Annotated in this window: 44 protein-coding genes; 19 read left to right on the top strand and 25 right to left on the bottom strand. The window is 71.0% G+C overall.

Going from position 1 to position 45,412, the window contains the following annotated elements:
* Together CW359_RS41185 and CW359_RS41180 are read right to left on the bottom strand one after the other, a co-directional pair.
* The coding region (locus tag CW359_RS41185; protein ID WP_232838826.1) for an ABC transporter permease at window positions 1-781 on the bottom strand (781 nt) is incomplete at its 3' end.
* Between the two features lie 92 nt (window positions 782-873).
* On the bottom strand, window positions 874-1,821 hold the full coding sequence (locus tag CW359_RS41180; protein ID WP_105975375.1) for an ATP-binding cassette domain-containing protein: 948 nt from the start codon (window positions 1,819-1,821) through the stop codon (window positions 874-876).
* A 64-nt stretch (window positions 1,822-1,885) separates the two neighbouring features.
* Here CW359_RS41180 and CW359_RS41175 point away from each other — a divergent pair, with 64 nt between their 5' ends.
* Window positions 1,886-2,587 carry a TetR/AcrR family transcriptional regulator gene (locus tag CW359_RS41175; protein ID WP_105975374.1) on the top strand — a complete coding sequence of 234 codons (702 nt, stop codon included), beginning with the start codon at window positions 1,886-1,888 and terminating at the stop codon, window positions 2,585-2,587.
* A gap of 100 nt (window positions 2,588-2,687) precedes the next feature.
* On the opposite strand, the gene CW359_RS41170 is transcribed toward CW359_RS41175, so the two are convergent.
* Genes CW359_RS41170 through hmgA form a run of 3 tightly spaced genes read right to left on the bottom strand, consistent with a single transcriptional unit; the run spans window position 2,688 to window position 6,063 of the window.
* The gene (locus CW359_RS41170; RefSeq protein ID WP_105975373.1) at window positions 2,688-3,863 is read right to left on the bottom strand and encodes a type ISP restriction/modification enzyme; all 1,176 of its coding nucleotides are present in this window, start codon (window positions 3,861-3,863) and stop codon (window positions 2,688-2,690) included.
* Window positions 3,864-3,891: 28 nt separating this feature from the next.
* Entirely contained in the window at window positions 3,892-4,641 is a 750-nt protein-coding gene (locus CW359_RS41165) for a GntR family transcriptional regulator (protein ID WP_105975372.1), read from the bottom strand.
* Between the two features lie 27 nt (window positions 4,642-4,668).
* Complete coding sequence (hmgA, locus tag CW359_RS41160; RefSeq protein ID WP_232838824.1) at window positions 4,669-6,063, bottom strand: homogentisate 1,2-dioxygenase; 1,395 nt, start codon at window positions 6,061-6,063, stop codon at window positions 4,669-4,671.
* Between the two features lie 115 nt (window positions 6,064-6,178).
* Here hmgA and CW359_RS41155 point away from each other — a divergent pair, with 115 nt between their 5' ends.
* The 4 genes from CW359_RS41155 to CW359_RS41140 all read left to right on the top strand — a co-directional run bounded on the left by CW359_RS41155 (window position 6,179) and on the right by CW359_RS41140 (window position 12,042).
* Window positions 6,179-6,796 carry a TetR/AcrR family transcriptional regulator gene (locus CW359_RS41155; protein WP_105975371.1) on the top strand — a complete coding sequence of 206 codons (618 nt, stop codon included), beginning with the start codon at window positions 6,179-6,181 and terminating at the stop codon, window positions 6,794-6,796.
* A 146-nt stretch (window positions 6,797-6,942) separates the two neighbouring features.
* A complete protein-coding gene (locus CW359_RS41150) occupies window positions 6,943-9,198 on the top strand; it encodes a molybdopterin oxidoreductase family protein (protein WP_105975370.1) in 2,256 nt (751 codons plus the stop codon).
* A gap of 122 nt (window positions 9,199-9,320) precedes the next feature.
* Window positions 9,321-10,766 carry a CitMHS family transporter gene (locus tag CW359_RS41145; RefSeq protein ID WP_105975369.1) on the top strand — a complete coding sequence of 482 codons (1,446 nt, stop codon included), beginning with the start codon at window positions 9,321-9,323 and terminating at the stop codon, window positions 10,764-10,766.
* 100 nt (window positions 10,767-10,866) lie between these two features.
* On the top strand, window positions 10,867-12,042 hold the full coding sequence (locus CW359_RS41140; protein ID WP_105975368.1) for an MFS transporter: 1,176 nt from the start codon (window positions 10,867-10,869) through the stop codon (window positions 12,040-12,042).
* Window positions 12,043-12,227: 185 nt separating this feature from the next.
* Here the strand turns inward: CW359_RS41140 and CW359_RS41135 are convergent, their stop codons facing one another.
* The 3 genes from CW359_RS41135 to CW359_RS41125 form a co-directional block, all read right to left on the bottom strand.
* Complete coding sequence (locus CW359_RS41135; protein ID WP_198655570.1) at window positions 12,228-13,154, bottom strand: DMT family transporter; 927 nt, start codon at window positions 13,152-13,154, stop codon at window positions 12,228-12,230.
* A gap of 96 nt (window positions 13,155-13,250) precedes the next feature.
* Window positions 13,251-13,973, bottom strand: coding sequence for an ArsR/SmtB family transcription factor (locus tag CW359_RS41130; protein WP_105975366.1), 723 nt, complete (start codon window positions 13,971-13,973; stop codon window positions 13,251-13,253).
* A gap of 549 nt (window positions 13,974-14,522) precedes the next feature.
* Window positions 14,523-15,161 carry a TetR/AcrR family transcriptional regulator gene (locus tag CW359_RS41125; protein WP_105975365.1) on the bottom strand — a complete coding sequence of 213 codons (639 nt, stop codon included), beginning with the start codon at window positions 15,159-15,161 and terminating at the stop codon, window positions 14,523-14,525.
* Window positions 15,162-15,271: 110 nt separating this feature from the next.
* Here CW359_RS41125 and CW359_RS41120 point away from each other — a divergent pair, with 110 nt between their 5' ends.
* The 3 genes from CW359_RS41120 (at window position 15,272) to CW359_RS41110 (ending at window position 17,479) form a co-directional block, all read left to right on the top strand.
* A complete protein-coding gene (locus CW359_RS41120; protein WP_105975381.1) occupies window positions 15,272-16,423 on the top strand; it encodes an acyl-CoA dehydrogenase family protein in 1,152 nt (383 codons plus the stop codon).
* 106 nt (window positions 16,424-16,529) lie between these two features.
* Window positions 16,530-16,748, top strand: coding sequence for a YiaA/YiaB family inner membrane protein (locus CW359_RS41115; RefSeq protein ID WP_232838825.1), 219 nt, complete (start codon window positions 16,530-16,532; stop codon window positions 16,746-16,748).
* Window positions 16,749-16,837: 89 nt separating this feature from the next.
* Window positions 16,838-17,479, top strand: coding sequence for a TetR/AcrR family transcriptional regulator (locus CW359_RS41110; RefSeq protein ID WP_105975363.1), 642 nt, complete (start codon window positions 16,838-16,840; stop codon window positions 17,477-17,479).
* Window positions 17,480-17,514: 35 nt separating this feature from the next.
* Here the strand turns inward: CW359_RS41110 and CW359_RS41105 are convergent, their stop codons facing one another.
* Window positions 17,515-17,976: a MaoC family dehydratase gene (locus CW359_RS41105; RefSeq protein WP_105975362.1), complete on the bottom strand. Its 462-nt coding sequence runs from the start codon at window positions 17,974-17,976 to the stop codon at window positions 17,515-17,517.
* Between the two features lie 128 nt (window positions 17,977-18,104).
* Between CW359_RS41105 and soxR the strand changes: the two genes are divergently transcribed.
* A complete protein-coding gene (gene soxR, locus CW359_RS41100) occupies window positions 18,105-18,626 on the top strand; it encodes a redox-sensitive transcriptional activator SoxR (RefSeq protein WP_105975361.1) in 522 nt (173 codons plus the stop codon).
* Here soxR and CW359_RS41095 read toward each other — a convergent pair.
* Together CW359_RS41095 and CW359_RS41090 are read right to left on the bottom strand one after the other, a co-directional pair.
* Complete coding sequence (locus CW359_RS41095; protein WP_105975360.1) at window positions 18,580-19,647, bottom strand: RNA ligase (ATP); 1,068 nt, start codon at window positions 19,645-19,647, stop codon at window positions 18,580-18,582. The two genes, soxR and CW359_RS41095, sit on opposite strands and share 47 nt — an antisense overlap.
* A gap of 258 nt (window positions 19,648-19,905) precedes the next feature.
* Window positions 19,906-20,511 (bottom strand): hypothetical protein, encoded by a 606-nt coding sequence (locus tag CW359_RS41090; RefSeq protein WP_105975359.1) that lies wholly within the window; start codon window positions 20,509-20,511, stop codon window positions 19,906-19,908.
* Between the two features lie 401 nt (window positions 20,512-20,912).
* On the opposite strand from CW359_RS41090, the gene CW359_RS41085 reads away from it, so the two are divergent.
* On the top strand, window positions 20,913-23,717 hold the full coding sequence (locus CW359_RS41085; RefSeq protein WP_105975358.1) for a penicillin acylase family protein: 2,805 nt from the start codon (window positions 20,913-20,915) through the stop codon (window positions 23,715-23,717).
* Between the two features lie 31 nt (window positions 23,718-23,748).
* On the opposite strand, the gene CW359_RS41080 is transcribed toward CW359_RS41085, so the two are convergent.
* Entirely contained in the window at window positions 23,749-25,113 is a 1,365-nt protein-coding gene (locus CW359_RS41080) for a serine-threonine protein kinase (protein ID WP_105975357.1), read from the bottom strand.
* Window positions 25,114-25,200: 87 nt separating this feature from the next.
* Entirely contained in the window at window positions 25,201-26,442 is a 1,242-nt protein-coding gene (locus tag CW359_RS41075; RefSeq protein WP_105975356.1) for an exo-beta-N-acetylmuramidase NamZ family protein, read from the bottom strand.
* A gap of 199 nt (window positions 26,443-26,641) precedes the next feature.
* Between CW359_RS41075 and CW359_RS41070 the strand changes: the two genes are divergently transcribed.
* Window positions 26,642-27,406: an SDR family oxidoreductase gene (locus tag CW359_RS41070; RefSeq protein WP_105975380.1), complete on the top strand. Its 765-nt coding sequence runs from the start codon at window positions 26,642-26,644 to the stop codon at window positions 27,404-27,406.
* Window positions 27,407-27,572: 166 nt separating this feature from the next.
* Window positions 27,573-28,166 carry a TetR/AcrR family transcriptional regulator gene (locus CW359_RS41065; RefSeq protein ID WP_105975355.1) on the top strand — a complete coding sequence of 198 codons (594 nt, stop codon included), beginning with the start codon at window positions 27,573-27,575 and terminating at the stop codon, window positions 28,164-28,166.
* Here the strand turns inward: CW359_RS41065 and CW359_RS41060 are convergent.
* Window positions 28,102-29,160 carry an ArsR/SmtB family transcription factor gene (locus CW359_RS41060; protein WP_107503127.1) on the bottom strand — a complete coding sequence of 353 codons (1,059 nt, stop codon included), beginning with the start codon at window positions 29,158-29,160 and terminating at the stop codon, window positions 28,102-28,104. The genes CW359_RS41065 and CW359_RS41060 overlap by 65 nt on opposite strands.
* Window positions 29,161-29,308: 148 nt before the next feature.
* Between CW359_RS41060 and CW359_RS41055 the strand changes: the two genes are divergently transcribed.
* Window positions 29,309-29,839 (top strand): peptidoglycan-binding domain-containing protein, encoded by a 531-nt coding sequence (locus tag CW359_RS41055; protein WP_105975354.1) that lies wholly within the window; start codon window positions 29,309-29,311, stop codon window positions 29,837-29,839.
* 85 nt (window positions 29,840-29,924) lie between these two features.
* Here the strand turns inward: CW359_RS41055 and CW359_RS41050 are convergent, their stop codons facing one another.
* The 3 genes from CW359_RS41050 to CW359_RS41040 form a co-directional block, all read right to left on the bottom strand.
* Window positions 29,925-31,139 carry an acyl-CoA dehydrogenase family protein gene (locus CW359_RS41050; RefSeq protein ID WP_105975353.1) on the bottom strand — a complete coding sequence of 405 codons (1,215 nt, stop codon included), beginning with the start codon at window positions 31,137-31,139 and terminating at the stop codon, window positions 29,925-29,927.
* Window positions 31,140-31,145: 6 nt separating this feature from the next.
* Window positions 31,146-32,219 carry a phosphotransferase family protein gene (locus tag CW359_RS41045; RefSeq protein ID WP_105975379.1) on the bottom strand — a complete coding sequence of 358 codons (1,074 nt, stop codon included), beginning with the start codon at window positions 32,217-32,219 and terminating at the stop codon, window positions 31,146-31,148.
* A gap of 180 nt (window positions 32,220-32,399) precedes the next feature.
* Window positions 32,400-32,702 (bottom strand): hypothetical protein, encoded by a 303-nt coding sequence (locus CW359_RS41040; protein WP_105975352.1) that lies wholly within the window; start codon window positions 32,700-32,702, stop codon window positions 32,400-32,402.
* A gap of 87 nt (window positions 32,703-32,789) precedes the next feature.
* On the opposite strand from CW359_RS41040, the gene CW359_RS41035 reads away from it, so the two are divergent.
* The gene (locus CW359_RS41035; protein ID WP_105975351.1) at window positions 32,790-33,731 is read left to right on the top strand and encodes an NADP-dependent oxidoreductase; all 942 of its coding nucleotides are present in this window, start codon (window positions 32,790-32,792) and stop codon (window positions 33,729-33,731) included.
* On the opposite strand, the gene CW359_RS41030 is transcribed toward CW359_RS41035, so the two are convergent.
* The 4 genes from CW359_RS41030 to CW359_RS41015 are packed head-to-tail and all read right to left on the bottom strand — an operon-like array spanning window position 33,732 to window position 35,961.
* Window positions 33,732-34,040: a DUF202 domain-containing protein gene (locus tag CW359_RS41030; protein ID WP_105975350.1), complete on the bottom strand. Its 309-nt coding sequence runs from the start codon at window positions 34,038-34,040 to the stop codon at window positions 33,732-33,734. It lies immediately after the preceding gene.
* Window positions 34,037-34,429 (bottom strand): YidH family protein, encoded by a 393-nt coding sequence (locus CW359_RS41025; RefSeq protein WP_105975349.1) that lies wholly within the window; start codon window positions 34,427-34,429, stop codon window positions 34,037-34,039. Before CW359_RS41025 ends, CW359_RS41030 begins: the two co-directional genes overlap by 4 nt.
* A gap of 10 nt (window positions 34,430-34,439) precedes the next feature.
* Complete coding sequence (locus CW359_RS41020; protein ID WP_408647580.1) at window positions 34,440-35,075, bottom strand: NUDIX hydrolase; 636 nt, start codon at window positions 35,073-35,075, stop codon at window positions 34,440-34,442.
* A complete protein-coding gene (locus CW359_RS41015; RefSeq protein ID WP_105975347.1) occupies window positions 35,008-35,961 on the bottom strand; it encodes a DMT family transporter in 954 nt (317 codons plus the stop codon). The genes CW359_RS41020 and CW359_RS41015 overlap by 68 nt, the downstream gene beginning before the upstream one ends.
* Window positions 35,962-36,300: 339 nt before the next feature.
* Here CW359_RS41015 and CW359_RS41010 point away from each other — a divergent pair, with 339 nt between their 5' ends.
* From CW359_RS41010 to CW359_RS40995, 4 genes are all read left to right on the top strand, one after another.
* Window positions 36,301-37,251: a hypothetical protein gene (locus CW359_RS41010; RefSeq protein ID WP_198655569.1), complete on the top strand. Its 951-nt coding sequence runs from the start codon at window positions 36,301-36,303 to the stop codon at window positions 37,249-37,251.
* Window positions 37,252-37,369: 118 nt separating this feature from the next.
* Window positions 37,370-38,929, top strand: a complete 1,560-nt coding sequence (locus tag CW359_RS41005; RefSeq protein ID WP_105975345.1) for an APC family permease — start codon at window positions 37,370-37,372, stop codon at window positions 38,927-38,929.
* Window positions 38,930-39,106: 177 nt separating this feature from the next.
* Window positions 39,107-39,838, top strand: a complete 732-nt coding sequence (locus tag CW359_RS41000; RefSeq protein ID WP_105975378.1) for a molybdopterin-dependent oxidoreductase — start codon at window positions 39,107-39,109, stop codon at window positions 39,836-39,838.
* Window positions 39,822-40,454, top strand: coding sequence for a cytochrome b/b6 domain-containing protein (locus CW359_RS40995; protein WP_105975344.1), 633 nt, complete (start codon window positions 39,822-39,824; stop codon window positions 40,452-40,454). The genes CW359_RS41000 and CW359_RS40995 overlap by 17 nt, the downstream gene beginning before the upstream one ends.
* Before the next feature lie 144 nt (window positions 40,455-40,598).
* Here the strand turns inward: CW359_RS40995 and CW359_RS40990 are convergent, their stop codons facing one another.
* The 4 genes from CW359_RS40990 to CW359_RS40975 all read right to left on the bottom strand — a co-directional run bounded on the left by CW359_RS40990 (window position 40,599) and on the right by CW359_RS40975 (window position 44,479).
* A complete protein-coding gene (locus CW359_RS40990) occupies window positions 40,599-41,627 on the bottom strand; it encodes an L-idonate 5-dehydrogenase (protein WP_105975343.1) in 1,029 nt (342 codons plus the stop codon).
* 60 nt (window positions 41,628-41,687) lie between these two features.
* Window positions 41,688-42,446, bottom strand: coding sequence for an SDR family oxidoreductase (locus tag CW359_RS40985; RefSeq protein ID WP_105975342.1), 759 nt, complete (start codon window positions 42,444-42,446; stop codon window positions 41,688-41,690).
* 42 nt (window positions 42,447-42,488) lie between these two features.
* The gene (locus CW359_RS40980) at window positions 42,489-43,886 is read right to left on the bottom strand and encodes a GntT/GntP/DsdX family permease (RefSeq protein WP_105975341.1); all 1,398 of its coding nucleotides are present in this window, start codon (window positions 43,884-43,886) and stop codon (window positions 42,489-42,491) included.
* Between the two features lie 71 nt (window positions 43,887-43,957).
* Complete coding sequence (locus CW359_RS40975; protein ID WP_105975377.1) at window positions 43,958-44,479, bottom strand: gluconokinase; 522 nt, start codon at window positions 44,477-44,479, stop codon at window positions 43,958-43,960.
* Between the two features lie 96 nt (window positions 44,480-44,575).
* On the opposite strand from CW359_RS40975, the gene CW359_RS40970 reads away from it, so the two are divergent.
* On the top strand, window positions 44,576-45,277 hold the full coding sequence (locus CW359_RS40970; RefSeq protein WP_105975340.1) for a FadR/GntR family transcriptional regulator: 702 nt from the start codon (window positions 44,576-44,578) through the stop codon (window positions 45,275-45,277).
* Window positions 45,278-45,412 lie beyond the last annotated feature (135 nt).

The following is a 45,412-nucleotide window of genomic DNA, read 5'->3' as shown; positions in this document are numbered from 1 at the left end:
TCCGGGGCACCGGCGGCACCCGGGTCGTGGAGGGAAGCAACGACGACCTCCCCAGCTGGGGCACCCTGACCTTCGCGGGCACGACGGCCCCCGCGTCGACGGCGCCCACCGCCCCATCGGGCGTCACCGGCCAAGCCCCCACCTCCGGCGTCGGCGCGTTCCCGAACAGACTCCTCAGCGCCGTACTCACCGCGCTGATCGGATTCCACTCCGCCACCACCCGCAGCCAACCGGGCAACCCACCCGTCGGAATGTACGCGTTCGACAGCAGCGGCAGAACGAACGTCGCACTCCCCAACTGCCCAGCCGCCTCCTCGCTCCGCGACAGCAGCCCCAGACAGATCCCCGCGCACGTCATCGCGAACCGGAAGAGCAGCAACAGCCCCACCGCGCCCACCGCCCCCAGCACGGACCCCTCGATCCGCCACCCCACCGCCAGCCCGACCAGCAGCAACGGCACGGTCCCGGCACTGGTGACCACGAGGTCCGCGAGAGCCTGCCCCAGCGGTACGGCGGCCCGGCTGATCGGCAGCGTACGGAGCCGGTCGGTCACGCCCCGGTGGGTGTCCTGGGCCGCCTGGAACATCCCGGTCATGATGCCGTTGGCGGCGGTCGCCACCAGCAGGCCGGGTACCAGGAAGGCCCGGTAGTCCGCGCCGGGCATCGCGACGGCGCTGCCGAAGACGTACCCGAAGAACAGCAGCATCGTGATCGGCATGGTCTGGGTGAGGATCAGCAGCCCCGGGTTGTGCCGCAACCGCCGCAGATGCCGGCCCACCATGGCCGAACCGTCGAACACCAGAGCCGAGGCCGAAGCAGTGGAGTCGGACGTCGACTTGGAGTTGGACTTGGACTTGGCGGAGGTCAACGCGCTCATACCGCAAGCTCCTTACGCTCCGTCAGCCGGAGAAAGACATCGTCGAGGGTCGGCGGACGCAAACTCACATCGAGCAACGCCACACCCCCGGCGTCGAGTTCGCGCACCAGCCGGGGCAGGGTCACCGTCGGGTCGGTGGTGACCGCGCCGGCGGTGAGCCGGTCGCGGTCCAGCACCGGTTCCGATCCCGTGAGTTGATCGAGGATCCCGGCCGCGCCGACCAGCGCGTCGGCATCGGCGACCACGACCTCCGCGTACGACCCGATGAGCGCCTTGAGCTGGTCGGGCGAACCGGAGTGCGCGACCCGCCCGTGCTCCACCAGGGCGATCTCGTCGGCGAGTTGGTCGGCCTCCTCCAGATACTGGGTGGTCAGGAGGACGGTCGTACCCTCGTCCTTCAGTCCCCGCACCGCAGCCCAGATCTGGTTGCGCGCGGCCGGGTCGAGCCCCGTCGTCGGCTCGTCCAGGAAGAGGACGTCGGGCCGTTCGACCAGGCTCGCCGCGAGGTCGAGGCGGCGGCGCATCCCGCCCGAGTAGGTGGACGCGGGGCGGTCGGCGGCCTCCGACAGGCCGAAGCGGTCGAGGAGTTCGCCGACTCGTGCGGCGGGGCCCCTGACCCGGTGCAGCCGGGCGAACAGGCGCAGGTTCTCGCGGCCGGTGAGGTCCCCGTCGACCGACGCGTACTGCCCGGTGACACCGATCCGGCGCCGTACGGCGGCCGGCTCCCGCACCAGGTCGTGCCCCGCGATCCGCGCCGAGCCCCCGTCGGGCCGCAGCAGCGTGGTGAGCAGCCGTACCGCCGTGGTCTTGCCCGCGCCGTTCGGCCCGAGCAGCCCGCACACGGTTCCCTCGGCCACCGCCAGGTCCAGCCCGCGTACCGCACGGACCTTCCCGAAGGACTTCTCCAGCCCCTCACTAAGTACAGCGTACGTAGTTGTGGTCATGTGGCGACCATAGCGCACTACGTACGCTGTACGTAACTACGATGGGTGGTCGAGGTGATGATCAATGGCCGGCCGTGCCGTCGTACCCGAAGTGATCTGGGCCCGTCCCGAACGTGCGGGCCGTGGCCCCAAGGCCGCGTACAGCCGTGCCGACATCGCGGAGGCCGGGGTGCGGATCGCGGACGCGCAGGGGCTCGACGCGGTCTCGATGCGGCACGTCGCCGCCGAACTGGGCTGCGGCACGATGTCGCTCTACAACTACGTCCCCCGCAAGGAGGACCTGCACGAGCTGATGGTTGACGCGATCAGCGGCGAGCACGAGTTGTGGGAGCCGTCGGGGGACTGGCGGGCGGACATGGTGCGGGTCGCGCACCAGACGCGTGCGTTGATGGTCCGGCATCCGTGGCTGCCGCGCCTGATGTCACCGGTGTACGGCTTCAGCCCCAACGCCCTGCGCTATCTCGAACACTGCCTGACCTGCCTCGACCCGTTCGATGGGACGTACGGCACGAAGTTCGAGCTGATCGCGATGCTCAACGGCATGGTGACGACGTACGTCGGCAACGAGTTGGCGACGGCGGAGCGGGTGCGGTCGTTGCCGTGGTCGGAGGAGCGGGAGAACGCGGTGCGGGGGGCTTATCTCGGGGGGCAGGTGGCCGGCGGGGGGTATCCGAGGCTGGCTGCGGCGTTTGTGGAGGACTCCGGGCCGATTGATCTGGAGGGGGTGTTCGAGCGGATGGTGTTGCGGGTGTTGGGCGGGTTCTAGGGTGGGGGTTGTGCGTTGGGCGCGGGCTCGCCGTGGCTTGTCGCGCAGTTCCCCGCGCCCCTGGAACGTGCACTTCCCCGCGCCCCTGAAGGCAGGTGGGTCACAGCAGCGTGAACTGGCCCTCCGGGCCTTCCTCCTGGTGGTCCAGGACCGAGGCCGGTCTGCGTGCCCTGTCCGGTACCGGCAGGACGCCCGCCGTTCGTAGCTCTGCTGCCGTGATCGGGTCCCGCACCTCCAACTCGTCGCGCTGCGGGCGCAGTTCCGCCAAAAGCGCCAGTACGGTGATCAGCTCCAGCAGCTCGGAGGTCCAGGTCTGCGGCCAGGTCGCCGGGCGGATCGCCTCCAGCGTCCCCGGCTCGACCGGACCCCCCACCCGTACCGCCAGCCACTCCTCAAGGACCCGCACCCCGCCCACCTCGAAGTCCCAGGCCTCCGGCGGTACCGGGGAGATCCGGCCCTCGTCGACCTGGAGGGTCTCCTCGTCGCGGTCGTAGTGGACGGTGACCGGGCGGGTGGGCAACGGGGCGCGGACGTACGGGCGTCGGCCGCCGGGGAGTTTGGGGCGGTCGCCGTTGCGGCGCATCAGCCACAGCACCCGGTGGCCCAACTCCACGCCCCGCGACCAGAGTTCGGGGTCGGCGGTGAGCGGGACGGCGAGGCCCGGGCGTACCGCGGTCAGGGTCCAGGCGAGGACGTCGAGCGGGTCGGGCCGGTGGCCCAGGCGGGTGGCCAGGTGGGCCAACAGGCCCGGGGCCAGGTTGGGTTCGGTGCCGTCCGGGCGTCGGTACAGCGGGCGGACGCGGCCCGGGCGGAGCAGCGGCAGCAGGGGTGAGGCCAGGAGGAGGGGGCCGGCCGAGGCCGGGGGAGGGGGCGGTGCCTCGACCACGAACACCTGCCGTTCGTCCGCCACGCGCCACAACTCCGGGCGGGCCGCGTCGATCAGCCGGTGGTCCGGGATCAGCCACTGCTCGTCGAAGGGCGCCCGCAGGACCCGTACCGGCTCCGCGCAGGGGCCGGTGGCGCGGGCGAGCTTCTCCGTGCCGCTGTGTCTGCCCGGCAGCTGGCCGACCGCCGAGTGCGGGGTGCGGGCGCGTGTCGGTTCGAACAGGGCCTCGCGGTCCGGGCCTTCGGCCTTGAGGAGGGCGTCCCAGCGCGCTTTCAGGGATGCCGCGTCGGGTGCCGTCGGCCACCCCCGGCCCAGCCGTGGCGGTGCGACGGACCACGGCATGAGGTCCGCGAGCAGCGGAGCGTCGTCGTCGGGCGTCACGCTGGGCATCGTACGACGGCCCCTGCCGTCCCATCCGCTAGGTCGCGTCCAAGGTCACCGTGAAGGAGAAGCGGTCGCCCCGGTAGTGGATGACCGCGACGTCCAGGACGCGGCCCGCTCCGTCGTACGCGACGCCCGTGTAGTGCAGGATCGGGCTGAGCAGCGGGACCCGGAGGAGGCGCGCCGTCTCCGGGTCCGCGAGGCGGGCCTCGACGGTGTCCGTGATGCGGGCGATGTCCGCGCCCACGGAGTCACGCAGCACCTTGGTCATCGGCCAGCGGAGCAGGTCGTCGCGGTCGATGCGCGCCGCCAGTTCCGGACGGACGTAGTTGCGGGCGTGGTTGGTCGGTTCGCCGGTCTCCTCGTCGCCGCGCAGCCGGTGGTACGTGGCCACCTCCGCCAAGTCCGGGAAGTGCTCGGCGAGTTCGGCGGGCACGGGGACGCTGCCGTGGTCGAGGAGTTCGGTCGTCATGCCGGACTGCTGGGCGACGATCGCGTCGACCGAACCCAACAGCCGTACGGGAGCGCCGCGTCGGGCGTCCGGCTCGATGAAGGTGCCGCGCCTGCGGTGGCGGCTGATCAGGCCCTCGTCCTCCAGCTCCTTCAGCGCCTGCCGCATGGTCAGCACACTCACGCCGTAGTGCCCCGCCAACTGCTCCTCGGTGGGCAGCCGCAGCGGGTCCCGGGCCGAGCGGCCCAGGATCGAGGCGCGCAGGGACTGCGAAACCTGGTACCAGAGCGGCAACTTGCGGTTCAGGACGATCGAGTCGGGCGCGAAGGAGGTCACGGAGGTATCCGTACCGGTCGGCAACGATCAGTGCAATGGGCGGAAGTGGCGCTGCAGACCCGACCACACGTCGTCGTACCCGGGTTGCAGATGCTCCGCCCGCGCCGCCTGTGCCGTCAGCGTCACCGGCCAGCGCGTCTCGAACATGAACGCCAGCCCGTCGTCGACCCGTTGGGGCCGCAGCTCGGCCGCGCTGGCCCGGTCGAAGGTCTCCCGGTCGGGCCCGTGCGCGGACATCATGTTGTGCAGCGAGCCGCCCCCCGGCACGAAGCCCCCCTTTCCGGCTGTCTTCGCGTCGTACGCGCCCTCGATCAGCCCCATGTACTCGCTCATCACGTTCCGGTGGAAGTACGGCGGCCGGAAGGTGTCCTCGCCCACCAGCCAGCGCGGCGCGAACACCACGAAGTCGACGCCCGCGAGGCCAGGGGTGTCCGACGGAGACGTCAGCACCGTGAAGATCGACGGGTCCGGGTGGTCGTACGAGATGGAGCCGAGGACGTTGAAACGGCGCAGGTCGTAGACGTACGGGACATGGTTGCCGTGCCAGGCGACGACGTCGAGCGGGGAGTGGTCGTACACCGCCGTCCAGAGGTTGCCGCAGAACTTGTTGACGACCTCCACCGGACCCTCGACGTCCTCGTAGGCCGCGACCGGTGCCTTGAAGTCCCGTGCGTTCGCGAGTCCGTTGGCGCCGATCGGGCCCAGGTCGGGGAGCTGGAAGGGGGCGCCGTAGTTCTCGCAGACGTAACCGCGGGCCGAGGCGTCGAGCAGCTCCACCCGGAAGCGCACCCCGCGCGGGATCAGGGCGACATGGCCGGGCTCGGCGCGCAGCAGCCCGAACTCGGTGCGCAGGAGCAGTCCGCCGGCCTCCGGGACGATCAGCAGCTCGCCGTCGGCGTCGCTGAACACCCGCTCCATGGACGAGTCGGCGTGGTAAAGGTGCACGGCCATGCCGGTGCGCTGGGTGGCGTCGCCGTTGCCGCCGAGGGTCCACAGGCCCGCCAGGAAGTCCGTGCCGGCCGGGGGCTCGGGCAGCGGGTCCCAGCGCAGTCTGTTGGGATCCGGTACGGATTCCGTGAAGGGCGCCGTGCGGACCGGGCCGTTGCCGGTGGGCGTGAACGGCGGGTGCGCGGCCGAGGGGCGGATGCGGTAGAGCCAGGAACGGCGGTTGTGGGCGCGCGGCTCGGTGAACGCCGTACCGCTGAGCTGCTCGGCGTAGAGACCGAGGGGCGCGCGCTGCGGCGCGTTGCGGCCCTCGGGGAGGGCGCCCGGGACGGCCTCCGAGCTGTGCTCGTTCCCGAAACCGGAGAGCCAGCCGAGCCCGTCCGGCCCGCCGCCGGCCTCCCGCGCGCCCCCACCCACCGCGCCGCTCAACCCCTCACTCACGCCCTCACTCACGCCCTCACCCTTCTCCTGACCCATGTGGTCTCCCTCACTCCCATTCCTATGCTTCACCGTAGGATTCGATGTCGGAGGGCGCAAGAGGGGGCAGCCGGAGCCGGGGGCGAGGTTCACCGGACCGCCGTGGACCGGCATGATGAAGACCGTGCCCCCAGCGACCTCGCTCCGTCGTGCGCCTGTACAGCGGCGCAGTGCCGAACGGCTGACCAGAATCCTCGACGCCTGCGCCGACCTCCTCGACGAGGTCGGCTACGACGCCCTGAGCACCCGGGCGGTGGCGATACGCGCCGGCGTCCCCATAGGCTCCGTCTACCGCTTCTTCGGCAACAAGCGCGCCATGGCGGACGCGCTCGCCCAGCGGAACCTGGAGCGCTTCATCGCCCGCGTCACCGAGCGGCTGGGGGAGGTGAGCGGGGGCGGCTGGCGCGAGGCCATGGACGCCGTGCTCGACGAGTACCTGGCCATGAAGCGGACCGCGCCGGGCTTCTCCCTGGTCGACTTCGGCAACCAGATCCCGGTCGGCAAACGCGACGCCGAACCGAACCACCGCGTGGCCGACACCCTCACCACCCTCCTCTCGGACGTCATCGGCCGCGCACCGGACGACGACCTCCGCCGCACCTTCCTGATCGCCGTCGAAACCGCCGACACCCTGGTCCACCTGGCCTTCCGGGTCGCTCCGGAGGGCGACGAGCGGATCATCGGGGAGATGCGGGAGCTGCTGCGGGCGTATCTGGCGCGCGTGCTGGACTGACGTGCCCGTACCGGCGTCGGACGAGCGGGCTCGCGGGTTTCCGACCTCACCCCGTTGAAGGCCTCCCCTCCATCCGTACCGGTCGGTATGCTCGGCTCCAGTCCCCAGCCGTGCGTCACCGTCGCCGCCACCCTCCGGGAGGACCCGTGTCCAGCCCCACCGACTCCCGTACCGCCCTGCGTGTCTGCCCCCTCTGCGAGGCCACCTGCGGACTGACGCTCACCATCGAGGGCAGCCGGGTCACCCGGGCCCGCGGTGACCGTGACGACGTCTTCAGCCAGGGGTTCATCTGCCCCAAGGGCGCCTCCTTCGGGGCCCTCGACAGCGACCCCGACCGGCTGCGCGTCCCCCTTGTGCGGCGCGACGGCGAGTTGCGTGAGGCGACCTGGGCCGAGGCCTTCGATGCCGTCGCCGTCGGTGTCCGGGGGGTCGTCGAGCGGTACGGGGCCGACTCCGTCGGGGTCGTGCTCGGGAATCCGAACGTGCACACCGTGGCCGGGGCCCTCTATCCGACCGTGCTGCTCGCCGGGCTCGGCACCCGCAGCGTCTTCACCGCCTCCACGGTCGACCAGATGCCCAAGCACGTCTCCAGCGGACTGCTCTACGGCGACGCCCTCGCGATCCCCGTGCCCGACCTCGACCGCACCGACCACCTCCTGCTCATCGGCGCCAACCCCCTTGAGTCCAACGGGAGTCTGTGCACCGCCCCTGACTTCCCCGGCAAGCTCAAGGCCCTCAAGGCGCGCGGCGGCACCCTCACCGTCATCGACCCGCGCCGCACCCGCACCGCCAAGCTCGCCGACCGGCACATCGCGATCCGCCCCGGGACGGACGCGTTGCTGCTCGCCGCCATGACCCACGTCCTCTTCGACGAACACCTCGTCGACCTGGGCGAGTTGGCGCCGCATGTCGTCGGGGTCGACGAACTCCGTGACTCCGTACGGGACTTCACTCCCGAGGCCGTCTCCGAGGCGTGCGACGTGGACGCGGACACCATCCGTACCCTCGCCCGGGAACTCGCCGCCGCGCCCACCGCCGCCGTCTACGGCCGTATCGGCAGCTGCACCGTCCCGCACGGCACCCTCGCCAGTTGGCTGGTCGACGTCCTCGACATCCTCACCGGCAACCTCGACCGGCCCGGCGGCGCCCTCTTCCCGCAGGCGGCCACCGACCGGACACCCCGGCCCGCCGGGCCCGGCCACGGCTTCGCGCTCGGCCGCTGGCGCTCACGGGTCGGTCAACACCCGGAGGCCAAGGGCGAGTTGCCGCTCTCCGCGCTCGCCGAGGAGATCGACACCGCGACCGCCGAGGGCGAGCCGATCCGGGCCCTCATCGCCGTCGCCGCCAACCCCGTCCTCTCCGCGCCCGACGGCAACCGCCTCGACAAGGCGCTGGACTCCCTCGACTTCATGGTCAGCGTCGACCCCTACCTGGGCGAGACCTCGCGCCACGCCGACGTAGTCCTGCCGCCGCCCCCGCCCTCCCAGAGCCCGCACCACGACTTCGCCCTCAACACCCTCGCCGTCCGCAACCAGGTCCGCTACAACCGCCCCGCCGTGCCCCTGGAGCCCGGCAGGATGGCCGAGACCGAGATCCTCGCCCGTCTCGTCCTCGCGGTGACCGGCATGCACGGCGCCGACCCCTCCGCCGTCGACACGATGGTCATCGGCCAGACCCTCGGCAAGGCCGTCAAGGAACCCCACTCCCCGGTCCACGGCCGCGACCCCCAGCGGCTCGCCGAGGAGCTGGCCGGCGACACCGGCCCCGAGCGCCGCCTCGACCTGATGCTGCGCCTGGGACCGTACGGCGACGGTTTCGGCGTACGACCGGACGGCCTGAGCCTCACGAAACTGCTCGCGCACCCGCACGGCATCGACCTCGGCCCGCTCCAGCCGCGCCTGCCGCAGCCCCTGAAGACGCGCAGCGGCAAGGTCGAACTGCTCCCGGGGCCCATCGCGGACGACCTCCCGCGCCTCCGCCAGGCCCTGCGCGAGCGGCCCGCCGGGATCGTGCTCATCGGGCGCCGCCATCTGCGCTCCAACAACAGCTGGATGCACAACGTGCCCGCCCTCACCGGCGGCACCAACCGCTGCACCCTGCACATCCACCCCGAGGACGCCGCCCGCCTCGGGGTCGAGGACGGGGCTGCCGTACGGATCAAGGGCGCCGGGGGAGAGGTGGTTGCCCCCGCGGAGATCACGGACGTCGTCCGGCGCGGGGTCGTGAGCCTGCCGCACGGCTGGGGACACGACCGGCCCGGCACCCGGCTCGGGCACGCCGCGGTCGACCCCGGCGTCAACGTCAACCAGCTCCTCGACGGCAGTCTGCTGGACCCGCTGTCGGGCAACGCCGTACTGAATGGTGTCCCCATCGAACTCGCCCCAGCAGGCACAACGCTGTGACCTGGAGTTTTGCGCTTATTGCTCGCGTGTCAACATCTTGTTAAGCCTTGCGTGGCCGCCCTAACGTCAACGCACTGCCGACTCCGGTGGGAGTTCAAGGGCGAACGTTAGGTAACCCACTCATGTTGACCATCCTGGGCTTCACGATGATCGCGACCTTCCTGGTCCTGATCATGATGAAGAAGATGTCGCCGATCGCGGCGCTCGTACTGATCCCGGCACTGTTCTGCGTCTTCGTCGGGAAGGGCGCCAAGCTCGGCGACTACGTCATCGACGGCGTCACCAGCCTCGCCCCCACCGCGGCGATGCTCATGTTCGCGATCGTCTACTTCGGTGTGATGATCGACGTCGGCCTCTTCGACCCGATCGTCCGAGGCATCCTGAAGTTCGCCAAGGCGGACCCGCTGCGCATAGTCGTCGGTACGGCCCTGCTCGCGGCGATCGTCTCCCTGGACGGCGACGGCTCGACCACCTTCATGATCACGGTCTCGGCGATGTACCCCCTGTACAAGCGCCTCAAGATGAGCCTCGTCGTGATGACCGGCGTCGCCGCGATGGCCAACGGTGTGATGAACACCCTGCCCTGGGGCGGCCCGACGGCCCGCGCCGCGACGGCCCTCAAGCTCGACGCGAGCGACATCTTCGTCCCGATGATCCCGGCGCTCGCCGCCGGCCTCGCCTTCGTCATCGCCCTCTCGTACGTCCTCGGCCGCCGCGAGCGCAAGCGGCTCGGTGTGCTGACGCTGGACGCGGTGCTGGTGGAGGAGCCGGAGCAGGAGACGGAGACCGTGCTGGTCGGTGCCGGTGCCGGCGCGAAGTCGGCCGCCGGATCCGGTGCGGGCAACTCGGCCGCGCCCACCGGCGGTTCGGGCACCGACAGCCCCACGGGCACAACCGCCGACAACGATGACGACGACGACCGCATGCTGAAGGTCCTCGACCCGAACCGTGCCACCCTGCGCCCCAAGCTCTACTGGTTCAACGCGCTGCTCACGGTCACCCTGCTCACCTCCATGATCATGGAGTGGCTGCCGATCCCGGTGCTGTTCCTGCTCGGCGCCGCGCTCGCCCTGACGGTCAACTTCCCGCACATGCCCGACCAGAAGGCCCGCCTCGGCGCCCACGCCGAGAACGTCCTCAACGTCTCCGGCATGGTCTTCGCCGCCGCCGTCTTCACCGGCGTCCTCACCGGCACCGGCATGGTCGACCACATGGCCCGCTGGCTCGTCGACAACATCCCCGACGGCATGGGCCCGCACATGGCCTTCGTCACCGGCCTGCTGAGCATCCCGCTCACCTACTTCATGTCCAACGACGGCTTCTACTTCGGCGTCCTGCCCGTCCTCGCCGAGGCCGGCGCCGCCCACGGCGTCTCCCCGCTGGAGATCGCCCGCGCCTCCCTCATCGCCCAGCCCCTGCACATGTCGAGCCCGCTGGTCCCCGCCGTGTACGTCCTCGTCGGCATGGCGAAGGTGGAGTTCGGCGACCACACCAAGTTCGTGGTCAAGTGGGCGATCCTGACGTCGCTGGCGATCCTCGGGGCAGGAATCCTGTTCGGCATCATCTGATCCACTGATCCACTGATCCACTGATCCACTGATCCACTGATCCACGCACGTCCGTTGGTCGCCTTCTGCTCGTCTTCTGCTCGTCCGGAAGGACATGTACATGAGGCCCGGTGGGAACCGCGGCTGGCTGCTCCGTCTCGTCATCGCCTTCAGCTTCACGCAGGGGGCGGTGTCGATGGCCCGGCCCGCCGTCTCCTACCGGGCCCTCGCGCTGGGCGCGGACGAACGGGCCGTCGGTGTCATCGCCGCCGCGTTCGCCCTGCTCCCGCTCTTCGCCGCCGTACCTCTGGGCCGCCGAACCGACCACGGCCGCTGCGCGCCCCTGCTGACCGTCGGCGCGCTCCTCATCTCCGGCGGCTGCGCGCTGGGCGCGACCGCCGACTCCCTTTCGGCGATGGCCGCGTGGAGCGGCGTGACCGGCCTCGGCCACCTCTGCTTCGTCATCGGCGGCCAGTCGCTCGTCGCCCGCCGGTCCGCGCCCGACGAACAGGACCGCAACTTCGGCCACTTCACCATCGGCGTCTCGCTCGGCCAGTTCATCGGCCCGATGGCGGCGGGGGCGTTGGTCGGCGGCGACGACATGGCGGCGGGCAGCGCGCGTGCGCTGCTGGTCGCGGGCGCGGTCGCCGCGTTCTCGTTCACGTCGCTCTGGCGGGTCGAGGATCGTACGGTCGTCAAGTCCCGTACGGAGCAGGGTGATCGCGTGCCCGTGCACCGCATCCTCCGTACGCGGGGCGTACCCGGCGGCATCTTCATCAGCCTCGCCGTACTGTCCGCGACCGACATCCTCACCGCCTACCTTCCGGTGGTCGGCGAGCAGCAGGGTATCGCGCCGGCGGTCGTCGGCGTACTCCTCGGACTGCGGGCGGCGGCCACGATCGCGTGCCGCCTGGTACTGACGCCGCTGGTCCGGCTCCTCGGGCGGCGCCGGCTGCTGACGGTGACGTGTCTGCTGGCGGCGCTGCTGTGTGCGGGGATCGCGTTGCCTGTGCCGGTGTGGGGGCTGGCGTTGATGCTGGCGGTGCTGGGGTTCTGTCTGGGGGTGGGGCAGCCGCTGTCGATGACGACGGTGGTGCAGGCGGCCCCGGCGGGGGCCCGGTCGACGGCCCTCGCACTCCGCCTGACCGGCAACCGCCTTGGCCAGGTGGCTGCGCCGGCTGCGGCGGGGCTGGTGGCGGGGGTTACGGGGGTGGGGGCGCCGTTCGTGATGCTGGGGGTGTTGCTGGCGTTGTCGTCGGGGGTTTCCTTCGCCCCCAGACCCCCCTTGTCGCGCTGAACGCGCTCGTCCTCAAACGCCGGACGGGCTGAGTGGTGCTGGCCTGGGCTGCACATGGTGCCGGCCGGCGCTTGGTCTTTCAGCCCGTCCGGCGTTTGAGGACGAGGCCGTTCAGGCCGAAGCGGGGTCTGGGGGCGCAGCCCCCAGAAGGATGGGACGGGTAGGGGCGGCGGGGGCGAAGAAAACTAGGCCCCTTCCCCAGCCGCCGCCGCAGGCACCCGTGGCCGTGACCGCGACACCGCCACCCCCGCCAGGCACAGCCCACCCCCCGCCAACGTGAGCAACCCCGGTACCTCGCCCAGGGTCAGCCAGGACATCAGGACGACCAGGGCGGGGACCGCGTACGTCGTCGCGCCCATCTTGCTGGCCGTCGTGCGGGCCAGGGCGTAGGCCCAGGTCGTGAAGGCCAGGGCCGTCGGGAAGACGCCCAGGTAGATCATGTTGAGCGTCGCCGACACCGGCGCCTCCGCCGCCTCGCCGATCAATTGCCCGGCGAACGGCAGACACGTCACCGCCCCGACCAGGCAGCCGAACGTCGTCACCTGGAGGGCACTCGCCTGCCCGAGCGCAGGCTTCTGCGCGACCACGCCGGTGGCCCACGTCGCCGCCGCGAGCAGGCACAGCGCCACCCCGAGCACCGACGTACCTCCCCCGCCCGACATCGACAGCCCGACCGTCACCGCACCCGCGAACGACACCGCCATCCCCGCGAGCAGCCGGGGCGGCATCGGGTCGCCGAGCAGCCGGGTGCCGAGCAGGGCGATGAGGATCGGGCCGACGTTCACTACGAGGGCGGCCGTACCCGCGTCCACCTGCTGCTCGCCCCAGTTGAGGACGACCATGTAGACCCCGAACCACAGCACCCCCGAGATCGCGATCCCGCGCCAGGCCGACCTGGGCGGCAGCCCCTCGCGCCGTACGAGGCAGATCGCCCCCAGCGTCAGGAACCCGGCGAGCATCCGCCCGAGCGCCAGCGCCCCCGGCGAGTACGCGGCCCCCGCACTGCGGATCGAGACGAACGCGGAGGCCCACAGCACCACGGTCACACAGGCCGCGACAGCGGCGAGCACCTCCGCACGCGGGGCCGGACGGGAGGGCGGGGAGGAGGTCATCATGCTCCAGAGGCTAGGGAGGGCGGGGTGCCGAGGGCTCGCGATTTTCGGACGTGAGGCCGGCCGGCATCGCGGGGGAGGAGTTCCTACGACGGTTCAGCGCAGGGCCGCCGCCTCGACGCCCAGCAGCTCCGCGAACCGGCGTTCCCCTTCCTCAGTGACCCGCACCGCCCGTTCCGTACCGATGCGCACGCACCAACGGGCGTCCAGCGCGTGCCGGCACAGGGCCGCGCCGGCCGTACCCGCGAGATGGACGCGCCGCTCGGTCCAGTCGAGGCAGGCACGGGCGAGCGGGCGGCGGGTCGTGCGATCGAGGACGATGCCCGCATCGGCGAACCACCGCAGCCCGCCGTCCGTGAGCGCGAACCCGGTGTCCTGGCGCAGCAGCCCCCGTACGGTGAACGCGTCGGTGAGGGCGATACCGAGCCGTCCGGCCAGGTGGTCGTAACAGGTGCGGCCCCGCGCCATCGCGGCCCCGGCGCCGGACTCCCGCAGTGTGCGCGGGCGTCGGGTGCCGGCGGGGTCGACCTGCGCGGCCAGGTCCTCCACCAGCTGGGCCACCCGGGCGTCGGCCAGCCGTACGTAACGGTGCCGCCCCTGACGCTCCTCGGCGAGCAGCCCCCCGGCGACGAGCTTCCCGAGATGCTCACTGGCGGTCGACGCCGCGACCCCGGCATACCGCGCCAACTCCCCGGCGGTCCAAGCCCGCCCGTCCAGCAGCGCGAGCAGAAACCCGGCCCGAGTCTCGTCGGCGAACAGCCCGGCCAGCCCGGCGAGCCCGAACGCAGGCCCCGACTTCCTCGCACCCTCGCTGGTCATGCCCCCAGCATGCGCCACACATACTTCGGCAGTCACCGAAGCGTGTACGAGGGTCAGACAATCCAGCGAACGACGCCGAATACGCCGGACCCCGACACACCGCCCCGAGACACGCTCACGCCTGCTGCACCCCGACCACGCCCGCCTCGGCTCGCCTGCCACCCATGCCAGGCCGTGCGGTCAGCTCCCATGCCCTCAGCCACAGGATGACCGACCCTCGGCGGAACCGGAGCGGGACCCCGGGCGGGCCGCCAGCGAGCCCCGGGCGGGCTGCGTGTGGGGCACCGACTAGTCCCGGGTCAGCTGCGCTCAGGCCGTGGATTGGCCCTGGGCGGGCCGCCGACGAGCCCAGGACGGGCTGTGCACAGAACCCGGACTGGCTCCGGGCGCGTCACCGACTAGCCCCGGGTCAGCTGCGCTCGGGCCGTGGATTGGCCCTGGGCGGGCCGGGTTCGAGCCGCCGACCAGCCCCGGACGGGTCGGGACAGGCCCAAACGAACCCGAGACCAGCCCCCCCAACGAAGCCCTAGCCCCCGCCCCACCCCCACCTCAGCCCCGCCCCAACCCCTCAAACTGCCCCGCCAACCCATCCAACAACGCCGCCAACCCCGTCTCGAAGGCCCGCTCATCAACCCTCTCCTGCTGCTCCGCCAGCAGATGCGCCTGCCCCAGGTGCGGATAGTCAGCCGGGTCGTACGCGCTCTCGTCGTCCACGAACCCCCCGGCGAAGGAGCCCAGCGCCGAGCCCATGATGAAGTACCTCATCAACGCGCCGATCGACGTCGCCTGCGCCGGCGGCCAGCCCGCGTCGACCATCCCGCCGTACACCGCGTCCGCGAGCCGCAGGCCCGCCGGGCGGCGGCCGGGGCCCCGCGCCATGACCGGGACGATGTTCGGGTGGTCGCGCAGGGCGGCCCGGTAGGAGACGGCCCAGTCGTGCAGCGCGGTGCGCCAGTCGCGGCCGTCCTCGAACATCGACAGGTCGACCAGCACGCTCACCGAGTCCGCGACCGCCTCCAGGATCTGGTCCTTCGTCCGGAAGTGGTTGTAGAGCGACGGCCCGCTGACCCCCAGCTCGGCCGCGAGCCGACGTGTCGACAGCGCGGCCAGACCCTCCGCGTCCACCAGCGCCCGAGCCGTTTCCACGATCAGGTCGCTGCTGAGGAGGGGCTTGCGCGGTCGGGCCATGGCGCACATAGTAGGGCTGCGACACTTAAACTAGCAGTGCTAATTTAGTGGTCGGCATCGAAGTTCGAAGAGTTTCGAAGAGTGCGGGGGAGAGGGAGAGGGGCCGCGTGGTGAACCTGGGGCTCAGCGACGAGCAGGAGGCCGTCCAGCGGCTTGCCCGGGACTTCGTCGAGCGCGAGATCGCCCCGAACGTCGTCGCCTGGGACCGCGCCGAGGCCGTCGACCGGTCGATCGTCAAGAAGCTCGGCGAGGTCGGCTTCCTGGGGCTGACCGTCGACGAGGAGTACGGCGGCTCCGGCGGCGACCATCTCTCGTACTGCCTGGTCACCGAGGAGTTGGGGCGGGGTGACTCCTCCGTGCGCGGGATCGTCTCCGTCTCCCTGGGGCTGGTCGCCAAGACCGTCGCCGCCTGGGGGAGCGACGAGCAGAAGCGCCGCTGGCTGCCGGGGCTCACCTCCGGCTCGTACGTCGGCTGCTTCGGGCTGACCGAACCCGGCACCGGCTCCGACGCGGGCAACCTCACCACCCGGGCCGTGCGCGACGGCGACGAGTACGTCGTCAGCGGCACCAAGATGTTCATCACGAACGGCACTTGGGCCGACGTCGTGCTGCTCTTCGCCCGGTCCACCGACGACCCGGGACACAAGGGTGTCTCCGCCTTTCTCGTGCCGACCGACAGCCCCGGGCTGACCCGCCGTACCCTCCACGGCAAGCTCGGGCTGCGCGGGCAGGCCACCGCCGAACTCGTCTTCGAGGACGTGCGCGTGCCCGCCTCGGCGCTGCTGGGCCCCGAAGGCAAGGGATTCTCCGTGGCCATGTCGGCGCTCGCCAAGGGGCGGATGTCGGTCGCCGCCGGGTGCGTCGGGATCGCCCAGGCCGCCCTGGACGCCGCCGTGCGGTACGCGGGCGAGCGCGAGCAGTTCGGCAAGCCGATCGCCCGGCACCAGCTGGTGCAGGAGCTGATCAGCGACATCGCCGTGGACGTCGACGCGGCCCGGCTGCTGACCTGGCGCGTCGCCGACCTCGTCGACCGGGGCCTGCCCTTCGCCACCGAGTCCTCCAAGGCCAAACTCTTCGCCTCCGAGGCCGCCGTCCGCGCCGCCAACAACGCCCTCCAGGTCTTCGGCGGCTACGGCTACATCGACGAGTACCCGGTGGGCAAGCTCCTGCGCGACGCCCGCGTGATGACCCTCTACGAGGGCACCAGCCAGATCCAGAAACTGCTGATCGGGCGGGCACTGACGGGCGTATCGGCCTTCTGAGTCCTGGCTCGTATGAGTACGCGGCTGAGTACTTCGGCGGATGTGGCACGGGCCGCCTCCGCCGACCCTTGTCCCCATGAACGCGAACATGAACATGAACCCGCACCTGACCGAGACCCCGGCCAAGCCGCACAACACGGCCGCCTTCTACGGCCAGGCCGTCGCCTCCTTCGCCGTCGCCATGGGCGCCACGGCCATCGGCATCTTCCGGCTGAACGCCGACGCCTGGGTGCGCGGCTTCCTCGCCATCGCCGTCCTCTACCTGGTGACCTCCTCCTTCACCCTCGCCAAGGTCATCCGCGACCGCCAGGACTCGGGCCGCTGAGGACCGCCCCGATCGGGCAGGCTAAGCGCCCGCTCACCCGCGGCGGTACAGTGGGGGGTCACTGTCGGTGGAAGAGGGGCGAACGGGCGATGAGTACGGCGGAGGAGATTGCCGGCGGCGAGGCGGCGCCGTGGGGCGAGGTGACCCCCGACGCGGCCCGGCGGCTGCTCGTCGCCGCCGTGGAGGCCTTCGCCGAGCGCGGGTACCACGCGACGACGACCCGGGACATCGCGGGCCGCGCGGGGATGAGCCCGGCCGCGCTCTACATCCACTACAAGACCAAGGAAGAGCTGCTCCACCGGATCAGCAGGATCGGCCACGAGAAGGCCGTCGACATCCTGCGGACGGCGGCCAGGACCGAGGGCACCTCGACCGAGCGGCTCGCCGAAGCCGTCAGCTCCTTCGTGCGCTGGCACGCCGGGGGGCGTACGACGGCCCGGGTCGTCCAGTACGAACTCGACTCGCTCGGCCCCGAGGCCCGCGCCGAGATCCTCGCGCTGCGCCGCCAGTGCGACGCCGAGGTGCGCGGGATCCTCGAAGACGGTGTGGAGGCGGGCGAGTTCGACGTGCCCGACGTACCGGGCACGACGCTCGCCGTGCTGTCCCTCTGCGTCGACGTGGCCCGCTGGTTCAACGTCAACGGCCCGCGTACGCCCGACGAGGTCGGCGCGCTCTACGCCGACCTCGTGCTGCGGATGGTGGGCGCCGAACAGAAGGCGGCCGACGCCTAGAGCCGGAGCCCAGAGTCCGCGCCCGGAGTCTCTGCCTAGAGGTAGTAGCGCGACACCGACTCGGCCACGCACACCGGCTTGTCGCCGCCCTCGCGCTCCACGACGAAGCCGACGGTGACCTGGACGCCCCCGGCGACGTCGTCCACGCCGTTGATCGTGGCCGTGGCGCGCAGTCGCGAGCCGACCGGCACCGGCGCCGGGAAACGCACCTTGTTCGTCCCGTAGTTGACGCCCATCTTCACGTTCTCGACCCTGATCAGCTGCGGCCCGAAGAGGGGCAGCAGCGAGAGGGTCAGATAGCCGTGCGCGATGGTCGTCCCGAAGGGCCCTGCCGCCGCCTTCTCCGGGTCCACGTGGATCCACTGGTGGTCGCCGGTGGCGTCCGCGAACAGGTCGACGCGCTTCTGGTCGACCTCCAGCCAGTCGGTGTACCCCAGTTGCTCACCGACCGCCGCCTTCAGGTCGTCCGCGCCCGTGAAGATCCTCGGCTCTGCCATGTCCCGGCCTCCTCGCCACCGTGTCCCAGCGGCTGCAGTACGTATGTCTAAGCAACTGCTTAGCATGGTCGGCCGGAAGTCCGCTGTCAACGGACCGTGCGTCACCTCGGATGGGTAGGGTTCGAGGGGTGCCCCAGATTCCCGAGAAGATCCATGAACTCACGGTCGGCCAGCTCGCCGCCCGCAGCGGCGCCGCCGTCTCCGCCCTGCACTTCTACGAGTCCAAGGGCCTCATCAGCAGCCGCCGCACCTCGGGCAACCAGCGCCGCTACGGCCGTGACGCGCTGCGCCGGGTCGCCTTCGTCCGGGCCGCGCAGCGCGTCGGCATCCCGCTCGCCACGATCCGCGAGGCGCTCGCCGAACTCCCCGAGGAACGCACCCCGACCAGGGAGGACTGGGCCCGCCTCTCCGAGAACTGGCGGTCCGAACTCGACGAGCGCATCAAGCAGTTGAACCGGCTGCGCGACCACCTCACCGACTGCATCGGCTGCGGCTGCCTCTCCCTTGAGGGCTGCGTCCTGTCCAACCCGGACGACGTCTTCGGCGAGAGCCGGGCGGGCTCCCGCCTGATGGTGGAGAGGAACGGCGCCGCCTGGCCGGCCGCTACTCGTACTCCGTCCCGCCCTTCCGCGTCAGATACGCCGGACTGACCGCCTTGGCGATGGCCCGCCCGCCGGTCACCGGGCTGTACCGCTCGACGGCCGGCCGGATCACCACGCCTTCCCGCAGATGCAGCCCGCGCCCCGACACCGTCTCGCGTCCACTGGCGATCTCCAGGACCCGGCCGATGTCGTACGGACCCTCGTACAGCCTCGGTACGAGCGGCAGCCGGCCGTCCAGCACCTCGGCCGCGTCCAGCCAGCGCTCGACCCCGTCGACCTCCACCGACACGTCGAACACGGCGTACCCGAGCGTCTCGCGCCGCCCGTCCGCGCCGTACGTCAGGTCCTGTACGCCCGCCCCGAACACCTCGCCGAAGATGCCGACCCGGCGTGCGCCGAGCCGTTCGGCGAGCTGGGCGGCGGCCTCGGCGACGCCGTGGGCGGTCACCGCGCGCCAGTAGAGATTGCGCGGATCCTCCTTCAGGGCAAGGGACTTGGAGCCGAAGCCCTTCGAGGAGACCTGGACGCGGCCGTCGTCCGCGAAGTAGGTCAGCAGGCAGGCCGAGCCGTGCAGCTTCTCGGTGAGGACGACGGGTTCGCCGGGCGTGAAGATGTCCGGGTAGCGCTGGATGTTCTCGATGTCGACCCAGCGCAGGAGGTCGGGCGCGGACTCGATCTCGCCGTTCATGGTGGGCGGGATCGGCGGCACCCACTTGACGATGCCCAGCCGCTCCGCGAAGTCGGTGCCGTCCGTGGCGGCCTTCGCGAGGTCCACGTCGTCCAGTGCGCGCGGGAGGCACACGATGCCCTGCGACAGCTCGCCGCGCAGGCGTATCGCCTTGACCCGGTCCGACCCGCTGCCCGCCAGTCGCCCGGTCAGGCCGAGTTCCTCGATCAGGGCCGTCGGCAGGACGGACTGTTCGGGGATGTACACGGCGGCGTCGCCGGTCCGGTACGCCCCCTTGGCGACCACGGCTCGATACAGGCCGACCTGGGCCAGTTCGAGAGCGTCGGCGTTGGGGTGGGCGTGGACGGTCAGGATCTCGGCGGTTACGCGCAGCGTCGACATGGGTGGGTGGCTCCTTGGGCGGCTCAGGTGGGTTTCATCGCCGCCAACTCTCCTTGTGGGAAAGGGGTGGAGCCATGGATTTTGTGCCTGCTATGTGCCTGCTGGCTGGTTGGGTGTGTTGTCGGCCGCGGGTCCGTTGTGGCTGGTCGCGCCCACGCGGCGGAGCCGCAGATTGATACAGCCCCGCGCCCCTTTGGGGCGCGGCCAATTGGGGGGTGCGGCATCCCCGGCGCACCCCCGTCGTGCTCGTGCTCCTGCTCAGGCCGATGCGAGGAGCAGTCGGCCGCGCCTGGATTCCGCCAGGGCCTCGGGGGTCAGGACGGGGCGCGGTACCACGATGCCGCACTCCGTGCAGACGGGACCCGACGACGGCTCATGGGCCAGGTCGTACTTCCAGGTGAGGCGCTCCCCGACGCACACCGGGCACACCGAGCCCGGTTCGCGCTCCAGGGCGGCGATCAGCCGTCGCAGCACCTCGGCCATCGACTCGTGGGGGTGCACCCCCGGGTCGTCGCACCAGGCCACCCCGAACCCACCCCAGGTCAGCCGGTGCCAGTCGTCCACGCTGCCGGGCCTGCGCAGCCCGTCGAACTTCTCCTTCTTGCGGCGCTTCGCGAACTCCACCTCGTAGGCCAGCCAGACCGAGCGCGCTTCCTCCAGCTCGTCCAGTGCGGCCACGAGCCGCGCTGGATCGGGGGAGCGGTCCTCGGGGCCGAACCCGGCCCGGGAACTCAGATGGTCCCAGGTCGCCCTGTGCCCGTAAGGGGCGAACCTCTCAAGGCACTTGCGGAGCGAGTAACGCCGCAGTGCCAGATCGCTCCGCGGATCCCGCACCTGTCTCGCCAGACTCCGGAAACCGGCCATCGCCTTGCACCTCCGTCACACCTGCACCTGTACTTCGGTCACTTCGGCGTCGTCGAACGGACGTCGTCGAATAGACGTATCGACAAGCGATTCGGCTCCATCCGTTTTCCGATGACGGCCATAAGCCGATCGCCGGCCCCCATGGGACCGACGCCGACGGCCCTAAGCCGTCCGCCGGACCACCCCTCACGGTTACCTCCCGCAGCTGTCGGCCGCCTGTGGCCCTTCTGTCGAAGTGCCCCGGAACTCCCCGGACACTCGAACCCCGTACCCCTCCAACGCAATTGCTGTACCACGTTGTTCAAAAGTGACGCATGTTCATCTTCAATCGCGGGGATACCGGCGGTAACCTCTGGCCCACCCCGTTCGGAGTGGCCCACCCCCCGTCCGGAGGAGCTGCCATGTCACGGCGCACCCCAGGCATCACCGCCGATAGAACCTTCGACAGACTGAGAACTCCCCGCGGACTCTTCGGGTTCCTGAAGACCGCGGCCGTATGCACGCTCATTGCCGGTCTTTTGTCGCCTCTTTCCCCGATCTCCCCGGCGACCGAGGCCCACGCGGCGGCGGCGAACGACTACTGCGGAGGGCAGTGTTCCGACATCCTGCCGCCCGGCCAGAACGGCAACGCCACCCTCGCCCAGATCCTCCTCAACCAGGCCTTCGGCACCCAGCCCGAACACGCGGAAGACCAGCTCGGGCCCTATGCCAACCTGGCCACGGGCTACTCGGGACTCACCAACGCCACCATCAACAACTTCTTCAACGACGCCTCGTTCGGGGTCGCCGCCGACCAGGTCGCCTCGACCCTGGCCCCGGCCGGCCGCACCGACGTGACGATCGTCCGCGACAAGAAGACGGGTGTGCCGCACATCACAGGCACCACCCGTTACGGCACCGAGTTCGGCGCCGGATACGCCGCCGCCCAGGACCGCCTCTGGCTGATGGACGTCTTCCGTCACGTCGGACGCGGCCAGCTCACCCCCTTCGCGGGCGGCGACCCCTCCAACCAGGGCCTTGAACAGGAGTTCTGGCGCCACGCCCCGTACACCGAGGCCGACCTCCAGGCCCAGATAGACAACGCGGTCGCCACCAACGGCGCCCGGGGCCAGCAGGCCCTCGCCGACGTCAACGCCTATGTCGCGGGCATCAACGCGTACATCGACGCCTCCGACAGCGGACGCTACTTCCCCGGCGAGTACGTCCTCACCGGCTGGAAGGACTCCGTCACCAACGCGGGCACCATCCAGAAGTTCAAGCCCACCGACCTGGTCGCCCTGGCCTCCGTGATCGGTGCCCTCTTCGGCTCCGGTGGCGGCGGCGAGGTCAACAACGCGATCTCCCTCATGGCCGCGCAGTCCAAGTACGGCGTGACCGAGGGCACCAAGGTCTGGGAGGCGTTCCGCGAGCGCAACGACCCCGAGGCCGCCCTCACCGTCCACAACGGCGAGAGCTTCCCGTACGCCACCCCGCCCGCCGACCCGCAGGGCGAGGCCCTGCCCGACGCCGGTACGGTCGCCGAGGAACCGCTCGTCTACGACCGTACGGGCAGCGCGGCCACCACGACCGCGACGACCGCCTCCACCACGGCGACGGCCACCGCCCTCACCTCCGCCAAGCGCGGCATGTCCAACGCCCTGGTGGTCAGCGGGGCCAAGACCGCCAGCGGCCACCCGATCGCGGTCTTCGGCCCGCAGACCGGCTACTTCGCACCCCAGCTGCTGATGCTCCAGGAGATCCAGGGCCCGGGCATCAGCGCGCGCGGCGCCTCCTTCGCGGGGCTGAGCATGTACGTCGAACTCGGCCGGGGCCAGGACTACGCCTGGAGCGCGACCACCTCCGGCCAGGACATCATCGACTCGTACGCGGTCGAGCTGTGCCAGGACGACGTCCACTACCTCTACCACGGCACCTGCACGGCGATGGAGAAGCTCGAACAGACCAACGCCTGGAAGCCCACCACGGCCGACGACACGGCCGCCGGCTCCTACCGAATGCAGGTCTACCGGACGAAGTACGGCCCGGTGAGCCATCGGGCGACGGTCGGCGGGAAGAAGGTCGCCTACACCACCCTGCGCTCCTCCTACATGCACGAGGCCGACTCGATCATCGGCTTCCAGATGCTCAACGACCCCGACTACGTGAAGGGCCCGGCGACCTTCCAGACGGCGGTGCAGCACATCAACTTCACCTTCAACTGGTTCTACGCCGACTCCACCCACACCGCGTACTACAACAGCGGCGACAACCCGGTGCGCGCGAGCGGCGTCGACGCCGAGTTCCCGGTCTGGGCGCAGTCCGCGTACGAGTGGCGGAACTTCGACCCGACGACCAACACCGCCGACTACACACCGGCGTCCGCGCACCCCAACTCGGTAGACCAGGACTACTACATCTCCTGGAACAACAAACAGGCCAAGGACTACACCACCGCCTCCTGGGGCAACGGCTCCGTCCACCGGGGCAACCTCCTGGAGGACCGGGTCAAGAAACTCGTCGCCGCCGGCGGCGTGACCCGGGCCCAGCTGGTGAAGGCGATGGCCGACGCCGCCCTCGCCGACCTCCGCGCCGAGGACGTACTGCCGAAGCTGCTGCGCGTCCTCAACAGCTCGACGGTCACCGACACCACGGCAGCCGCCGCAGTCAGCAAGCTGTCCGCGTGGGTGACGGCGGGTGCGAAGCGCACGGAGACCTCGGCGGGCTCGAAGACGTACGCCAACGCCGACGCGATCCGCATCCTGGACGCCTGGTGGCCGCTGCTCGTGCAGGCCGAGTTCCAGCCAGGACTCGGCACCGACCTCTACACCGCCATCACCAACAACCTCCCCGTCGACGAGGCGCCTTCGGCCGCGCACGGCCCGACCGGCGCGCACGCGGGCAGCTCCTTCCAGTACGGCTGGTGGAGCTACGTCGACAAGGACATCCGGGCGATCCTCGGTGACTCGGTACAGGGCGGGCTGACGCAGAAGTACTGCGGCGGCGGCACCCTCACCGGCTGCCGGGACATCCTCATCAGCACCCTGAAGACCGCGGCGGGCAAGACGGCCGCCCAGGTCTACCCCGGCGACGACCTCTGCGCGGCGGGCAACCAGTGGTGCGCCGACTCGATCGTCCAGCGCACCCTGGGAGGCATCAAGCACTACAACATCAGCTGGCAGAACCGGCCGACCTACCAGCAGGTCGTCGAATTCACCTCACACCGCTAGCAGTTGTGCGGGTGCTGGCGGCGGGTCGTGGTCACTTGATCCGGCCCGCCGCCAGCACCACCCGCGCCAACTCCGCGTGACAGATGTCGCTGTGGGCCCCCGACGGGCTCCCGCCGTTCCGCACCACTTCCGCCGCGTCGACGTTCACGCACCCGCTCACCGGCAGTTTGGCGGGCTTGAGCGCCTCGGCGAGCGTCAACTTGACCGTGCCGGGCACCGCCTGGACACCGTCGTGGCCCATCGCACCCCACTTGGGCCCCAGCGCCTTCGCGACACCGAACCCGGCGAACGACCGGTCGGCGCCCAGCACCCCCTGGCTCTCGCCCGCCATCCGCGAGGCCAGCGGATAGAAGGTGCTGAGGGCCCCGTCGAACCGGGAGTAGCAGCACACCAGCGGCCCGTCGATACGGCTCTGTCGGCCCCGCAGCGCGCCTCCGGCACCGGTGTCGTGCGGCAGCCGCTCCGCGAACGCGTAGTGCGAGAAGGCCCCTTGGAGCAGCGTCACCGACTTCACCGTGCGCACGTCAGCGGGCAGCCCGCGCAGCGCGAACGACACCAGCCGGGCGCCGAAGCTGTGCCCGACGAGATGCACCCGCACCCCGGGCGCCGCCTGGGCGAGCCGCCCGAGCACCGGCCCGAGCCCCCGCTCACCGACGGTCCCGGCCCGCCGCTTCATCGCGTAGTACGTCGCCTGCCGCAGCAGCTCCCGCGCCCCCTTCCAGGGGTTGGGCAGCGCGAACTCGGCGACGGCGCCCGGGGATTCGTGACCCGCGAGCGCCCCCGCGAACTCCTCGCAGGCCGCCGCCGTGGACCCGGTGAGCATGTCGGGGACGCCCTGCGGCTCACCGTCCCCGAGGAGATCCGCCGCGAACCCGGCCTGCGGCGCGTCCGGCGGCACCTCGACCAGCAGCCGCACCAGTCCGCCGAACTCCTCCAAGGCCCCCTCGCCGCCCGGCTGTTGATCCAGCAGCCCGGCGATCTGCTCGACGACGGTGGCCCGCCCCGGGAAGGTCTCCAGCAGGGCGAGCCGGGTGTCCTTGTCGAGCCCGAGCCCGAGCCCGCCGGTCGCGGTGGCCGGAGCGGCGACGGCGGTCGCGGCCCGCGGGAAGTCGGGGATCGGCTCGTCGCAGAACCGCATCGACGGCCACACCACGCCCACGTAGCCGATCCTGGCGGTCGCGGGCGCGAGCGCGGGGATCGGCGCGAAGAAGCGGCTGTAGAGCCGGGTCGCGATCGACCGGTCGTTGTTCCAGCCGTGCGCGAAGACGATGAGGTCGCGCACCTCCAGCGGGTTCACCTCCGCGAGCAGCCGGTCCCGCCTGCGCCCGTCGGTGTCGCCGTCCGCGTCGAAGGTCAGCTCCCAGTAGGGAGAAACGCTCATTTCCGGATCCGCCATGACAGTCCCCGTCCCCCGTGGTGTCGTGTTGGTGCGATGTGGGGCGTATCGTCCTGCTAACGGGGGGAGTTGGCCATACGTCACGACTCACTTATAGGCAAGGTATTTCTTACGCACATTCCGGAAAGCCGCCAACTCGTCCTGCCAGCCCGCCACGACCTCGTCGGCGTCGGCGCCCGCGTCGATCATCGTGCGGACCAGGGTGGAGCCGGTGAGCTTGTCGATCCAGTTGTCGGAGCGCCAAGTGAAGCCGCTCCAGACCCTCTTGGCGGTCACCAGCAACGCGATCCCGGTACGCACCGGGTCGAAGGCGGCCCGGTCGTGCACATGGAGCTGCACGCCCCCGACGCTCTTCCCCTGGAACTTGGAGAAGGTCGGCGCGAAGTACGCCTCCCTGAAGTGCACACCAGGGAGGTCGAGTTGCTCCGCCGCGGCGGCCCACCGCCGGTCGATGCCCTCGGCGCCGAGCAGCTCGAACGGCCGGGTCGTGCCCCGCCCCTCCGACAGGTTCGTCCCCTCGAAGAGACACGTCCCGGAGTAGACGAGCGCGGTGTCGGGCGTCGGCATGTTCGGGCTCGGCGGCACCCAGGGCAGCCCGGACGCGTCGTAGAACTCCGAACGCCTCCACCCCGACATCAGTACGGTGTCCAGCTCCACCGGCGCCGCCAGGAACTCCCCGTTGAACAGCCGCGCCAGCTCCGCGACCGTCATCCCGTGCGCCTGCGAGATCGGCTGCCGTCCGACGAACGTCGCGAACTCCCTGTGCAGCACCGGCCCTTGGGCGGCGCGGCCGGTCACCGGGTTCGGCCGGTCCAGCACCAGGACGGGCTTGCCCGCGAGCTGGGCCGCCTCCATGCAGTCGTACAGCGTCCAGATGTAGGTGTAGAAGCGGGCGCCCACGTCCTGGATGTCGAAGACGACGACGTCGACGCCGGAGGCGGTGAAGATGTCGGCGAGCGGCCGGCCGCTCTTGAGGTACGTGTCGTAGACGGGGAGGCCGGTCGCCGGGTCGTCGTGGCGGCCCTCGGAGCCGCCTGCCTGGGCGGTGCCCCGGAAGCCGTGCTCGGGGCCGAAGACGGCGGTCAGGTTCACCCGGTCGTCCGTGTGCATGACGTCAACGATGTGGTGGGCGTCCCGGGTGAGGCCGGTGGGGTTGGTGACGATGCCGACCTTTTTGTTCTTGAGGGGGGCGTAGTCGGTGCGGGTGAGGTTCTCGAAGCCGGTGCGGAGTTGTTTCGGGCGGTGTTTGGTGGGGGCGGTGGCTGCGCATGCGGGTAGGGCTGCGGCGGCTGCGGTTGTTGCTAGGAGGCCGCGTCGTGACAGGGGCATGGGGGTTCCCTCCGTGAGGCGGTGCGGTTGGTGTGGGCACCGTATGTGCTGCCGCCTGTGGTTCGTAGGGTGCGGCGCCGTTGTGGCTGGTCGCGCAGTTCCCCGCGCCCCCTAGGTCCGCTTCCCTCGCCCTTCCTTGCTACATACCGACCGGTTAGTCTGACCGGGTATCGGAGCCGTGTCGTGTCGAAGGAGACCGATCGTGGGTGTCGTGCGAGGTGCCGGAGTGGTTGTCACCGGAGCCGGAGGCGGGATCGGGGCTGCCCTGGCCCGGCGGTTCGCCGCTGAAGGGGCCCGGGTCGTGGTCAATGACCTGGACGCCGACAAGGCCGCGGCCGTCGCCGAGGAGATCGGTGGGATCGCGGTGCCTGGGGACGCCTCCAGCATCGTCGGCGAGGCCCGGGACGCCCTTGGTGGGACCGTCGATGTCTACTGCGCCAACGCCGGGCTCGCCTCGGGCGGGTCCGAGGCGGCCGACGAGAAGGTCTGGGCGCTCGCCTGGGACGTGAACGTGATGGCTCATGTGCGGGCGGCCCACGAGCTGCTGCCGGAGTGGCTGGAGCGGGGCAGCGGCCGTTTCGTGTCCACAGTGTCCGCCGCCGGGCTGCTCACCATGATCGGCGCGGCGCCCTACAGCGTGACCAAGCACGGTGCGTACGCCTTCGCCGAGTGGCTGTCGCTGACGTACCGCCACCGCGGGCTCAAGGTGCACGCCGTCTGCCCCCAGGGCGTCCGTACGGACATGCTGGCCGGGACCGGCAGCGCGGGGGATCTGGTGCTCGCGCCGACCGCGATCGAGCCCGAGGCGGTCGCGGACGCGCTGTTCCAGGGGATCGAGGAGGACCGGTTCCTGATCCTGCCGCACCCCGAGGTCGCCGGTTACTACCGGGCGCGGGCCGCCGACCCCGACCAGTGGCTGACCGGCATGAACCACATCCAGCAGAAGTGGGAAGCTGCCGGGTGACGCGTGGCGGGGAGGCCCCGGAGGCATACATCTGCCTCCGTACGGGCAGCGAAGGGGGACCCCGACGCGCCGGGCGGCCACCGCAAGGGGAGACTGGCCGCCTACAAGTGGCAGCGGCAGGCGGAGACCTGCCCGGCCTGGATTGTCTGGAAAGCAGGTGGCGGTAGTGCCCAGGACGACGGACGGCGACGGTACGCCCGTCCCGCAGCGGCTGCTCGCCGCCGCCACCCGGCTCTTCGCGGAACAGGGGTACGACCGCACGTCCGTGCAGGAGATCGTCGAGGCGGCCGGGGTCACCAAGGGGGCGCTGTACCACTACTTCGGCTCCAAGGACGACCTGCTGCACGAGGTGTACGCGCGCGTGCTGCGCGTCCAGCAGGAGCGGCTGGACGCCTTCGCGAACGCGGACGCGCCGGTGGAGGAGCGGCTGCGGCGGGCGGCGGCGGACGTCGTCGTCACGACCATCGAGAACCTCGACGACGCGATGATCTTCTTCCGCTCGATGCACCACCTGAGCCCGGAGAAGAACAAGCAGGTGCGCGCGGAGAGACGCCGCTACCACGAACGCTTCCGGGCCCTGATCGAGGAGGGCCAGGAGACCGGCGTCTTCTCGAAGGCGCCCTCGGCCGACCTGGTCGTCGACTACCACTTCGGCTCCGTCCACCACCTGTCGACCTGGTACAGCCCCGAGGGCCCTATGACGCCGACGGAGGTCGCGGAGCAACTGGCGGACCTGCTGCTGCGCGCGCTGCGGCCGTAGACGCGTCGTCCGCCCCGCCGGCGTCCTGGCGCAGCAGGGCGGCGCCGAGCGGGGTCAGGGTGTGGATGACCGCCGGGCCGAGCTGGCGGGCGGTCGTCAGGCCGGCGTCCCGGAGGACCGAGGCGTGCCGGCTGGCGGCGGAGAGCGAGATGCCGGCGGCGTGCGCGAGTTCGCCCGTGGTCAGGCCGTCCGCGGCGCACCGCAGGACACGCGCGCGGGTGGCCCCGAGCAGGGCTCCCAGGGACGGCCTCTCGCCGGGCGGAGGCCCCTCCGGTGCCGTCGCGTGGTTCAGCGGATACGACAGGACGGGCGGCAGGTCGGCGTCGGCCAGTGCGACCGGGGTGCCAAGCGAGAAGTACGTCGGTACGAACCTGATGCCCCGCCCGCGCAGATGCAGGTCACGGTCCGTGCGGTAGTCCACTTCGAGGACCGGCCGCTGCCAGCGCATCCGGGGTCCCAGGTTGGCCAGCAGCCCCTCGGCCCCGCCGGTCAGCAGGGCGCGGCCGAGCAGGCTCCGGTGCGCGACGACCTCGCCGTCCATGCCCTCCGCGAAGGGCGCGACCGCGACCGTGTGGAAGCGCCGGATCAGCTCGGTCAGTTCCCGCCGTTCGGCCTGGTGCCCCAGCCGCAGCGCCCAGGACGGCACCCCGCGGACCCGGTCCAGCAGCCGTATCTCGGTGAGCACGTCCTTGCGGGGCAGCCGCAGGATGCCGTCGAGGCTCGCCTCCAGGCCGCCCTCGGACTCCAGGGGGGTCAGGAAGTCGGGCTGGTAGGGCCCGAGGGCGTACAGCGGGAACAGCACCTCGCGTACGGGCCGGGACAGCCCGGCCGCGCACAGGTCGGCGCGGACCGTGCGGTGCCAGGCGGCGAACTGCCAGCGGCCCGAACGGGACTGGAGGCGGTGCAGGGCCGCGAGCACTTCCCACATCGGGTCCGGCTCCGCGGCGACCCGGACCCGGGCCAGATCGACCTCGGTGAAGTGAATGCGGAGCACGTGATTCCTCCCCGGAGACCTGCGTGTTTGCCCTCAGCCGCAAGAGTGTGTCGCCGCTGCGGGGTCCCTGCAAAGGTTCGGCCAGGCCAACTGGCCACGATGGCCCGAATTCGATGGTCCACCGTGGCCCGAACCAGGAGGAAACGCAGTGACGTCGAAGAGATCCAGGATCGCTGCAGGCACGATCGGTGCCCTGACCGCCGGTGTCCTCGCCCTGAGCGCCACCCCCGCGTCCGCGAGCGGCAACTACAGCGGTCTGGCGTATGTCTACGGCGCGGACGTCTTCGCCGACGACTGGGACAACGAGGGCATCGTCGACATCAACAACAACAAGCAGTCCAACGCGACCTGCCTGTGGCAGAAGATCCTGTGGGCCGACGGCGAACTCGCCGCCTCCGACATCGACGGCGACTTCGGCAGCACCACCGCGGCGGCGACCGCGAGGTGGCAGGCCAGGTTCGGCCTGACCAGCGACGGCTCGGCGGGCCGGAACACCTGGACCGAGGCCGGCAACTACCTGCGCAACGACTTGGGCGGCAGCTACGGCATCATCGTGTCCTACTACAGCGGGAGCAGCCGCGACATCAGCCTGTCGCGTGACAACGACGGCTACTACCACTTCACCGACGGCACCGGCGCCGGCCGCATCGCGGGCTACAACTACCGCACCTGCAGCTGACTCCTGCGGTAACGCACACGGCCCGGTGTGTGAGGGGTTACGGGGGAACCCCTCACACACCGGGCCGAGCCGTGCGTGGCCGTCGCTAGACGTACTTCTTCAGCTCCCGTCGCGCCAGTGATCGCTGGTGCACCTCGTCCGGGCCGTCCGCCAGCTTCAGGGTGCGGGCGCTCGCCCACAGCTCCGCCAGCGGGAAGTCCTGGCTCACGCCGCCCGCGCCGTGCAGCTGGATCGCCTTGTCGAGGATGTCGACCACCGCGCGCGGCGTGGCGATCTTGATCGACTGGATCTCCGTGTGGGCGCCCCTGTTGCCCACGGTGTCCATCATCCAGGCCGTCTTCAGCACCAGCAGCCGCAGCTGCTCCACCGTCACCCGGGCGTCCGCGATCCAGTTGTGGACCACGCCCTGCTGGGCCAGCGCCTTGCCGAAGGCCTGCCGGGAAACCGCCCGCCGGCACATCAGCTCGATCGCCCGCTCCGCCATCCCGATCAGCCGCATGCAGTGGTGGATCCGGCCGGGGCCGAGCCGGGCCTGCGCGATGGCGAACCCGCCGCCCTCCTCGCCGATCAGGTTCGACGCCGGTACCCGAGCCTCGTCGAACAGCACCTCGGCGTGACCGCCGTGCGAGTGGTCCTCGTAACCGAAGACCCGCATCGCCCGCTTCACCGTGACGCCGGGGGTGTCCCGGGGGACCAGGATCATCGACTGCTGGCGGCGGATGTCGGCGCCGTCCGGGTCGGTCTTGCCCATGACGATGAAGATGCGGCAGTCGGGGTTCATCGCACCGGAGATGTACCACTTGCGCCCGGTGATGACGTAGTCGTCGCCGTCCCGGCGGATCCGCGTCTCGATGTTCGTCGCGTCCGAACTGGCCACCTCCGGCTCGGTCATGGCGAACGCCGAACGGATCTCGCCCGCGAGCAGCGGCTCCAGCCACTGCTTCTTCTGCTGCTCGTCGCCGAACTGGGCCAGCACCTCCATGTTGCCGGTGTCCGGCGCCGCGCAGTTCAGCGCGGTCGGCGCCAACTGCGGGGAACGGCCGGTGATCTCGGCGAGCGGCGCGTACTGCAGGTTGGTGAGACCGGCGCCGTGCCGGGCGTCCGGGAGGAAGAGGTTCCACAGGCCCTGGCGGCGGGCCTCGGCCTTCAACTCGCCGACCACGGCAGGGGTGTCCCACGGCGAGGCCAGCGCGGCCCGCTGCTCCTCGGCCACCGGCTCCGCCGGATACACGTACTCGTCCATGAAGGCGAGGAGCCTGGCGCGCAGTTCCTCGGTGTGCGCGTCGTACGCGAAGTCCATGACGGATCAGCCTTCCTGGAGGTCTGGGAGATCTGTGCGACCGGGCAGCCCGGTGCGAAGTGTGGTCAGGCCGTGGCCGATGAACACGGGGACCAGGTCGCCGATGCGGTCGAAGCCCGCGCCGACCGTCTGGCCCAGCGTGTAGCGGTAGTGGATGCCCTCCAGGATCACGGCCAGCTTGAACCAGGCGAACGCCGTGTACCAGGAGACCGCCGACACGTCCCGCCCCGAGCGCGCCGCGTACCGCTCGATCAGCTCGGCCGGGGACGGGTGTCCGGCGGCCTCGGCGGTCGTGGCCACGGGGGAGTCGGGGGCGCCCAGCGGCATGCTGTACATCACCAGCAGGCCCAGGTCGGTGAGCGGGTCGCCGAGGGTCGACATCTCCCAGTCGAGGATCGCCGTGATCCGGTCGTCGGCGCCGCCGATCAGGACGTTGTCCAGCCGGTAGTCGCCGTGCACGATCGCCGGGGCGGGGGAGCGGGGCAGTTCGCGGCCGAGCGCCGCCTGCAACTCGTCGATGCCCGCCAGCTCGCGGTTGCGGGAGGCGGCCAACTGCTTGCCCCAGCGCCGCAGTTGGCGGTCGAGGAAGCCCTCGGGCCGGCCGAAGTCGGCGAGGCCCACCTCGGCGGGGTCCACCGCGTGCAGTTCGACGAGCGTGTCCACCAGCGACAGCACCACGTCCCGGGTCCGCTCAGGGCCGATCGGGGCGAGCTGCCCCGCCGTGCGGTACGGCGTGCCCGGCACGAACTCCATGACGTAGAACGGCGCTCCGGGCGCCGCCTCGTTCTCCGGGTCCTCGCACAGCAGCACCGGACGCGGCACCGGGACGGCGGTCGGATGCAGGGCGCTGATCACCCGGTGCTCGCGGCGCATGTCGTGCGCGGTGGCCAGGACATGGCCGAGCGGGGGCCGTCGTACGACCCAGCGGGAGGTGCCGTCGGTGACCGCGTAGGTGAGGTTCGAACGGCCGCCCTCGATCAGCCGGCCGGTCAGGGGGCCGTGCACGAGTCCGGGGCGCTCGCCGTCGAGCAGCGCGCGCAGCCGGTCGAGATCGAGACCTGGCAGGTCGTCCGAGGGCATCATCGCTCCTACGCGTACGGAAACAGGACCTGCATCATGATGCCGACCGGTCGGTATGTCGTCCAGTGGGTGGACCAAAAGTGACCGGCGTCTCGCTTCCAGTGTGCGGAAGGAGACGTCGGCCGGGTAGAGCGGGGTAAGAACGGGGCAAGGGGGAGCGGTTCCGGTGGCCGGAAACGGTCAGTGGTCGTCCCAGTGGTCCTGGTGCGCCGCGTGCCGGTGGCCGTCGTGCAGGAAGTCGACGTGGTCGCCGTGCTGGACGGACGGGTGTCCGCAGCCGTCTCCGTGCACATGCTGGTGGGCCTCGTGCGCCACGTGTCCGCCGGGCTCGCACTCGTCCCAGTGGCCGCTGTGCGCGCGGTGCAGATGACCGTCGTGCGCGTAGTCGACGTGGTCGCCGTGGGGCACCTCGGTGTGGCCGCAGTCGGGGCCGTGCGGGTGCTCGTGGGTCGGGTGTTCCTGGTGCAGTGTGGGGGTGCTCATGGAATCCATGTATATCCGGCCATTCGACTTGCGTCGCGTCCGCACACCCCGGAGTGTCGAAGATTAGGAAACCGGAGGGTCAGACATATGAAAGCCATTACCTACAGCAGGTACGGCGGTCCCGACGTCCTGGAGTACACCGAGGACGCCCCGGACCCCAAGGTCGGGCCCGACTCCGTGCTGATCAAGGTGCGGGCGGCGTCGGTCAACCCGGTGGACTGGAAGTGCCGCGAAGGCTACCTCGACGGCCTCCTGGACCCCGTCTTCCCCGTGGTGCCCGGCTGGGACGTCTCCGGCGTCGTCGTCCGCCCGGGCGTCTCCGTCTCCGAGTTCGCCGTCGGCGACGAGGTCATCGGCTACGTCCGCGAGGACTTCCTCTCACGCGGCACCTTCGCCGAGTACGTCGCCGCCCCCGTGCGCACCCTCGCCCGCAAGCCCCGCAACCTCTCCTTCGAGGAGGCGGCCGGGCTGCCCCTGGTCGGGCTCACGGCCTACCAGGTGCTCGCCAAGGCGCTGCGCGTCCGCACCGGCGAGACCGTCCTCGTACACGCGGCGGCGGGCGGCGTCGGCTCGGTCGCCGTCCAGCTGGCCCGCCGCCACCTGGGCGCGGCCCACGTCATCGGCACGGCGAGCGTGCACAACCACGACTTCGTGCGGGAGTTGGGCGGCGATCCGGTGACGTACGGGGAGGGCATGGCCGACCGCGTGCGGAAGCTGGCCCCGGGGGGCGTCGACGCCGTGTTCGACACCGTCGGCGGGGACACGCTGCGGGACTCCGTGGACCTGCTGGTGCCCGGGGGGCGGCTGGTGTCGATCGCGGACCCGGAGGTCGTCGGGTTCGGCGGTACGTACTACTTCGTGCGGCCGGACGCGGCGGACCTTCAGCATCTGTCCGAACTGGCGGAACACGAGGTGATCTCGCTGCACGTGTCCGAGACGTTTCCGCTGGAGCGGGCGGCGGAGGCGCATCGGCTGAACGCGGAGGGGCGTACTCGGGGCAAGATCGTCGTGACTGTGGACTGGGAGTAGTCAGAGGACCAGGACCGCTCCGCACACCGCCAGGGCGACCGCGCACAGGGTGGCGGCCAGTACCGGAGGGGCGGCGGCGGTCGCGCTCGTCAGCGTTCGGATGCGGCCGTGGGCCACCGCCAGGAACGTCAGCCACAGGGCGCCGTACAGCGCGCAGACGACGACCCCCGTCGGCGACGGGCCGCCGTGCAGCGCGCTCTTCCCGGCCAGGACGGCGACGACCGTGGCCGACAGCGTCGTACGCCGCCAGGCCAGCCGGGTCCGCTCCGGCTGGAGCCCGGGGTCGCGATGTACCTCGCCCTCGCTCACCCGTTCCCCCGGACCAGCACCACGACCACCATGGCGACCGCGACCACGGCCACCGCGAGGCTCAGCAGGGCCGGGAAGCGGGACACCGGGAGGTCGTCGCCGCGGCGCATCGCGCGTTCGCAGCGGACCCAGTGGTTGACGGCCCGCAGCGAGCACAGCACCCCCGCCGCCAGCAGCGCGAGCGCCAGGCCCACGCGCCAGCCCCAGCGCAGGTCGGGCAGGAACTGGTCCACGGCGAAACCGCCGCCGATCAGCGCGAGCGCGGTGCGCAGCCAGGCCAGGAAGGTGCGTTCGTTGGCCAGGGAGAAACGGTAGTCGGGAGTGCGCCCCTCCTCGGCGATCTCCCGGGGAGCGAACCACAGCCGGACGTTCTGTACGAAATCGATCACACGCACGACCTTACGGGCTGTCCGGAGAGCGGAACGCCCTGAGGCGCTCGTACGCCGCCCGGCCGTCCGGCACCCACTCCCAGCCGTCCCCGCCCGCGCCCCCGCCCTCGCCGAGCCGCCGTTCCACCTCGTCCTCGGGCAGGAAGGCGTGCCAGGCGACCTCCTCCACCTGCGGGTGGACGGGCAGTTCGCAGCGCACCTCGTACACCGCCGACCACCAGGTCTGACCGGCGCCGTCGTCGTACAGGAACTTGAAGACGGGCTCGGGGCGGGGCAGGCCCGTGACGCCGAGTTCCTCCTCGGCCTCCCTGAGGGCCGCGCTGTCGTACGACTCGCCCGCTCCCACGACCCCGCCGACGAACATGTCGTAGAGGGAGGGGAAGACCAGCTTGGTGGGGGTGCGGCGGTGGATGAAGATCCGGTCGGCGGCGTCCCTGGCGAGGATGAAGACGCAGCGGTGGCGCAGGCCGCGTGCATACGCCTCGCCGCGTGGGGACTGACCGACGACCTCGTCGTTCTCGTCGACGATGTCGAGGATCTCGTCGGCCGGAGTGGTCCCGAGGGCGGGAGCGGTCCCGTCAGCGGGCGTGCTGTCGGCGGACCGGCTGCTTCTGTCGGGGGGAGTGCTGTCGGGGGGAGTGCTCATGTCTGTCATCCAAGCCCATCGCGCCCTGGGCACAGCCGCTGGGCATCGCCGGGTGCAGGCCCAGCAGGACGATGCCCACGACCACCGCCGCGAGGCCAGCCGCCTCCCACGCCAGCGCTCCGGTGTCGGTGCGCAGCCGGTCGCCGAGGAAGCCGACGCCGCAGATGATGCCGGCCAGCGGCTGGGCCGCCGTGAGGGCGGGCAGCGACATGCGCAGGGGAGCGGTCTCGAAGGCGCTCTGGACCAGGATCAGGCCGGTGAGGCCGAGGAGCAGCACGCCGTACGGCTGCCAGCCGGTGAGGAGGTGGGTCAGGCCGCCCTCCGCGAAGCGCTGGCCGCTGACCCGGGTCAGGGCGTCCTGGACGCCGTAGAGCAGGCCCGCGGCCAGGGCCAGCAGGACCGGGCCCGAGCTGAGGCGGGAGCGCTTCGCGTACGTCGTCAGGAGCAGGGCGAGGCCCAGCATGGCGCCCATGATCAGCCAGTGCCGCCAGGGATCCGAGACCGCCGTGCCGCCGCGCGGTTCGCCCGCCACGATGAACGCCGTCACCCCGCCCGCGAGCAGCAGCAGACCGGTCCAGCCCTGGCGGCCGAGCGGCTGCTTCGTCTGGTGGCGGGAGAGGGCGAGCGCGAAGAGCAGGTTCGTCGAGAGGAGGGGCTCCACCAGGGAGATCTCGCCCTGGCTCAGCGCGATGGCGCCCAGCACCATGCCCGCGACCATCAGACCGATGCCGCCGAGCCAGCGCGGCACCCGCATCAGGTCCAGGAGCAGGCGCGGGGAGAGGAAGTCGCTCAGGGGCGCCTGCCGGGCCACGTTCTGCTGGAGGACGAAGCCGAGGCCCAGGCAGCAGGCGGCGCTCACGGCGAGAGTCAGAACCAGGACGGACACGCGGCTTACCTCGATGGGGTGTGGGTAAGGCGACTGTAGCCGCCGCCGGACGGCCCCGCCCCGGGGATGTGACCGAATCGAGGAGTAGCCCGGGTCACGTACCCGCGCCTGAGGGTGTTCTTGTCGCGACTTAACGTCATCTACGTGACGCGGTGGGGCGTAGCACGGTTTGTCGGTCGGACAGGTCAACTGTCCTATACAGATGCGTAATTGACACGTGTCGCGCACGAATTCGGCCTTGACGTGAAGCATTCGTGGAGGGTTTGCTGTCCGTGATCAACCGATGGCAGTCGATCGATCGCCGTCAGCGGACCGCGTCGTGTGAGGAAGTTCCCCGCGGTGTCTCCACCTCCACCACCCCTTGGCCGGGGCCGTAAGCGTGCTGCCCAGGCCTTCGACGCCGCGCTGGACGACGCCGAACTCGTCGTCGCGCGCTCGGCGCTGGCCCAGGGGCGCTGGCAGGCAGTTCGTACGCTGCTCACCACCACCGGGGACGACTGGGACCGCCGGGGGCACCGGGTCACCGTCCTCGCCCTGGAGTCCGGCACCGCCGCCTGGGCCCGCGACTGGCTGCTGGCCGAGCCCGACTCCGCCGACGCCTCCGTCCTGCTCGCCGCGGCCACCGTCCAGCGCGCCCTCATCGGCAAGGACAAGCCGACCCGGGCCCGCGACGCCTGCCACGCCGCCGCCGCGCTCGCGCCCGCCGATCCCACGCCCTGGCTCGGGCTGCTCCAGCTGGAGCGGAACGTGGGCGCCGAGGAGACCGTCGTCCAGCTCTTCGACGAGGTCAGGCACCGCTACCCGGACCACCACCACGCCCACCACCTGATGGTCGCCCGGCTCGCCGAACGCCGGGCCGCCGCCGGGCAGGACCCGCTGCACGAGGTGTACGACTTCGCCAACTGGGCGGTCGAACAGGCGCCCGCCGACTCGCCGTTGGCGATCCTGCCGGTCGTCGCGCACGCCGAGCGCTACCGCGTCCTGGCCGGCGCCGGCATCGAGTCCGCCGATCCCGCCTCCTCCGGGCACTGGGTCGGCCGCCGGGCCCGCCAGGTGATGAAGGCCGCCTTCGACTGGTGGCTGGAGTGGGAGCGCGACGACCACCCGCGCCGCCTGATCGACCTCAACTTCCTTGCCCACGCCAAGTTCTGCGAGGGCCGGGGAGCCGAGGCCGCCGCCCTGTTCCACCGGATCGGCCAGCACCAGACCCCGGACCCGTGGTCCTACCCGGACCGCGACCCGCACACCGCCTTCCGTGCCGCCCGCGACAGCGCGCTCGGCACGGTGTAACACCCAACGCGTTACCGGCATTACCCGCGTTACCAGCACAAAGCGCATTACAGGACAGCAATTCCGCAACGGCAGTTCCGCAACAGCAACTCCGTACGCCCGAAAGGACAACCCCGCGATGACGACGGGCAGTTCGAGCACGAGCAGACCCACGGCCGACACCAGTGGCGGCATCAGTACGTTCAAGGGGCAGGACCGCGCGCTGCGCGCCGACCGCCTCGGCACCGGAGGGCTGCTGCTCTCGGTGCTCGCCGCGACCGCCCCCCTCATGGTGGTCGCTGGTGTCATGCCCACCACATTCGCGGTGATGGGCATCGTCGGCCAGCCCCTCCTCTTCGTCATCCTCGGCGTCGTGCTCGTCCTCTTCAGCGTCGGGTACGCCGAGATGAGCCGCCACGTCCACAACGCGGGCGCCTTCTACGCGTACATCTCGCGCGGCCTCGGCGGCACCACCGGAGCGGGCGCCGCACTGCTCGCGCTGGTCGCCTACAGCGCCCTGCAGATCGGCATCTACGGCATCTTCGGCTTCGAGGTGTCCAACCTCTTCGCCACCTACCTGGACACCGAAATAGCCTGGTGGATACCGGCGTTGCTGGCCGCGCTGGCCGTCGGCGGGCTCGGCTGGCTGAAGATCGACGTCAACGCGAAGGTCCTCGGCGTACTGCTCGTCATCGAGGTCGTCCTCGTCGTCGTCTTCGACATCGCCTCCATCGCCGACCCGGCGAAGGAGGGCCTGTCGCTGCACGCCTTCAACCCGGACACCCTCACCGGCGCGGGCGTCGGCACCGCCCTCTGCTTCTGCATCGCCGCCTTCACCGGCTTCGAACAGGCCCCCGTGTACGCCGAGGAGACGAGCCGCCCGCACGTCCTCGTCCCGCGCGTGATGTTCCTCGCCGTCAGCTTCGTCGCCGTCTTCTTCGCGATCAGCTCCTGGGCGTTCACCGTCGCCGCCGGCCCGTCCGCGATCATCGGCACCGCGCAGAAGGAGAGCGCGGGGCTGCTGTTCTCGCTCACCGAGTCCCGGCTCGGCGCCACCTTCACGGACGTCCTGCACGTCCTGTTCGTGACCGGTATGTTCGCGGCGCTCCTCAGCTTCCACAACGTCGTCGCCCGCTACGCCTTCGCCATGGGCCGCGAGGGCCTGCTGCCCGCCACCTTCGGCCGCACCACCGGCGCGAGCGGCGCCCCCGGCACCGGCTCGCTGCTGCAGACCGTGATATCCGTGCTGGTCGTGGGCGCCTTCGCGGTCTCCGACAACGGTCCGGTCGGCGACCCGACCACGCCCGTCCTGAAGCTGTTCACCTGGCTCGGCAACATCGGCGCCCTCGGCGTGATCCTGCTGATGGCGACGGCCTCCCTCTCCGTCATCGTCTTCTTCGTCCGGCGCGGCGCCGCGGGCGCCCAGGCGGGACGGCTGGTGACCTCCGCGCTGGCGGGCATCGCCCTGCTCGTCATCGCCTTCTACACGGTCAAGGACTTCGACATCCTGGTCGGCACCGGCCCCGACTCCTACCTCAACTGGCTGCTGCCCGGCATCATCGGCGCGGCCATCGTCCTCGGCCTGCTCCAGGGCCTGATCCTGAAGTCCCGCAAGCCCGAGGCGCACGCCCGGATCGGGCTCGGCAACGAGGCGTTCCAGCTGGACAAGGCGGCGGAGGAGGCCGAGTCCACCTCGTGAGAGGCGGCGTCCGCCTTGTGAGAAGAAGGTGAGAAGCGGTACCCAAGCCTGACGAACACCCGCGATTCCTGGCTCGACAGGGGTCGCGGGTGTTCGAATGAGTAGGTGAACCCCGAACGACCGGAACGACCCGCACACCCCGAAGAGCCGACGGAACCCGCCGAGCCCGCGTCGCGGGTGGACCAGCCCGGCCAGGAGGATCAGGAGCGAGGCGCACCCATCGGCCGCCGGGTCCTGCTCGGCACCCTCGGTCTGGGCGCCCTCGGCGTGGTGGCGGCGCCGACCCTCCAGCGCGGGATGGAGTCCTTCCTCGCGGGCGCGTCGCAGAACGACCCCACCGGCCTGACCGGCCTCCTCCCGAACGGCGGCGGCTTCCGCTACTACTCGGTGACGTCGTCCGTCCCCCGCAAGAACGCGGAGACCTACCGCCTCAAGATCGACGGCCTGGTCGACAGACCGGCCACCTACACCCTGGCCGACCTGCGGGCGATGCCCCAGACCAGGATGGTCAAGGACGTGCAGTGCGTCACGGGCTGGCGGGTGCCGGGCACCCCCTTCGAAGGGGTACGGCTGTCCAGCCTCCTGGACGCGGCGGGCGTACGCTCCTCCGCCGGCGCCGTGCGCTTCACCTGCTTCGACGGCGCCTACTCCGAGAGCCTCACCCTCGACCAGGCCCGCCGCGCCGACGTCCTGGTCGCGCTGCGCATGCAGGACAAGAACCTGGGCCACAGCCACGGCGGCCCGGTCCGCCTCTACGTCGCCCCCATGTACTTCTACAAGTCCGCCAAGTGGCTCTCCGGCATCACGGTCACCGAGAACGTGCGGCCGGGCTACTGGGAGGAACGCGGCTACGACATCGACGCCTGGGTCGGCAAATCGAACGGACGCGACGATGAGCCTACGAGCTGACACCCCGGCGCCCACGACGCCCACCTCGGAGGTACGCCGCTTCGGCCGCTCCCAGAAATGGGTGCACCGCGCGACGGCCGCACTGATGGGCGTGTGCGTGGCGACGGCGGCGTGCCTGTACATCCCCCAGTTCGCCGAACTGGTGGGCCGCCGCGAACTGGTGGTCCGGGTCCACGAGTGGGCGGGCCTGGCGCTGCCGTTCCCCGTCCTGTTCGGCCTGTTCTCCAGGGGCTTCCGCGCGGACCTGGGCGCCCTGAACCGCTTCGGCCCCCACGACAGAACCTGGCTGCGCGCGGCCCTGCGCCGGGACAAGCGCCGCGCGTCGCGCCCGGCGGCCAAGTTCAACGCGGGCCAGAAGATCTACGCGTCCTGGATCGCGGGCGCGACCCTGGTCATGCTGGGCACGGGCCTACTGATGTGGTTCACCCACCTGACGCCCCTGATGTGGCGCACGAGCGCGACGTTCGTCCACGACTGGCTGGCCCTCACGATCGGCATCGTCCTGGCGGGCCACATCGGCATGGCCCTGGGCGACCCGGAGGCCCGCAGGGGCCTGCGGACGGGTTCGGTGAGCAGGAGGTGGGCGGAACGGGAGCATCCGCTGTGGCGCCCCTGAACCGGGTACGGGTTGTGCGTCGGCCGCGCAGCCCCACTCAGGGGGGGGCGGGGAACCGCGCGACGAACGCCATACGCACCCACAGACTCAGGGGCGCGGGGAACTGCGCGACCGACCACGACGCACCCGCGGCGAACGAACCGCCTACTCAGCCCCGAAATCCAGCAGCACCTTGCAAGACCTCCCTCGATCCGCCGCCAACGCGAACCCCGACTCCGCCTCCCCGAGAGGAACCACCGCACTCACCAACCCGTCAAGCCCCGGCGCCCCCGCCAACAACCCCAACGCCTCATCGAACTCCGCGTCGAACCGAAACGCCCCCCGCAACTCGATCTCCCGAGTGACCACCAGATTCCCCGCGAACGGACTGGGCCCGGGCGGCAGCAGCCCCAACTGCACAACCACCCCACCCCGCCGCACCAACCGCAGGCACGTATCCAGCCCCGCGGCCACCCCCGACGCCTCGACGGCCACATCAACCTCCGTCGGCCACCCCGCGTCCCCGGGATCATCCGCCCGTACGACCGTGTCCGCCCCGGCGACAACCGCGTACCGGAGCGCCTGCGGCAGCAGATCCGTGACCGTCACCCGCGCCGCCCCCGCCGCCTTCGCCGCCGCGACGACCAGGCATCCGATCGGCCCGGCCCCGGTGACCAGTACGTGCTTGCCGGTCACGTCCCCGGCCCGGCGGACGGCGTGGATGGCGACCGAGAGGGGCTCGGCGAGGGCCGCCCGGCGTAGCGGCAGCCCCGCCGGGACGGCCCTCAACTGGTCGGCAGGGACGACCAGTTGTGCCGCGAAGCCACCCTGGACGTGGGGCGTGCGGGCGGCGCTGCCGAGGTAACGCGTGTCCCGGCAGATGTTGCGCCGACCGGACACGCACTCCGGACACGCCCCGCACGGGGTGGCGGGGTGCACGGCAACCTCCGTACCGACAACGGGACCTGACGCACCGTCACCGTAGGAGACGACCGTGCCCACGACCTCGTGGCCCAGCACCATCGGTTCCTTGAGGCGGAAGTCGCCCACCCCGCCGTGCCGCCAGTAGTGCAGGTCGGAGCCGCAGACCCCGCCGTACCGGACGGCGACCAGAGCCTGACCGGGGCCGGGAGACGGCACCGGCAACTCGTCGACCCGCAGGTCGCCCTCACCGTGGATCACGCAACCGAGCATGAGGAAACCCTCCCTATTCACAGAACGCCGAAGTCAGAGGAGCCAGAGGAGCCAGAGGTGTCAGAGAACGCTGGTCATGCCGCCGTCGACGTACAGCACCTGCCCGCCGACGAAGTCCGCCGCAGGCGAGGCCAGGAACAGCACCCCGCCGATCAGATCCTCCGTACGGCCCCAGCGCCCCGCCGGCGTCCGCTTGCGCACCCACGCGCTGAACTCCGGGTCGTCGACCAGGGGTTGGGTCAGTTCCGTCTCGATGTAGCCGGGGCCGAGGCCGTTGACCTGGACGCCGTGCGGGCCCCAGTCGGCGCACATGCCCTTGGTGAGCATCTTCAGCGCGCCCTTGGTGGCCGTGTAGGGCGCGATGCCCGGACGGGCCACCTCGCTCTGCACCGAGCAGATGTTGATGATCTTGCCGTGGCCACGTTCCGTCATCCGCCGGGCCGTCTCACGGCCGACCAGGAACGCGCTGGTGAGGTTGGTGTTGAGGATGCGGTGCCAGTCGGAGTCGGTGAACTCCAGTAGCGGCGCCCGCAGTTGCATGCCCGCGTTGTTGACGAGGATGTCGATCGGGCCGACCCGTTCCTCGATGTCCGCGATCCCGGCGGCGACCGAGGGGCCGTCGGTGACGTCGAAGGAGGCGGTGTGGATGTCGCCGGACAGCTCGGCGGCGGCCTTGGTGAGGCGGTCGACGTCGCGGCCGTTGAGGACGACCGTGCAGCCGGCCTCGGCCAGACCCCGGGCCAGGGCGAACCCGATGCCCCGGCTGGACCCGGTGACCAGGGCCGTACGACCACTGATGTCGAAGAGAGGATGACTCATTCCCGTACTCCTGGATCGTCTCGTACAGATCGTCTCGTTGCTCTAGATCACCAGTGACAGCAGCAGGACCAGCGCCCCCGCGACGACGGAGATGATCGTCTCCATGACCGACCAGGTCTTGAGGGTCTGGCCGACGCTCAGCCCGAAGTACTCCTTGACCAGCCAGAATCCGGCGTCGTTGACATGGCTGAAGAAGAGTGAGCCCGCGCCGATGGCCAGGACGAGGAGGGCCGCGTGGGCCGTCGACATGTCGGCGGCCAGCGGGGCCACCAGGCCCGCCGCGGAGACCGTGGCGACCGTCGCCGAGCCCGTCGCCAGGCGGATCGCGACCGCGATCAGCCAGGCCAGCAGCAGGGCCGGGATCGACCAGTCCTCGGAGATCTCCAGGACCATCTTGCCGACCCCGGAGTCGATCAGCGTCTGCTTGAAGCCGCCGCCCGCGCCGACGATCAGCAGGATGCCCGCGATGGGCGCGAGGCCCGTCTCGACGATCCGGGAGATCCGCTCCTTGGTGAACTCGGCCGGGCGGCCCAGCGTGAAGATGCCCACGAGGACGGCGGCCAGCAGGGCGATCAGCGGCGAGCCGACCACGTCGAAGACGCGCTGCACCAGGTGCGTCGGGTCGTCGACGACGATGTCGACCAGCGCCTTGGACAGCATCAGGACGACGGGGAGGAGGATCGTGGCGAGGGTCGCGCCGAAGCCTGGGCGCTTCTCCAGGTCCTCGGAGGGGCGCTGCGGGATCATGCGGTCGGGCGCCGGGACGTCCACCCAGCGGGCCGCGTACCGCGAGAACAGCGGGCCCGCGATGATCACCGTCGGGATGGCGACGAGCACGCCGAGCGCCAGGGTCACGCCGAGGTTGGCGCCGACAGCGTCGATCGCGATCAGGGGGCCGGGGTGCGGCGGGACCAGGCCGTGCATCACGGACAGGCCCGCGAGCGCGGGGATGCCGATGCGCATCAGGGAGTAGTTGCCGCGCTTGGCGACCATCAGGACGACCGGGATAAGCAGGACGACGCCGACCTCGAAGAACAGGGGCAGGCCGATCACCGAGGCGATCAGGACCATCGCCCACGGCATGGTCCGGCCCGACGCCTTCGCCAGGATCGTGTCGACGATCTGGTCGGCGCCGCCGGAGTCGGCGAGCAGCTTGCCGAGGATCGCGCCGAGGGCGATCAGGACGCCCACACCGGCCACCGTCGAGCCGAGCCCGGCGGTGAAGCTGGCGATGGCCTTGTCGAGCGGGGCGCCCGCGAAGGCGCCCAGCGCGAGCGAGCCGATGGTCAGGGCGAGGAAGGCGTGCAGCTTGAACTTGGTGATCAGCAGGACGATGAGCGCGATGCCCGCCAGTACGGCGACACCCAGCTGGGCATGGCCGGCCGAGGTGATCGGCTCGACGCTGTCCGCCGCCAGCATCTCGACGCTGAGTCTGGTCACGGGGATTCCCTTGTTGTCTTGGAGTGCTTCAGGAGTTCAGGAGGTCAGGAAGAAGTCGGGCGTTCAGGAAGTCAGGCGTTCTGCAGCGAGGACAGCGCGTCCACCGCCCGCGCGGTGATCTCCGCGGGGCTGCCGGAGACGTTCACCGCGACGCCCGCCTCGTCCGCTTCGAGCGGCTGGAGTGTGGCGAACTGCGAGTCGAGCAGCGCCGTCGGCATGAAGTGGCCCTGGCGGTGCGCCATGCGGTCCTCGATCAGCGCCCGGTCGCCGGTGAGGTGCACGAAGACCACGCCGGGCGCGGCGGCCCGCAGCCGGTCACGGTACGACCGCTTCAGCGCCGAACTGCTCACCACCCCGCCGAGCCCGGCCCGCCCGTGCGCCCACTCGCCGATGGCGTCAAGCCAAGGCCACCGGTCCTCGTCGGTGAGCGGGGTCCCGGCCGTCATCTTGTGGATGTTGGCCGCGGGATGGAAGTCGTCGCCCTCGGCGTACGGAACGCCGAGCCGGGCGGCGAGCAGGGGACCGATCGTGGTCTTCCCGGTGCCCGCGACGCCCATGACCACGACGACGTGGGGGGTTCGCGTCTGCTGCATGAACGCAATGAAACGCATTAGGTAAGACAAATTCAAGAGTCAGGACCAAATAAGTCTGACTTTTTGAAGGTGTGACGCGCCCCGTACTCTGAGTGCATGAGCACACCGGGTCGAGGGCTGCACGGCCATGTACTGGACACCCTCGGGCCCGCGATCACCGCGGGCGAGTACCCGCCGGGCAGCGTTCTGCGCACGGACGAGCTGGCGCAGCGTTTCGACGTCTCGCGCTCGGTGATGCGGGAGGCGGTCCGGGTCCTCGAATCGATGCACCTGGTCGAGTCCCGCCGCCGGGTCGGCGTCACGGTCCGGCCCAAGGCCGAGTGGAACGTGTACGACCCCCAGGTCATCCGCTGGCGGCTGGCGGGCGCCGACCGCCCGCACCAGCTGCGCTCGCTCACCGTGCTGCGTTCCGCGATCGAACCGGTCGCCGCGGGCCTCGCCGCCAAGTTCGCCACCGCCGAGCAGTGCGCGCGGCTCACCGAGTGCGCCGTCGGCATGGTCGCGAACTCGCGCGGGCACCGGCTGGAGGGCTATCTCGTCCACGACGTGGCCTTCCACCGGGTGATCCTGGAAGCTTCCGGGAACGAGATGTTCGCCCGGCTCGGTGACGTCGTCGCGGAGGTCCTGGCCGGCCGCACCCATCACGAGGTCATGTTCGACGACCCGGACCCGGCCGCCGTCACCCTGCACGTCCAGGTCGCCGAGGCGGTCCGCGAGGGCGACGGCGAGCGCGCGGAGCGCCTCACCCGGGAGATCACGGTCGGCGCCCTTCAGGAACTGGACATCCTCGCGCCCTAGCGAGCCCCTAGGTCGTGTCCGCAAAGTGGTTGGCGCGTTGGTCTGTTCGTGGTGCGTCGTCATGAGCTGACTGATCAGGCATGGGCAGTGATCGAGCCGCTGCTGGTTCCGCCTCGGATGGGACGGCCGGTGCGG

It is taken from the genome of Streptomyces geranii, from assembly GCF_002954775.1.
Taxonomy (GTDB): Bacteria; Actinomycetota; Actinomycetes; order Streptomycetales; family Streptomycetaceae; genus Streptomyces; species Streptomyces geranii.
Note: the sequence above shows the minus strand (reverse complement) of the source record. Positions and strands in the feature narration are given on the sequence as shown.

What these genes read in the sequence shown, in the direction of transcription:
- CW359_RS41175 (WP_105975374.1), top strand. Translation starts at nt 1,886, where the DNA reads ATGGCCGGCCGTGCCGTCGTACCCGAAGTGATCTGGGCCCGTCCCGAA.
- CW359_RS41090 (WP_105975359.1), bottom strand. Translation starts at nt 20,511, where the DNA reads ATGGCCGGTTTCCGGAGTCTGGCGAGACAGGTGCGGGATCCGCGGAGC.
- CW359_RS40975 (WP_105975377.1), bottom strand. Translation starts at nt 44,479, where the DNA reads ATGCAGCAGACGCGAACCCCCCACGTCGTCGTGGTCATGGGCGTCGCG.
- CW359_RS41105 (WP_105975362.1), bottom strand. Translation starts at nt 17,976, where the DNA reads ATGGCAGAGCCGAGGATCTTCACGGGCGCGGACGACCTGAAGGCGGCG.
- CW359_RS41135 (WP_198655570.1), bottom strand. Translation starts at nt 13,154, where the DNA reads ATGACCTCCTCCCCGCCCTCCCGTCCGGCCCCGCGTGCGGAGGTGCTC.
- CW359_RS40990 (WP_105975343.1), bottom strand. Translation starts at nt 41,627, where the DNA reads ATGCTCGGTTGCGTGATCCACGGTGAGGGCGACCTGCGGGTCGACGAG.
- CW359_RS40985 (WP_105975342.1), bottom strand. Translation starts at nt 42,446, where the DNA reads ATGAGTCATCCTCTCTTCGACATCAGTGGTCGTACGGCCCTGGTCACC.
- CW359_RS41045 (WP_105975379.1), bottom strand. Translation starts at nt 32,219, where the DNA reads ATGCCCTCGGACGACCTGCCAGGTCTCGATCTCGACCGGCTGCGCGCG.
- CW359_RS41155 (WP_105975371.1), top strand. Translation starts at nt 6,179, where the DNA reads ATGAAGACCGTGCCCCCAGCGACCTCGCTCCGTCGTGCGCCTGTACAG.
- CW359_RS41050 (WP_105975353.1), bottom strand. Translation starts at nt 31,139, where the DNA reads ATGGACTTCGCGTACGACGCGCACACCGAGGAACTGCGCGCCAGGCTC.
- CW359_RS41180 (WP_105975375.1), bottom strand. Translation starts at nt 1,821, where the DNA reads ATGACCACAACTACGTACGCTGTACTTAGTGAGGGGCTGGAGAAGTCC.
- CW359_RS41085 (WP_105975358.1), top strand. Translation starts at nt 20,913, where the DNA reads ATGTCACGGCGCACCCCAGGCATCACCGCCGATAGAACCTTCGACAGA.
- CW359_RS41040 (WP_105975352.1), bottom strand. Translation starts at nt 32,702, where the DNA reads ATGAGCACCCCCACACTGCACCAGGAACACCCGACCCACGAGCACCCG.
- CW359_RS41095 (WP_105975360.1), bottom strand. Translation starts at nt 19,647, where the DNA reads ATGTCGACGCTGCGCGTAACCGCCGAGATCCTGACCGTCCACGCCCAC.
- CW359_RS41140 (WP_105975368.1), top strand. Translation starts at nt 10,867, where the DNA reads ATGAGGCCCGGTGGGAACCGCGGCTGGCTGCTCCGTCTCGTCATCGCC.
- CW359_RS40995 (WP_105975344.1), top strand. Translation starts at nt 39,822, where the DNA reads ATGAGCCTACGAGCTGACACCCCGGCGCCCACGACGCCCACCTCGGAG.
- CW359_RS41020 (WP_408647580.1), bottom strand. Translation starts at nt 35,075, where the DNA reads ATGAGCACTCCCCCCGACAGCACTCCCCCCGACAGAAGCAGCCGGTCC.
- CW359_RS41035 (WP_105975351.1), top strand. Translation starts at nt 32,790, where the DNA reads ATGAAAGCCATTACCTACAGCAGGTACGGCGGTCCCGACGTCCTGGAG.
- CW359_RS41145 (WP_105975369.1), top strand. Translation starts at nt 9,321, where the DNA reads ATGTTGACCATCCTGGGCTTCACGATGATCGCGACCTTCCTGGTCCTG.
- CW359_RS41170 (WP_105975373.1), bottom strand. Translation starts at nt 3,863, where the DNA reads ATGCCCAGCGTGACGCCCGACGACGACGCTCCGCTGCTCGCGGACCTC.
- CW359_RS41130 (WP_105975366.1), bottom strand. Translation starts at nt 13,973, where the DNA reads ATGACCAGCGAGGGTGCGAGGAAGTCGGGGCCTGCGTTCGGGCTCGCC.
- hmgA (WP_232838824.1), bottom strand. Translation starts at nt 6,063, where the DNA reads ATGGGTCAGGAGAAGGGTGAGGGCGTGAGTGAGGGCGTGAGTGAGGGG.
- CW359_RS41075 (WP_105975356.1), bottom strand. Translation starts at nt 26,442, where the DNA reads ATGCCCCTGTCACGACGCGGCCTCCTAGCAACAACCGCAGCCGCCGCA.
- CW359_RS41080 (WP_105975357.1), bottom strand. Translation starts at nt 25,113, where the DNA reads ATGGCGGATCCGGAAATGAGCGTTTCTCCCTACTGGGAGCTGACCTTC.
- CW359_RS41005 (WP_105975345.1), top strand. Translation starts at nt 37,370, where the DNA reads ATGACGACGGGCAGTTCGAGCACGAGCAGACCCACGGCCGACACCAGT.
- CW359_RS41110 (WP_105975363.1), top strand. Translation starts at nt 16,838, where the DNA reads ATGAGTACGGCGGAGGAGATTGCCGGCGGCGAGGCGGCGCCGTGGGGC.
- CW359_RS41125 (WP_105975365.1), bottom strand. Translation starts at nt 15,161, where the DNA reads ATGGCCCGACCGCGCAAGCCCCTCCTCAGCAGCGACCTGATCGTGGAA.
- CW359_RS40970 (WP_105975340.1), top strand. Translation starts at nt 44,576, where the DNA reads ATGAGCACACCGGGTCGAGGGCTGCACGGCCATGTACTGGACACCCTC.